This window comes from Bdellovibrio sp. SBM16 (assembly GCF_056175625.1).
In genome coordinates this window covers 1-57,223 of sequence record NZ_JBJKJG010000003.1, presented here as the reverse complement: position 1 = coordinate 57,223, position 57,223 = coordinate 1, and the positions used below count along the sequence as shown (strand labels likewise).

The window sequence follows — 57,223 nt, the reverse complement described above, 5'->3', positions numbered from 1 at the left end:
TCCGTGGTTTAGCGTCACGATCGCGCCGGCACCGGTAGGCCCGCCGAACTGATTTTCACTTTTTTTAGAGATAATGCCGGCAATGGCCGCACTTTGACGGCTGCGGATTGAGACTTTGGTGTTTACATTGGTTTGCGGTAAAAATGATAAACCTATCGGTGCTGTATTCTGTGCCGTCGTAAGTACATCGATAGTCGTTTCAACTAATTCAGAACGCTCCGATTTAATGGTCGGGTTAGATAGGCTCAGAGACAGCGTAAAAGCCTGTCCGTTGGCTGACTGGCCACCGGCTGCAGTGGTTGAACCGTTATTCACACTGAATCCACGGGATAATCTGGCCGTAGGATTTTTATCCTGGGTTAATAGTGATGCGGTATCTAATAAGCGGATGTAACCGTGTGTTCTGGCCCAGTTTAATTTTGGCAGTAAGTTATCTACAATTGCCGCCAGTTCAGAAATACTTCCCGGCGCGTTGGCTTGCCCCTGGGTCTGCGCTTCACCTAAACCACGCAGTGAAGGCGAAAAGGTAAAATTGAAACTTTTTAAATAACGTTCAGCATATTCAACGACGTGAATCACAAACTGAATCATTTTAGGTGGCGGTTCAATTTTTTCTTCGGCACGGCGGACCTGGATCAGATTAATGATATAGGCACCGATGTCGGTTTGCGCCCGGCGGTCAGCCACTCCCAGATTGACTAAATGCTCCTGACCTTTTTCAGTAACGATATCCGGTAAGTATAAAAGCACGACATCGTTGATGCGGTTTTTTTCTTCTGCTGAATTAACGAAGCCTTCAAGCTTGATAAAGTCACCGATCGAAGAAACGGTAATCTCGGGGTTATTAATATCGCGGGCGATGTATTCAACGATTTTTCTTTTTGCCAACGGGCTTAAGGTGACTAAGCTTGAGATATTGGCCATCTGGCCTTCTTTAAACTGACCGATAACCTGACCGATACGCTTTAAATCTTTTGGCAAGAGCACAAAGCCATCCAGAAGAATGCGGTTGTTCACGATTTTATATTCGATGCCTTCGATGTCGGCTAGCAGCGCCTGAATTTCTCGTAATGTTTTTTCGATCGTCTGGTCGCGTATATCGACACGAAGTTCTACTAAAATCTGCCCGGTTTTTTTGTTGTGAATTGTGACAATCCCGTTACCAACCTTGGTAGGCAAAATACGAAAAGTATCAGTGCCTTTAATACGTTGCATTTCGACCAGGTCTACGCCGCCACCTTTGTATGAGAGTGGAATTTCCGGAATTAAAATTTCTTCGTCATGTTTCATGCCCGCGATCAGATTTAAGTGCCGGCGGATACGGCGTTTATTGGGTTCTGCCCCTAATAATTTAACATTGGTGCCGCCACCTTCTTGAACTTCTTCATAGACCGGTTTTTCTTCGGGTACGGGCGCAGAGGATTGTGCATTTGCAAATTCAAATGCGAAAAATAAAATAAAAAGTAAACGTAAACCTACGCTTCGTTCAATCATCCTCTAATTGCCTGGAGGACGACCTCCAGCTCCATTAGTTAAGTTTGGCTGAAATGGCTGAGAAAAGCCACTGGACTGTCCCATTGTCTGGTTAGTGTATTTTTGCTGAATCGATTCCGCGGTAGAGGACGGAAGTCTAGGTACACTTTTACGGTCATGTGGATTGCGCAGTAAGAAAAATAAGCTGCTCGGGCTTGTCGACACCAGATAAATTAGATCCTGCGCTACTGCAGAATCGACTTCGATCGTGATACTTCCGTATTTAGTATCGCCGGTTAACGTTGTCTGAATAAGACCACGTCCAGATGGATCTTTTTCGATCGTGCGTGGAATACTGTTATTTAAATTTACGCCGGTCGCCAGAATAATTACGTCTTGGATCAACAACAAAGACTCACGCTTTTGCGCAGCACCTTTACCGGTTTCAACCACGGCATACATATCGACACGGTCACCCGGACGGATTAAACCTGCATTGGCGCGGGTCGGATCTACCGGAATAGTTACAGCACGTTTTGTCGGCGAAACCTGAATTGCCATACCGGTATCAGGGCCTGGCTCTAAGACTTTATTCTTAGTTAACGTTTGCCCTTTTTTAATCGGGATGGCGGCCACTGTACCGACAACATCAGGAATATCTGTAAATGAATCTGGCTCAACATCACTTTTATATTTTTCGACAACCTCTAAAACGTTGTCATAGATGGTATCTAAATCACGGATATCTTCTTTGGCCACCACCACGCGGACTTTGGCACCAAGCTGTTTATCAACTTCAGCTTTTTTCTCTTGGGAATAAGTGTATAACATAAAGGTCGCAAAAATACCTGCACCTAAAGAGATCCACAAATTCTTTGATTCATTTGGTCCCATGATTCCCCCGAATAGAGTTACACTACTTATTCACAATCGGCATTTAAACAGATTCCATAAACGGTCTTGATCCATATTTCTGGAATTTTTGGACTGTCCTTGACTGGCTCAAAGTCCGAATTGACACTCCAGACACCGTCATTATCTTTATCTGCATACTTATGGCTGGCTCCTTCGCCGGGCATGATAATGTTTGAAGAAAAGGTCACCGCACGGTAAGTAGCCGGCCAAATGTCGTTTTGCTCGAGTGCTGTATTACCATCCTGAATTGTGCCATGGACGCGGTTTTTGGCTTTTTTATAATGAATACTGGCCTCAGCACCGGGACGGAAATACATTAAATCCGTACGAAAGCGAAAGGTTTCTAAAGCGTAATTATAAGATGCGATAGAATTTAAGATTCCTGAATGGATGGCTCCAAAAAAACCGAGAGAAAAATTAAATAAAACAATAATCGTAAATAAAACCGGAATCGATTCGATTAAGGCCATACCTCGTTCTGACTTTTTAAAGGTGCGCATTTTTTTACTCATGTTAGCACCCGTTGTCTTCCATAGGTCTGTAATCAGTTTCACCGGCAGCAGGGAAATTTCCCCAACGTGTTAGCTGTGTCGATGATTCATTTTCGGCTTCCATTTGTTTTATGCCTTTTTCAAAGCGGGCAGAAAAAAATTTGCGGCATTCATCGTAAGACGGGTGTCGAAAGATAATCGCGCGCACCGGAAAGTTTAAATCATCCGGTGATTCAGTAATTTTACCCAAGAAAGGCACATTTACATTTTTTAATAAAACCAGATCGATACTTGACTGTACGCCGATCCACGGATGACGTGGTTCACCGGCCGAAGAGGCGGCATTGTTCGGGTCGATCGCGCTGTCTTTTTGTTTGATGAGAATCGAAAGATCGCCGACGAGAAAATTACTAGATTCATTAACGGTTGGCATTTTAAACCAGGGCGCATCAGATCCGTTACCGGTCAGTAACGGAAACGCCGCGGTTAGATTTGTGTATTTGGTTTCTCCTGCTGTTCTAGAATCCACCGCTGTTAGATTAGCTACAGAATGGGCCCGCGCCGCAGACCAAACGATATACTGGGCGATTTCAATAGTTGTAAGAGCAAAGGTGAGTGCAAAAATAAGAATGCCCGAGCCAATAACCATCGTGAAAGCAAAAAGAAATTCTGCTGTCATGAAACCTGAATTATTTTTTGGTAGCTGGCTGAACTTTTTCATGGGCTTACTCGGGTTTTGAGCTTAGTGCCCGGCTAATAGAGTTAGGATGACACTGCGAAAGATTTTGTTTTTTCTTGTTCGCGCCTAATCCTTCACAAGATTCGCGAAAAGTGCCAAAGCCAGTCATATTGCGCAGGCTTAGTACTGGTTTTTGAAATAATTTAGTAAGCATTTTTTCTTTTTTAACGATACCGGTAACAAACATGAACGTACCGATAAGAACGGCTAGCAGTAATACGGCCTCGATAGCAAATTGTCCCCGTTGATTACGAAAACCAGAGAATTCACTCTTTTTTTGCCCACGGCACGTTTTCATTGTCGCCTCCGCCAGGATACGGTTTAAAGCCACTGCCTGTCGCAATTTGCGTTTCTACGCGCGCACCTAGTTTAACGCTTCCGTTATAGAAGCCTTTCTTGGGAGCATTTAGTAAAGCGGGCATTAAAACTAAGCCCGCTAATGCTAAGAGTACGACATACTCAATAGTCATATCACTACGGCGACATCGCGTCTTTAGTTACGTTACCGATATTATCACCTAGAGTGTCTGTTGTAGATCTTAATTTAGATTTGATCGCTGGTCCGAAAACCATGACGATACCAACAACAACCGCAACTAGTAAGATATACTCGGTCGCACCTTGACCACGGTTATTTTTTAACATGTTTTTTCTTAAACGATTTCTTAACTTAGCTAACATTGCTGTCCCCCTATAAAACTATACAGGGAATTTATCGACTTAATTTAAGAAAAACTTGAATAGATTATAGTCCAGATCAGATAAAACATCTGTCTCAGAATGAGATTCGGGTCGCTTTTTCTTACTGTTTCTTTTCAAACAGCGAATAGCCGTTATCTTCCATGATGAATGTCCAGCCCTTAGAGGCCATCAGGGTCGTTGTCAGGGGCGTGTTCATCGCGCTGACCACGTAATCGACATTATGCCTATCCAGGCGGGATTCAGCGTGGCCATCTCTATTTTCGACGATACTTAGATATTCGCTGTAGAGCTGGTCTGAATAGATAATATTGCGTGTATCAATAAAAATCTGATTGCTCTGGCCATAGATAAAAAATGAGCCGAGAATCCAGTCATTAAAAATTTTTTTATTGGCCACATTCTGCAGGTAGTCCGCAATGCGAAAGGCACTGGTTTCATCATAGCGTTGGGCATTTTTAGATAGCTGCGAACGGATTTTTTCGCTGTGGTCGGAGTACATAAAAATGCCGGCGAGAACAAAGACAACCACCACACAACGGTGTAAAAAAACTTTAACCGGGCTGGCAGCCGCCGCATAGCCGCGCACGACAGATGCATCCATCAGGTGTTTTCCCCAGAACAGCGGCAGCACCGTAAAAAACAGCGGCACATTGCGTACGGCCAGCAGGGCCGAGATAACCACCAGTGGCAGGGGAGAAGAAATAAACGCACTTACTTTTCTTTTACGGATAATAAAAGCAGTCAATAACAGCAGAGCAAAGTAGAAATAAAAAAAGTCAAAAGCGATCTGGCCGTTTTCAAAAAGCGTAAGTGGCTGCCATTCCCCCATACGTATTTTTGAGACTTCGGCTGTCTTTAAAACATAATTATAAATTTTAAAACCCCACGGATTGATCAGGGTTGCCAGCAAAGCCAAGCCGAAAAACAGGATCTGATCTTGGCGCAGGCTCTTGGGCTTTTTAACAAATTGCACTAGGTTTTTGTATCCGAGTAACAGCAAAAACAAGACAAATGAACCATGCAGATTGGTCCATAGGACGAGCAGGAATAAACTCTTCAGTTTTTTGTTATAAATTTTTTCGCTATCGATCAGTTCGTAAAAATATGGAATTAAAGGCAGCACCAAAAGTGCCGGACGGTCTATGGTTAACATGCCAACGCCTCGAAAGCACAGAAGCAGGCAGAGCAAACCAATATTAGTCGATAAGGTCGGGTAGCGCGTTAGCCAGAATGCGACCACCGCAACCGGAATTATACGGTGAAGTATAAAAATACTATCTAAAGCAAAGTTAGCATCGAGAAAGTAATAGAATAAACAGCTTAACCACGGATACGGAAACACATCAGTTGGGTTAAAAGAATGCACATCGCGGATATAGACTGTGCCTTGCTGAAGGATTTGGCGTCCTTCTGCAATCCAAACCCCCAAATCCCCGTAAGAAATTGGTGCCAGCATAGAAAAAAAGAACATAACGCTTAAGAAAAATAAAAAATAAAACTTAAATTCTTCTGATTGCAGTTTTGTGTTAAGCATCAAATCAATAGTAATTTTTTTTTTAAATATAAACACTAAATTACTAGCCAGACCAAAGCCCAGAATACAGAATAGCTCTTACTATGTTCCCCGCATCACATTTATTATTGATGAGTTAACAATGAAAACTTCAATTAATACCGACTTAACTATTAAAGGCGAAAGCGTGCACGTGCAGACCGAAGACTGGGGTCACGAGCATAAAAAATTAGTTACGCGCGTTTACCAGCAGGGCCGCATGGTTAAATCGTTCGAAGTTCCTTATGAAAAACTAACGGCACCGCTCACAGATCTGGTTCGCCATGGTTATGCACAGCAATTGCACCAAAAAGTAATTGATTGGGTTCATGAGGGTGGATTGTAATGGCGATTATCGAGCTGAGTCACGTTTATAAAACCTATCAGAACGACCGCCATGCTTTAAAAAATATTTCTTTCTCTGCCGACGAAGGCGATTTTATTTTTTTGACCGGTCATTCGGGCGCCGGCAAATCAACACTTTTTAAAATTTTATCGGCGCAGGAATCTGCAACCAGTGGTTCAGTTTCGGTGTTCGGTAAAAATATGACCGGGTATAACTATCACAATATCCACGAATACCGCCGTCAGATCGGGATCATATTTCAGGATTTTAAGCTAATTCCCGAAATTTCAAACCGTGCAAATTTGGAAATTCCGCTGGCAGTCATCGGCAAATCAAGAAAAGAAATCGATGCTGAACTCATGCAGATTGTGGATTTGGTCGGCATCAAACATGAAAACTTGGACGAATTTCCCGAAGCTTTATCGGGTGGTGAACAGCAAAAAATTGCCGTAGCCCGTGCCATAATCCACCGACCAAAAATTATCTTGGCCGATGAGCCAACCGGAAACCTAGATAAAGCCGCAAGTCTGAATATCTTGATGATTTTAAAAGAGCTGACTAAATGGCAGACAACCGTAATGTTTGCAACCCATGACGAAAACCTGATGAGTCAAATCCAGGCCAAGGCTATCCGCTTAAAAAACGGAGAGATCGTATGAAAAGCGTATTTCATATCATCATCGGTTTATTTTTCTCTTTGTTGGTCGCAATCTCAGTCAGTCAGAACAACATCAGTCTTTTTATGGGTGATGCCGAAGATTTTCGTAAAGCCACGATTTATTTTAAACAAACGACATTAGAAACAGAAGCGGATAAGTTTGCCTCAGAGAAACTAGCAGCTGCCGAAAAAGTAAAAAAGATCAGCAAAGAAGAAGCCGTTAATGATTTTAAAAGCACCTTCGGTGATTTTTCAAAAAACCTGTCGGATTTAGACACCCTGACTGATCTGGTGCCACTTTCGTATGAAGTGGTTTTTGCCAGTCTGGAAGACCGTAAGCAATTCATGGCAGCAGAGTCAGGCCATGAATTAGTTGATGAAATTATCGCAGTTGATCAGGTTTTTTCGCGCTATGCTTCTTTGCAGAAAAGTCTCGGTGCATTTACTTTTACTCTTTTTGCCGTGAGTTTTTTGCTATGTGCTTTGTTAACATCGTTGTTGGTTAAAAACATTATCAACTCAGATCAGCGTCAGATCGAAATCTATGCCCTGTTTGGCCAAAGTTACAGTGCCATCGTTAAGAAGTATTTTAAAAATCTTCTGGGTTACTTTGTATCAACGGCCGTTTTAAGTCTGCTAGCCGTATATTTTTTCTTTGTGATATTTAAACTTAAACTGCACGCCACACCTGATCTGCGCTTTATCGCCGACCGCTTAACATTTTTGTCGGTTTTGCAGGTTTTAATTTTACTGGGCAGTTTTGCGGTGGCTTACTTTGGCGGGCTGTATTTCGTATTAAAACGTTCGGTCGTAAAGTCATTTCAGCGGTAGGCTATGAGATTTTTGCTGGTCATGTTTTTTACAGTGTTTGTACAGGCGGCTTCTGAAAAGTCGGTCGAGTACAATATCCTGAAGATTGAAAAAGAAATTGCTGAAGCTTACGGAAAGATCTCGGCAAACAGTCTGAATATCGCTGCCGCCCAGAAACAAATAGCCGATATTAACCACAATATCGAAGATAAGAAAAAATATCTGGCTAAACGGCTATTGGCGCAAAAAAGCGTTAAATCCATGAGTTGGTTTTTGGCTCTGGATACGAAAAATAAAGCCATCTTTGATCGCAATTTAAAAATTTTTAAAAACATTAACTCGGCTGATGTGGCGGCATTACACGAATTTAAACTGGCATTGGAAGAAGTTAAAAATCAGGAACGCCTGTTAGAAGACGAAAATAAAAAGCTAACCGAGCAGACAAAACTTTTACAGGAGCAGGAAGTTAAGCTTAAAAAAGCCGAGCAGGAACAATTGGCGCTTTTAGAAAAAATGGCCAATCTCGATCACTTGTTAAATTTTAAAGGCAAACTTACGCTGCCAGTAAAAGCACCGGTACTTGAACGCTTTGGCAGTACACAGGATCAGCACAATCAGTATGCCTTGTTGGTCAAAGGCCTAGTGTTAGACGGACAGGATAAACAAGCTGTCTCTGCTTTCGGTCCAGGCAAGGTCATTTTTCGTGACCGTGTTCCCTATTGGGGGGATTCTGTAATTATAAGTCACAAAGGTGGGTACTATTCAGTGTACGCCGGGGTGGATAATGCCTTAGTTAAAGTCGATGACGTCGTGATCAACGAGCAGCTTATCGCCAATACCAACGGCAGAGAGTTCTACTTCGAACTACGGCACTTAAACATACCGTTAAATCCTTTAAGCTGGGTTAGGAAAGACAATGACTAAAAAAATCACTGGAATGTTACTACTTCTATTCTTCGTAATGATGGCCAAACCGATGTGGTCATGGGCCGAAGAAAGATATTCAGATTTACAGAATTTTTCAAAGATTCTTAATTTGGTGCAACAGTATTACGTTGAACCTGTAGACACAAAAAAACTTGTGGCCGGCGCCATCAAAGGGATGTTGCGCGAACTTGATCCGCACACTAACTACATGCCACCGGATATTTTTAAAGACTTTGAATCTGAAACTGCCGGCGAATTCGGTGGTCTTGGTATCGAGATCTCAATTCAGAATGGTGTATTAACAATTATCTCTCCGATCGAAGATACACCGGCATGGAAAGCCGGCATTAAACCGGGTGATAAAGTGATTGCGATCGACGGCAATTCGACAAAAGGCTTTTCGCTGGTCGAAGCGTCTGCGCTGTTAAAGGGAAAACGCGGCGATCCGGTGGTGTTATCAGTTGTTCGTGATAATTCGGATAAACCTGTGGATATCACAGTGGTGCGCGGTCAGGTAAAAATCAAATCAGTAAAAGCCACAACTCTTGATGACGGTTATTTATACGTCAAAGTAACAAGTTTTATCGAAACAACACACAAAGAATTAGAAAAAGCTCTCGCTGATTACAAATCCAAAGGCAAAATGGAAGGCATTCTTATCGATTTAAGAAAAAATCCGGGCGGTTTATTAGATCAGGCTATCAAGATCTGCGATATGTTCTTAAAAGACGGTGTGATCGTCTCGACAATTGCCAGAGATCCTAAAAACAAAGATGTGACCTATGCATCTAAAAAAGCGCAGTATGGCGATGTACCGATCGTGATCCTGATTAACGAGTACTCGGCATCGGCTTCTGAGATCGTGGCGGGTGCATTACAAGATAATAAGCGCGCGCTGATTGTCGGTGAACGCAGTTTCGGTAAAGGTTCGGTTCAGTCAGTCATTAAGTTAGGTGACGGTTCAGGCCTAAAATTAACCGTAGCCCGTTATTACACGCCAAACGGCGTTTCAATCCAGGCAGAAGGTATCAAGCCAGATGTTGAAATCGAAGAGGTAAATTCTGAGCTTTTCGCCAAAGCCTTAAATGAGAAAAAAACAATGCGTGAGCAGGATATCTCTGGCCATTTAATGGGAGTTAAAGAAAAAGAGAAAAAAGCCACCGGTAAGGCCAAGATCGACACCAGTGCAGCCGCATGGTGGAAAGATGTGGCGAGCAAAAAAGATTCTGAGTTAACCGAAAAAGAGCGCCTGTTTAAAACCGATTATCAGGGCTACCAGGCGTATTCATACTTACGAGCGATGAAGACGTTAAATGCCCTGCAAAAATAAAAATAAAAAAGGCGACCTTGTAAGTCGCCTTTTTTATTTTCTAAATTTCAAAAAAAACTAGATTTGTTCTTCTTTTAATTCTTTAGCATCAACTTCTTTGATCTTAGCTTTGTCAGTTAAAAGTTTTAAAACTTTTTCTTCAGTGATCATGTAAGTTAAGCGACTTGCTTGTTCAGGTTTAGCGTACCACTCGCGGATACGAGCTTCTTCTAAGCCGGTTTGTTTTGCGTACTCAGTAAATTTAGCATCTAGATCTTCTTTAGTGCATTGTAACTTGTGCTCAGTTGCTAAAGCGTCGATTAAGAAAGAAGACTGGATCATTTCAGAAGCTGTTTTTGCAAAATCGGCATCCCATTTTTGCACGTAAGCTTCAAAATCAGCTTCGTTCATGCCTTGGTCAGACATACGTTTTTTGAAATCTTCGATTAACGAAGCTTTTTGATCTTTTAATAAAGAAGCCGGAACTTCAACTGGATTAGCGGCAACCATTTTTTTGATTAAGCGGTTTTTGAAGTTATCTTCGATACGTTTTTTGTCAGATTGTTCGATATCATCACGTAAAGTTTTTTTGAATTCTTCAACAGTTTGTTTTGTGCCGATCTGAGCTAATAATTCTTCGTTTAACTCAGGTAATTCTTTTTTCTTAAGACCTTTAAGAGTTACTTTGAAGTCAACGGGCTTACCAGCGATCTCTGCAGAGTGGTATGGATCCGGGAATTTTAAGGCGATTGTTTTGCTATCGCCAACTTTCATACCAACAACACCTTCTTCAAAACCTTCGATGAATTGTTTTGCGCCTAATTCTAAATTGTGGTCAGTGCCTTTGCCGTTTTCTAACGGTTTGCCATCAACAAAACCTTCGAAATCAACAACCGCTACATCACCCATTTGGGCCGGGCGAACTTCTAACACGTCTACGATTTTAGCGCGTGAAGTGCGTACATTGTTTAAAACTTGTTCGTATTGGGCATCATTGAAGGTGAATTTCTCTTTTTCAACTTCTAAGCCTTCCCATTTTTTAATTTTAACTTCTGGGCGAACTTCGATGATTGCGGTGAAGTTAAAGTCTTTGCCTTCAGATGGATCTTCGAATTCGAATTCTGGGTAGCTGATTGGATCGATGTTGTTATCTTTGATCGCTTGAGGGTAGTGCATTTGGATAAGATCTTGCGCCACATCACCAAGTACCTGTGCTTTGTACATTGATTTGATGGTTGCTAAAGGGGCTTTACCCTTGCGGAAACCCTTAATTTGCACATTGCGCTGAATGCTTTGGTAAACTTTATCGAAAGCTGTGGTTACAACGTTTTGCGGAATCTCAACATTGATCTTTCTTTGTAACCCTTGAGTGATTTGAACTTGTGCTTTCACGACGACTCCTTTTAAAATATCTCGATATTTGTCTCTATAATTTGACAATTATTTTTTAACTGAATTTGGGAAATTAGAGTAGTTTGTATGCAAAAGCAACAAATACATTTCGTGACTGGAAAAGGGGGCGTGGGAAAGTCGTTTTTCGCTGCGGCTCTGGCTCAAAGTCTGGCTAAAAAGGTGCAACCAAGCGGGGCGCCGGAAAAGCCTATTTTGCTGGCAGAATTTAACGACCATAGTTTCTACCAGGAATATCTCGGACGTACGCCGCCTTATTTCGATTTGGCCCAGTGGACGGGTACAGAATGCCTCAAAGAATATGCAATGCACCTGCTTAAGGTTGAAACTCTGTATAAACTGTTTTTTGCTAATCCGATTTCAAAGGCTTTGATTGATGTATCGCCGGGTCTGCACGAGCTGGCCATTTTGGGCCGAGCGACCTCGCTTCCGCGCAAGCACGGGCCGCCGTTAAAATACCAACACATGGTATTTGATGCCTTTGCAACGGGGCATTTTCTCACCATGTTGCGCGCCCCCGGAGGCCTGGCAAAAATTATTCAGTTTGGTCCGATGGGTGAACAGACCCGTTCGATCGATAGCTGGATTCGAAACCCCGAGTTTTGCCATATACATTTGGTTTCTTTACCGGAAGAAATGCCGGCCACCGAAACAGCAGAGCTGTATCACACAATCAAAGAAGAATTCGGTTTAACACCGAAAGTGTATTTGAATAAATATTTTTTCATAAGTAAAGACGAACTAAAAAATCAGCCCGAGAGTGTAAGAACACATTTTACCAATGTGATTGAGCAACAGGAACTGGCCGAGAAAATCTTTACCGATAATAAAATAAATTTTATCCCGGTGCCGTTAATTCCTGAAATTGATACCGGTAAACTGCTGCATGAAGCTTCTGAATATCTATCAAAGGAAGTTTTATGATAAAAATCGCCGCAACCACAAAAACAATCATCTGCATCGGAACCGGCGGGGTCGGCAAAACCACCATGGCGGCATCGATGGCCTCAGGTTTGGCCAAAGATAAAAAAGTTTTAGTGTTAACAATTGATCCGTCGTTACGTCTGGCCCAGGCGCTGGGCATTAAACCTGACGGTGAAGTTTACAAGGTTAAAGAAAATCTTTTTGCCTGCACGTTAAATCACGAAAAAGCCTTTAAAGAGTTCGTGTTAAAAGCGGCAAATGCGACGGCCAGCACCCAGGATGTCGAAAAATTACTTAACAATAAACTGTACAAGCAGCTTTCAACGCAATTAAGTGGTTCGCAGGATTTTTCATCGCTGTTTAAGCTAAACGAATTTGTTCAGTCAAATGAATATGACATTGTGATTTTAGATACGCCGCCGGCACAGCACACCTGGCATTTTCTGCACGCACCGGAAAAACTCGGGCAGCTTTTCAACGAAGGGGTAGCGCAGTGGTTTCGTGATCCTGAACAAAAAGACACTGGATTTTTTAAGCGTATTCTCAATACCGGCACCACGCAGGTGTTAAAAGTTTTAGAAAATTTAACCGGCTCCGAATTTGTCAAAGAGCTGGGATTGTTTTTTAAAGCGATTCAGCGCTGGCAAACACCGCTTGAAAAGCAGGTCGCTGATTGCCACAAGTTGCTGACGGCAAAAAGCACTGAATTTGTCTTGGTTACGGCGCTTGATCCGTCGCGCATCAGTGAAGCTCTGCGTTTGAGTGCCGATATTGAAAAACAAGGTTATAATTTAAAATCGATAATTATTAACCGTGTGCCTGCATGGATCAAAGAAGAGGTCACTGCAGGGCCATTAGTTCGCTATGTTGAATATTTAAAAGCCTTAGAAGCGCGGCTTCTGGGGTCTAAGTCTAAGTTCAGTGCGCATCTTAAGGTGTACAAATCCCATGAACTCAGTCACAATCAGTTACATGTGGAAAATCTTAGCGATATCTATCACAACATTGAGCTTATCTAGTTGTTCGTTATTTGGCCGTGCTCCGGAAGCCAAACCGATTTTTTCTAATTTTGAGCAAGGCAAATACCTCGTATCGATATCTGAATTTGAAAAGGCCGAACCTTTTTTATTAAATTCGGTCGTGCGCGAAGATGAAAACTACGCGCAGACGGTGATGTTGCTGGGTAAAGTTTATGATCAGACGGCTATGCCGGAAAAAGCGATTTTAAATCTACGTGATTTTATGCAGACCGGAAATGGCACAGTGCTTGAGATTATGCAGGCCAAAGCGCTGTTACTGAAAAATTTAGCCAAGGTAAAATCACCGATCGAAAACGCCGACGAAAAAAAATATATCACCCGCATTATGACATCTAAAAATCAGGATACGGCCCAGGCGTTAGAGAACTTACGCTGGACGCTGGATTTTAACTGTGGTGTCTACTGTGTTGAGGAAGTGACTTATTTAAAAGAAATTCAGGTGCAACTGTTATATGCAGTTGAAACTGAGCCTAAGCTGTACCGCCGCGTTTTTGATATCCTGACTTCACGCTATGATTATTTCGAAACCTTTTTAAAAGAACCTAAAATGGACCTTGAATACCGCAAAAAAATTGCGCAAGGGCTATATGAGGCTTTACAAAAGTTAAAAAGTTCACATCTTGAAACAAGCACTTTAGGTTCGGTTAAAACCGCTGAATTAATTACCTTTTTAGAAGCGTATCAAAAAAGAATTGAACGCTGGTTATACGAGTAGCAAATGACACAAACAGGGGCGCAAGAGTACATTCACGGCCAGATCTGTAAGAATATTGATAATGTTTTTACCTGGTTTAAAAAACAAACTTCAACTTTAGAATATCCGATTTATTCAAGCTACGACATCCGCGATGCCGGCTACAAAATCACAAACGTTGATGCCAATATTTATCCGGCCGGTTTTAATAACATCTGCCCGACCGATAAAGAAACAGCAGTAGATCTGTTTCAAAAATACATTCATGTGCACTACGGAAAAAACATTAAAAAAATTCTGTTAGTGACTGAGGAACACACGGCTAACCCGTACTATCTGGAAAATGTCGCGACTATTTCAGAGTTGCTCGCAGCCGGCGGTTTTTACGTGCAGGTGGCTTTTCCGAAACTGTTGGAAACGCCGCTGGAATTAACCAGCGTAACCGGAAAAAAAATCATCGCTCACAGCGGCTATGCATCGTCGCAGAGCTTTCAGCAGTTTAACCCTGATATCGTGATCAGCAATAACGACTTTTCGCTGGCGTTAAGCGAATGGGGTGAACAGTTGCAATTGCCTCTGAACCCGCCGCGCGAACTGGGCTGGTACCAGCGAAAAAAATCGCAGTATTTTATCAACTATAATACGCTGGTTAATACTTTTTCCGATATTATCGGCATTGACCCGTTTTTAATGCGGGTTGAGACCGAACTGTTTGAGCATTTTGATATTAATAGCGATGAAAGCCGCGATGCCCTGGCGGCACGCGTAGATGCGTTTTTAGCGAAGCTTCAGCAAAAATATCAGGAAGAAAAAATCGACCAGAAGCCATTTTGTTTTGTAAAAAACAATGCCGGCACTTATGGTTTAGGCGTAATCAAAGTCACTTCCGGCCAGGAAGTAAAAGAGTGGACTTATAAATCCCGTAAAAAAATGAAGGCGGCTAAAGGCGGCCGTGAAGTCGAAGAAGTGATTATTCAAGAGGGGATTCCGTCAGTTGTAACTTCAGAACAAGCTTCGGCCGAACCGGTGATCTATATGGTCGGCTGCGCATTGGCCGGTGGTTTTTTACGTACCCACTCAGAAAAATCATCAACTGAAAGTTTAAATTCGCCGGGTGCCGTTTATAAAAAACTTTGTGTGACAGACTTACTTGATAACCGCCAGGGCTGTCCGAAGGAGAATGTTTACGGTTGGTCGGCCAAGCTGGGTCTACTGGCCATCGGTCTAGAAGCGCAACAGATGAAAGTCCAATTTAAAGGTTACAAAAAAGCAGAGTGCGGGTCTATCTAGTCTCAATATGCTAGCATTTAGCTAGGAGTATTGAGTGGAGCAATTCGTTTATAAATCTAAGTCAGTCTTTTTATTTTTTCTGACCTTTTCACTGGGATTCTCTTTATTTTACGGCTACTTCAATGAAAATTTTTCTGACCGTGATCCGGCAGCGATTGGCCAGAAAGTTCATCAGTTAAAAAACTTTGATCCTGAACAACTTAAAGAAGAGTTATCACATAAGATTCAGGTACAGAACTTACCCGATGGTAAAAAATTTATCCGCTTTACCAGTCTATCTTCAAATGTTTGCCGCCAGTATCCGAAAGTGCAAATCCAGTTTTCAGGTGATGGTATTTCAGTTGCTGGTGAACCTCCGGTCATGACCATTGATGCCGACTGTGTTCCTGCGCAGGACCCGGTAGAAATGGCTTCGATTGAAATCCCGGTCGCCAGAATCCTGCAGCAAAAGCCTTCGAACGCTTCATTTAAATTTGATGGTTTAACGTCTACATTCACGTTTTCTGGCTCAGGGGATGAGTGGCCAAAAACGTGGATCTTACGTTCGGTGATTTTTAAGAATCAAAACGGTCACAGTAAAATTGTGGCGTTTGAAAAAACAGTTTCACAATCACAGACACCGACAGTCCTAGAATTTTAAAAGGTGCCAGGCCTTTTTTGCTACACTTTTATTTGATTTAAAGAATAACCACCACAAAAAATTTCACTTCGGGAGAAGGTATGAAAATATTCATGGTGGTTCTATTGGTTCAGTGCTCGACTGTTGCGGCCGTTAATAAACTAAGCTGCAAAGAGCAAGAACATCTTAAAAAAACCGAAATGCAGCTGTTAAAAGATAAAATGGATAACGACCGTTTTGCCGATGTCGAAGCGATTGTAACTCGCCTGTATGTGCTGGCCGAAGAGCGCAGTGAGATCAAAGCTAAGTGTAAGACAAATAAAAGAGGAGTCTTTTAAAGACTCCTCTTAAGAGTTTCTATTTTAGAAACAGAAAAATTAGAACTGTTTTGCAATTTCAACGAATGTGCGAACCATGACGCCTGTTGCGCCCTTAGCCGAACAGTAGTTTAAGCGGTTACCGCACGCCCAGCCAGTGCCGGCGATATCAAAGTGAGCCCATGGGATATCTTCGCCCACGAACTGCTCTAAAAACGCTGCTGCTGTTCCAGAACCCGCGCCACCTGTGTAAGAGATGTTAGATAGATCAGCGTAAGTGCCTTTCATATCTTTAGTGTGGTGTTCGTTAAACGGCATGTGCCATACAGCTTCGCCTGAAGTGGTAGCTGCTTTTTCGATCTTATTTTTTAATGGACCCGATTTAGTGAAGTAACCAGTGTGGATGTTGCCTAGAGCAACAACCATTGCACCTGTTAAAGTCGCCGCATCAATGATCGCCGCCGGTTGTTGTTCAGAAGCGTAGGCTAAGGCATCGGATAAGATTAAACGGCCTTCAGCATCTGTGTTGTTCACTTCAAACGTTTTACCGTTACGGCAAGTGTGCACATCACCCGGCTTTGTCGCGCGGCCCGAAGGCATGTTTTCAGTCGCAGCAACGTAGGCAATAACATTTACTTTTAATTTTAACTGAGCAATCGCCAGCATCGTGCCGATAACCGCACAGCCGCCGCCTTTATCGAATTTCATTTCTTCCATTTTTGCGCCTGGCTTAATGCTGATACCGCCAGAGTCAAAAGTTAAACCTTTACCAACAAAGCAAACCGGTTTTTTACTTTTAGCTGCGCCATTGTACTCCATCACGATAAAACGTGGCTCTTGGTCAGAACCCTGGGCCACCCCAAGTAAGCCGCCCATACGCTCTTTTTCGATACGTTTTTTATCCCAGGCAGTTACTTTTAGGCCTGTGCCTTTAGCGCCACGCATGGCTTCTTCAGCTAAGATTGTCGGCGTCATCAAGTTACCTGGCATATCACCCAAGCGTTTAGCGAAGTTCGTGCATGAAGCCAGGATTGTACCTTCGTTAAAAGCTGCAACGATGGATTTGTCTTTAGCTTTAGTCACTAAATGAATGTTGATCACATCTTCTTTTTTATCTTTAGGTTTAGATTTTAATTCATCAAAGTTGTAACCAACTAAGTGTAATCCTTCGACGAAAGCCTGCGTGTATGAAGCCAGGTCTTTTTTAGAACCGGTTAAACCGTCTAACTGCACAAACGCTTCTGTCACTTTGCAGGCTTTAACTTCTTTGTATAAAGCCGCTGCCGCCTGACGAACCGTTTCAGCCGACATTTTTGCATCGCTACCCAGGCCCACGATGATCACGTGGCGGAAATTGTTTAGGTTAGCTTCGCGGAAAGTCACAGTTTCGTTAGCTGAGCCTGTGATGATTTTATCTGCTAATGACTCTTCAAAAATTTCATTAACGTCTTTTTCAGTGATAACCGCCGGCTGGTCTTTCTTTGCGCTTGGTTTAGCGAAAAAAACCACCGTTTGGCCTTTTAAAGTAGAGATATCTTTAGCGTGCAAATGCACTTGCAAAGTAGACATGGGTATCCTTCCGAAGCTATTAAATTTACTTCAATTTATAGGAGCCCATTTTGACCCAAATTGAGAACAGATTGAAGCAGTTTTCCTAAACAGAGGCGTTTCGACTAGACTAGTCGAGTCTTTTTCTGGACTCATGTTAAAAAAAATAAAGTGTGACCATTAAAAGTCCGACAAAAAACACAGCGCCAACACCACCTGAAGTGGGTAATGAAGCAGCAGCAGAAGGAGCCAGAAGTGCCACTACTACCATATGTCATCGAACAAACCTCAAAAGGTGAAAGATCATACGATATCTATTCACGCCTGTTAAAAGACCGTATCGTAATCTTAGGCTCGGCCGTGACTGATGAAGTGGCAAATGCGATTATCGCCCAGTTCCTGTTTTTAGAGGTGGATAATCCTGAAAAAGACATTCAATTTTACATTAATTCGCCGGGTGGCAGTGTTTCTGCAGGCATGGCGATTTACGACATCATGCAGTTTGTAAAATGCGACGTTGCGACTTATTGCATGGGTATGGCGGCCAGCATGGGATCTTTGCTACTAAATGCTGGTACGAAGGGGAAAAGATACTCAATGCCGAACTCTCGTATCATGATCCATCAGCCGCTTTTAGCCGGTGGTGGTCTATCTGGTCAGGTTACGGACATCGAGATCCACGCCAGAGAGTTGATTAAAACAAAAGAAAAGTTGACAAGAATTTATGAAAAACATACCGGTAAAGACTATCAAACGCTACATGCAGCTATGGAGCGCGATAATTTTATGGACGCGCAAACGGCCAAAGAATTCGGTCTTATCGATCATATCATCGAGTCTCGCAAAGCGAATAAAGGATAATAAAAGATGAAAGACGCTCAATTAAGATGTTCATTCTGCGGTAAAGGCCAAAAAGAAGTTAAAAAACTTATCGCTGGCCCTAGCGTTTATATCTGTGACGAATGTATCGACCTTTGCATGGATATCATCGATGAAGAAAAAGAAAAAGAAGTCGCAGTTAAAGGTGCCTTCCGGGTACCTAAACCGGCTGAAATCAAAGCCTTTTTAGATGACTATGTTATCGGCCAGTTATCAGCCAAAAAGACCATTGCGGTAGCGGTCCATAACCACTACAAGCGTATCAATGCCCTGCAAGGTAAAAAAGCCGGTGATGTTGAGTTGCAAAAATCAAATATCTTATTAGTCGGTCCTACCGGATCGGGTAAAACTTTAATCGCTCAGACGATTGCGCGTGTACTAAATGTACCGTTTGCCATGGCAGATGCGACAACGTTAACAGAAGCCGGCTACGTCGGTGAGGACGTTGAAAATATCGTTCTTAACTTATTGCAGGCTGCTGATTACGATATCGAAAAAGCCAAACGTGGTATCATCTACGTGGATGAGATCGATAAAATTTCTCGTAAGTCTGAAAACCCATCAATCACGCGTGACGTATCGGGTGAGGGTGTGCAGCAAGCTTTATTAAAAATCTTAGAGGGAACTGTTGCGAACTTACCTCCTAAAGGTGGCCGTAAACATCCTCAGCAGGAATTTATCCAGGTAGATACGACAAATATCTTATTTATTTGCGGTGGTGCTTTCGTAGGTCTTGATAAGATCGTTGAAAACAGAACTGTCAATAAATCAATGGGTATCGGCGGTGAGATCACTCACAAAGCCGAAGGTAATATCGAAGAGTTGTTAGCTAAAGTAGAACCAGATGATTTAGCTAAGTTCGGTCTTATCCCAGAGTTTATCGGACGTCTTCCGGCAATTGCAACTTTAGCGCCGTTAAAAGAAGATGCGTTGATGGATATCTTAACCCGTCCTAAAAATGCGATCACGAAGCAATACCAAAAATTATTCTCATTTGAAGGTGTTGATTTAAGATTTACAGACGAAGCCTTAAAAGCCATCGCCCGTGAAGCTTTAAAACGTAAAACGGGTGCCCGTGGTCTTCGCGGCGTTATTGAGTCATCAATGTTAGATGTGATGTACGATATCCCGGGTATGACCAACGTTAAAGAAGTGATTATCGACGAAAAAGTTATCCAGGAACAGGCACAGCCTAAGATGGTTTACTACACTGATGAAGAGATGAAGGCAAAAGCTGAAAAAGCGAAAAAGTCTGAATCAGAATCAGCGTAATCATCATCGGCGTCTGATCCTGAAAATAAAAAAGGAGAGTTTAGTACTCTCCTTTTTTTATTCTGTTTTAAAGTCAGAACTACGAACCAATTTCAGGAAACTTTAACGAATCTGTAAGGCGTTTGAAAAATCCTTCTTTAGTGCAGTTCATCTCGATAACTTCAAGCGCTGAAGCTTCGTTTACATAAATCAAATTAACAGAATTTTTTGCCGAATCGATATTCAGAACCACGTTTAAGGCATTATCTGCGATCTGAGATGAATAGCAACTTAGCTTTAATTTTTTAGAGAACAGTTTTTCACCAGCTTGGCTTGAGATCGATTGTAAGTCTTCACTGCTTAATCTCGCACTGTCGATGTTGCAGTAAGCACCATTGACAGTTGCCAGCGTACTCATGACCGACTGATCATTTAGCTCTTGTACAGAAACTCTGAGTTCTGACACCACATTTGGTTCCGTGGCTTTACAATGCATGGCAACCTGCTTAAATGCTCCGGCCTGCGCCGAGATCGCGGTTAAAGTTAAAGCCAAGCTCAAAAGTGTGTTTTTCATAATATTTTCCTTTAGTGAAAAATTCTATTTTTGTGTCTTTCTCTTAAGAAGAGCAGGTATTGCAGCTTGTTGAACAGGTTGCGCCTGTTCAACCTGTTCTGGTGAAGCTTCAACGTCTTCCGGTGCTTCGTCTTCATCGTAGTTATCCATATTGTCTTTCAGTGGATTATCCATTGTGTAAACATACTTAACGCCACGTACCTGTTTGGTCAGCTTGATGAGCTCTTGGTTAATCAGGGCACGTGCCCGGTTTTCATCCTTACGTGAACCCGGCGCGATCGCTACGTTATAGAAAAAGTAGTGAGGGCCGTTGGTGCCGTTGATCACGCCACCTAAAGTAATGTTGGTGCCGACCGTGCCGGTCTTAGCAACGACTTTGCCGCTGGTTTCAGTTCTGGTGTACGCAGAACCACCGACCGTAGAGCCTTTATCGATACCCATCACCGCAACTAGGTCAGTGATTTGTTTTTTCTGCCTTTGCGCTGCCGAGTTAAGGGCGCGGATGGTGCGGATAACAACGCTGCACGAAGCTTCGTTGTAAATACGGCCTGAACCGTCCAGAGAATGGTTTTGCCCTGAACCGTTCACAAACGTAAATTCAGATTCAGAAACTTTTAAGTTGTTGTAGTAAAAGTCATTAAGTTTTTCTAAACCGCCCGAAGCCACCAAAAGACGGTTGGCTGAATGATTGTTCGAATTCCAGTTCATGGCTTTGATCATCGTGCGCACATCCTGGGACGAAACGTAAAGTTTTATCGTGTTGGCCGCCGCTTTAAACAGGGTCGAAGGCAAAAAATGTGTTTTAACCACGGTAAACTTCGGCGATTTAAAAAGCTCAATACCGGCTGCTTTGGCAGCGAGGTAAGATTGCGGGTAGTTGGCCATAATCACGCGCTGTTCTTTTAATTGCGCTTCAACGATCTCTTTTGACGGAAAGCTTAATTCTTCTTTCAAAACCGTCGGGCGGATAAGTTTACTGCGGCCATTTACACGCACCCTGAAACCCGCGAATGTATCAGTGTCATGAAGATATTTAACATTTTCGTCAAAAGTTAAATAGCGGATCGATTTTACACCGGCTTCGTTTAAGCGCGAAATAATCATATGCATTTTATAGCGGTTAAAATACGGATCCTGCGAACCCTGGATATGCACATCGTGCATGCCCTTTTCCGCCGGGGTGGCAAACACCTGTGTGGAAAAAGTTGTGTTTAAGTCAAAAGTGGTTGTCGCCAATAAACTGGTAAATAATTTAGAAACCGAGGCAATTGGGTACTTGATATTGATATTTGTCCCATTGATCTTGGTCATGTTCTGGTCCATGTCACATTTGCTGACCATCTTCGCGCCATAAACAGAACTAGCCATCATAGACGAAGCTACAAACGACAAAAGAATAGATTTGTTTACAATGTTTTTTAACATCACGTACCACCTGATTAACCTGACATAAAGCAAGATGGTAACCGCTTTAAAACGAATATAAGCGACCTAAGGTATAGACTGTCTAGTTATGTATCAAAATGAGCTGTAAATTGTCAGACAGGAGATTGTGTAAAAATGACTTCTAGACCCAAAGATTTTTTTATTTCTACAATAATAAAAAAGCCGTTGAACTTCTAAATTCTCTCCCTAAAATGATTAGTAAGGCGGCGGTGTCCAATTCAATATAATTAACATTATAGCGAATTTAGGATTAACCCGCCTGACCAGAACAGTTGTCTTAAACTGCAACCTCTGGTCCTCGATTCGGAGAATCGGGAGCAAAAAACTGGTAAAATAAATTTACCGGTTTTATTCAAGGAAGGAGTTCTCTCAATGGCGAACAAAAACACAGCCGACACTCAACAACTACCCTTACTTCCTCTACGTGACCTCATCATTTTCCCGCATATGATGATGCCGTTATTTGTGGGACGTGAAAAAAGCATCAACGCTCTAGAAGATGCTATGAGTAAACAAACCGATATTATTTTAGCAGCGCAAAAAGATGCTAAAACCAATAATCCAGAAGAAAAAGATATCTATCAAATCGGTACGGTCGGCTCTATTATCCAACTTTTAAGATTACCGGATGGAACGGTAAAAGTTTTAGTTGAAGGTAAACGCAGAGCCCGCATTAAAGGTTTTGTACCGAATGATGGTTTCTTCGTCGTTAACTGTGAAGTCATTGATGAAGAAGTTGAAAACCCAACCGAGGCGTCGGCGCTGGTTCGCTCGGTTAAATCAACTTTTGAAACCTACGTAAAATTAAACAAACGTATCCCGCCTGAAATTTTAATGCGTGTATCCAGCATTGAAAATCCAGGTGAATTGGCTGACATCATCGTGGCGCAGCTAAATCTTAAATTAGAAGACAAACAAAACGTGTTAGAAATCTTAGATCCATCTAAGCGTTTAGAAAATCTATTAAACTTAATGACGGGTGAGATCGAAATTCTCGAAGTTGAAAAGAAGATCCGCACACGCGTTAAGAAACAAATGGAAAAATCTCAGAAGGAATACTATTTGAATGAGCAAATGCAGGCCATTCAAAAAGAACTTGGTGAAAAAGATGACTACCAAGCTGAGTTAGAAGATCTTGCACAAAAGTGTAAAGATAAAAAAATGCCTCAAGAGGCCAAAGATAAAGTTAATAAAGAAATCAAAAAGCTTAAACTGATGTCGCCAATGAGTGCTGAAGCTACAGTGGTAAGAAATTACATTGACTGGGTTTTATCATTACCTTGGAACGATTACTCAGAAGATCGTCATGACGTGAAAAACGCTAAGAAAATCTTAGATGAAGATCACTGGGGATTAGAAAAAGTTAAAGACCGTATTTTAGAATACCTTGCTGTTTTATCTTTATCGAAAAACATGCGTGGACCGATCATTTGTTTAGCGGGTCCTCCGGGCGTAGGTAAAACCTCTTTAGCCAGATCAATCGCTGAATCTCTAAATCGTCCGTTTGCACGTATCTCTTTAGGTGGCGTGCGTGATGAAGCTGAGATCCGCGGTCACAGAAAAACTTACGTCGGTGCGATGCCAGGTAAAATCCTGCAGGCGTTACGTAAAGTTGATAAAGGTAATCCGGTTCTTTTATTAGACGAAATCGATAAAATGGCGAACGATTTCCGCGGTGATCCGGCATCTGCGATGTTAGAAGTTTTAGATCCAGAGCAAAATGCAACGTTTTCGGACCACTATCTTGAGTTAGAGTACGATTTATCAAACGTGATGTTTATCGCTACCGCGAATAACTTAGGCACAGTGCCTCGTCCGTTACTTGATCGTATGGAAGTTATTTACTTAGATGGTTATATCGAGCAAGAAAAGTTCCATATTGCTAAGAATTATTTAATTCCGAAACAAATGGCAAATCACGGCTTAAAAGATATGAACATCACTATGCAAGATAAAGCGGTACGTGATGTGATCCGTTACTACACGCGCGAAGCGGGTGTGCGTAACTTAGAGCGTGAATTTGCCAATGTATTCCGTAAAGTGGCTAAAGACGTAGTTATGTCGAACATGATTGACGAGCTTAAAACTGAAGGCGGAACTGCTGTTAAAGCTGCGACTTCGGCGAAGAAAGCGGCTAAAGGCAAAACTGCAAAAACGAAAGCTGCGAAAAAAGAATCTGGCTATGTCATTACACCGGAAAAACTGGTTGAATTACTTGGACCACATAAGCTTAAACACGGCGAGATCGAAAAACAAAACGAGATCGGTCTTACCAACGGTATGGCTTGGACAGAAGTGGGCGGGGATCTATTAGCCGTCGAAGTTTCTGCGGTTCCTGGTAAAGGTAAGTTCACTGTTACCGGCCAATTAGGTGACGTGATGAAAGAGTCTTGTACAGCAGCGATGAGCTATGTACGTTCGCGCGGACCACTATTTGGGTTTGATAAAGAATTTTACGCTAACATCGATATCCATATCCATTTACCAGAAGGCGCTACTCCAAAAGATGGTCCTTCAGCAGGTATCGCTTTAGTAACTTCGGTTGTTTCGGCGATCACGAAAATCCCGGTTAAGCGCACAGTAGCGATGACAGGTGAGGTTTCATTGCGTGGTAAGGTATTGGCGATTGGTGGCTTAAAAGAGAAGATCTTAGCTGCCCACCGCGGTGGAATTAAGATGATTATCTGCCCTAAGGAGAACGAAAAAGACCTTAAGGATATTCCAAAAGAAGTTCTTAAAGAGTTAAAAGTGATCTTAGTTGACCATGTTGACCAAGTTTTAATCAACGCTTTAGACATCAAATCGCCTAAAGAGTTATTTAAAGCCCAATCAGAGCGTGAGTTCGGTATCAAAGCCAACTACACCGGCCAACAAGTTCATACCCAGCACTAACAGAGATAAAAATGTAAACGAGACAAGGGAGAGCCAAAAGCTCTCCCTTTTTTATTGTTTTTTGTTCATATTTGCCCGCTAAAGCAGCATTGATTCGCTGTTTATAAGCTATGTTCTTAAAAAGTCACATAACACCGTGAAATTTTTGGGGAAGTTTTCCTTTCGCACCACTGCCATTTTTGAAATTTAAGCGACTAGATGTAAGTTTGTTGACCTGATCTTACAAAATCTGTACTTTGCATCTCATTCAATTCCTGACAATAGACTAATAAAGGATTAACACATAATGAACGCAGATCGTGTATACGAATTAGGTAAGCTCTACTGCGATCGTGGTGATTACCAACTTGCATTGCCCAACTTGATTGAAGCCGCAGACGCTTATCTATCGGAAAAAAATTTCCCAATGTACCTTAAAAGCGTACAAGAGATTTTAAGAATCTATGCAGAACGTGAAGAGTACGAACAGGTTTCTGCATACAAAGAAAGAATCCAAGACATCGTTATTCGCGAGAATATTCAATTAACTTCTCGTGTTTATCATGTGTTCGGCGTAGCCTCTCTTTACAAAGGTCAAATTGACAGTGCTTTAGAATACTTCAAAATCGCTCTAGATCACGGTTTAAAGGCCGATCAAAAAGAAGATATTTCCCACGCTATTCTATGTATTGCTATCTGCTACCGCCATCAAAAGAGATTCGAAGAAGCTCTTAAAGAGATTTATAATTTAAATATTTTCATGCAGTTTATTAACAATGCTGATTTGAAAACAGCCGTGTTGTCAGTGAATGCCAGTATCTTATTTGATTTAAAAAAATATGATCAAGCCCTGGATTTGTATTGGTTAGCTTACGAAGAAACAAAATTAGCTAAAAAACTGGCTGTTTCGCTTTCGATCATTGGTAATATTGGAATGTGTCTTTTCGAATTAGGTCAAAAAGATGCAGCAAAAATTTACTTCGAATTATTCCAAAAAAGCATGGATAAAAACAATTCGAAGAAAATGATGTCTCATTTAACTAAATATATTGAATCATATTGTGATACGACGAAGGATATTTTTGATATTTCTTTTGATTTCGACAATCACATAGTTAAAGAAAAACAATTAGGTACAATCGATTTCAAAAATCAATTTATCCTGTTAGATCTTTTAAAGTTATTCATCTCTAAACAAGGTGAAGTGTTCTCGAAAGAATACCTTGTTGAACATATCTGGAAGCAAGAATACGATCCGGCTGTGCACGACAATAAAATCTACGTTACTATTAAGCGTCTTAGAAAGATGATCGAACCAGATTACGATCGTCCGAAGTACATCTTCAGATCTAAGAACGGTTATTTTTTAAATAAATCAATCAAAGTTAGTGATCAGATTGCTCAAGAGGGGAGAATCTCGTGAAACAGGTAGCTTTAATTCTAGCGGTTTTATTATCAGGTTTTTTTGCACAGGCAGAATTCTTCGGAAATCTTTCTATGCCACAAGAAAATCCATCATGTGGTTTAAGCAAGCAAGGCGGCCCGATTGATACAATTCCGTGGTCAGTTGCTCAACCATTCCCGTGGAATACAATCCAAGGTTTATGGAAAGTCAGTGATTCTCCGGACCAAGTTATGCGTATGCGTGTGGTTCGCCAGGATCAAAACGCTAAACACTTAAGTGTAGATGTAATGTCTCGCAGTCAATGTAATGGCCCGGTTATGAAGGGTGTCGGCATTATCACGGCGGCTGAGAAAAACGTTGTACGTCTTACTTTAACGGATAAAGAAGGCCAGACTTACCTTATGAAGTTAGCGATGTTTGATACAGCTGATCTGCAAATGGACAAAAACCTTTGCGGTCAAACGGCTTTAGCGGCATCTGTAATCACTTTAGACAACGAGGGTGAAGACGATGCAGGCAGCGACATTAAAACAGCTGAACAGTCGAACATGATGCTGAAAAAGATTACAAGCTCGACCGACTTCTACTGCAGAAAACGCAAAAATTAGTATTTTTTAGTTGAACGCGGGCTATAGCTTATATATATCTATAGCCCAATCAAGACGACAGGGAATTAGCTCAGTTGGTAGAGCGCCACCCTTACAAGGTGGATGTCGTCGGTTCGAATCCGGCATTCCCTACCATTTTTCACATAATGTTTTGATAGATCAAACCCGCTACCAAGGCGGGTTTTTTCGTTTCTGGCTTTCATTATGAGACTTTATCTCAGACTGATACAGTCAAAAAGTCGTGAAATTTCACAACCAAGATGCCGATACGAAGTTTATGAAACTAATCGTTTTTGCTATCGCTTTTGTATTTTCACTTTCCGGTACCGCCCAACAAGTAGTTGATAAAGAAAATCTCGCAACCTGGGTGCCGCCTAACTGGAACTCTTATCAAGCGATGGGCTACACCGCTGATACTTTTAAAGTGCCTGAGGGGCTTAAAAAATCAGTCGATTTCTGGATTCAGATTTACACTAAATACACAACTCAGCAGGGCGTGTTTCACGTGGCCGGTGATACCGATCAAATCTTAGGTGATTTTGATCTTACCCAGGTGTACGCCAACCCGAAGTGGTCACCGGTGCGCCGCGAACTTGAAGCCGAAATTCTGATTAAGCGTCAGAAAAAGTTACTGGCCGCCCGCCATAAGATCGATGTGAAAAAAATCCGTCTGCAAATGGGTTTAAAAGATCGTATGCAGCAGGCCATCAAAGTTTCAGGTTATTATTTGCCGCAGATGGAACGAATTTTTGAACAGGAAAAAATCCCGAAAGAGTTGACCCGGGTGGTGTTTGTTGAAAGTTCATTTAATATCTTTGCCGAATCTCGTGTCGGGGCGAGCGGACTTTGGCAGATCATGCCACGCGTATCGAAAAAATTTAACTATATCCAGGAGGCACAGGATCTGCGTAATCACCCGATCTATGCCACTAAACTTGCGGCAAAAATTTTTAAAGAGAACTACCAGATCTTAAAATCTTGGCCGCTGGCTGTGACCGGATATAACCACGGCGTCGGCAGCATGAGCAAGCTTGTTAAAAAATACAAATCCAACGACATTGCATTTTTAATTGATAATGTCGCTTCAAGCAAAAGTTTTGGTTTTGCTTCCCGTAATTTCTATGCGACGTACTTAGCGGCACTGTATGTCGAATCACATGCCAACCTGTTCTTTCCGGAACCGGTTTATAAATACCAGGAGCTGCAGGTGCGTGCGGTTAAGATCGTCAAACCAATGCCGTATAAAGACTTGCTGGCCTATTTCGGTAACGACCGACAGAAGCTTCGCTTGTATAACCCGCACATCAAGACGAAGTACTTAAAGCCCGGTAAAAGCCTGCCCAAAGGGGTGATCGCCAATCTGCCGAAAGAAGATAAAACCAAAATTGCGGGTGTGATTGATCAAGAAACAGAATTATAAAATAAAAAATCCTGAGATTTCTCAGGCTTTTTTATTTTGCAGGATAAGCGCAGCGATTACGGCTTGGTTGTCGATTGCAGTTTGATCGGCTTAAAGATGCCTTTAGAAATATTCGAGCGCAATAAATATGGAACAGCGTAAAAACGGTTATATTGATTCGGGACAATGCGCGACGTTTGCAGATCTTCAACGGCTAATTTGATTTTTTCGCGGTAATTGTCAATTGACATAAAGGCGTCATAGGCCGCTTTACTTTTTTCCCAAAGGTTACCGATCTGAGCGCGCACACCTTTTTCGGCTGGTGGTGGCGACTGGAACACGCGCATCATATCACTGTAAGCTTTTAAATCGCCAAGCGTTGCAGATAATTTCGGAAACAAGAAACCAAAGATCATTTTGTTAAACTGGTGTTTTTCTTCAAGTGAATACGTGATCATTTCAGTTTTGCCGTTTGATTTTGGGAGCACCGGTTTTGCCTTAGGATCTAAAGTTAATTCGAGAAGATAACCCACCTGATCAGATGTGTTGTTTTTAACAAAGTAAAGATCTTTACCGAAGATCGTGTAAACCAAACTACGCATATTCGATACACGGATCTGCATTTCTTTTTCCCAGATCGGGCCGTCTTCTTCTTTTTCAAAACGGTGGTATTCATTCATTGGGCGAGGCACCAGGCCTGATAGTAACGAGTGAATCACTTTGGTGGTTAAACCTTCATTACCGCCAAGTGAAACAACGTAACGGGCATCAATAGTTTCGGCCGGTCGGCCTAAGGCTTTCAGGATCATTGGTTGGTTGACGATTTTTTTAAAATTTTCTCTGTCTTCAGATAGCGCAAGTGAGATGCTGGCTGCAGCCTGATACGCATCTTGCCCAGGGGTGTAGTTTTTTAAGTAGGTTTCTACCCCGTCTGTGACGTAGCCAAGTTTTTTGGCGCGCTCAAAAACATTTTTTAAAGCGAAATCCACGAATTCCGGTTCGTTTAATATTTTTCGCGAAACATATTTATGAATTAGCTGGTTTGAGTGAAACAATTCACCTAAAGCCGCACCGTCAAGTTTGGCGTTAGGGCCTTGATCCGAGAAGGCAATTTCATAATCAATTTCAGATTCAGGTAAAAGCGCACGGACTGCGACCATGGCCTTTAACACCGAGCGTGCCATGGCGAAGTATTTTTCAACTGAAGCCTGATCAACATAAGGGCGATCAGGATGATGCCAGAAGTGGGCGTGACCCAGTTCGGCGACTGTACCGGCATGTGAGAAAGAATCCTGTAAAGTATGAAGACCGGCTGAGATCTTCATTAAGTTACCTTCCATTAAACCTTCAGTAAAAAGTTCGGTTGCAAATTCGTGATCGGCTTCGGTTTCGGTGTAAGTACTTAATTCAATTCCTGAAGATGGGTCAGTCTTTAATAAGCCGGCAAATCTGGTCATGGCTTCCTGGGGATTTAGTTTGTTGGCTAACGGTGATCCCGGAAAATGCAAGAGGCGGCGTTTTTTAATTCCTGTCGCAGGTAAGACAATCATACTTAATGGATCTGAAATGTAAGACTCATCCATCCACTGGGCGCCCAGGGCAAGTTTTACGGCTACATTGTGTTTGATTCCGGCAAAGCGGGCCATGGTGTAAGTTCCGTAAAAGTGGGTATCGACATCGTAAGCTGATGCATTAACAGAAACTAACAAGACCGCCGGCATTATCAATTTTTGGATAAGTTTTTTCATACCCGTGAAAATTGCAAAACTAGAACCTGATTTAGATCAAATATACTAATTTTAACTGTCAAAGTTGTTAACACCGCCGTTAGATTGTCATTGTCTTATTCTGAGAATTGGTTACCCGAAAGTTGGTTGGTAACAGCTTAATTTAGTGTCATATTTATTGCTTTAAATTTCTGTCAAAAGAGAGGCTGCAGATTCTTAACATTTTTGCTTATATCAATTGCTAGTAAATAAAAAATATTCTAAATTTTTACGTCCCCCCGATTTAGGGGGTGACGCGTTTCCAGCGAAAATCCTAAAATTAATAAACGGCCTGCAGTATATAATCCCGCCGTCCCTAGAAAGAGTAAATTGAAAACCTTGGCTGATTACGCCCAAAGCATTTGTCTTGTTATAGAAGACAACCGAACCACTCAGTTTTTAAAAAATGTCGTTGTCTCGGCTTTTCCGGGTATTTCAGTGTATTGCGCTCAAACCATCCGCGAAGCACAGAGCTGGTTGCATGAACGTTCTAATAACGCACAAAAGACACCGCTGTATCTGGCGCTGGTCGATTTGGGTCTTCCAGACGGTTCGGGTTTGGAGATCGTACGGTTATTAAAAGAAAAAGAACCCAGTGCCCAGGCCGTGGTAGTTACTATTCATGAAGAAGACAAATTTCTTTTTGAAGCATTAGGTGCCGGTGCCGTCGGCTACCTTCTCAAAAAAGATGATCCTGGTTTTCTGTCGGATATTCTAAAGCGGATCATACGTAATGAACCGCCGTTGTCGCCATCGATTGCTAATCGGCTGATCGAATACTTTCGTAAACCCGAAAAAGACTGCACGATTAAAACTGAACTCACAACCCGTGAGAGCGAAACCCTGACTCATTTGGCGCGTGGCCTTACGGTTGCTGAAGCCGCAGGTAAAATGGGCTTAAGTGCGCAGACCGTTGCAGGCTATGTGAAAGTCATCTATCAAAAATTGCACGTTTCAAACCGTGCTGAAGCCACGCGTGAAGCCATTCGCCGCGGTTTAGTGTAGCTGTCGGGCATATTGACCATTATCGCCTGCATTTAATTACAAATCATCGTGGCCTCCTGCTTGCTGTTCTGACTGGTGATACACCTCATCAAAACTTCAGGGAGTTCTTATGTTCAAATTCATTAGACGATTTGTCGTTATCATTGCTTCGCTTTATTCGGCCCATGCTTTTGCTGATGCGACACCAAATTGTTATCTTTATACCGTGCCGGCAGGGCCAGAAGCAGCTGCCATGGTCGTCGAGAAAAAAGAAACCTGGTGTTATCAACAATTAAGTTCTCCGCAGGGCACTCTGTTCGTTTTTAATGCCGATGCCGACAAAGTTCTTCCGGAGCTGTCATTTACCATTGATCCGGATGGTGTCATGACTCACGCCTCGATGAAAAAAGGCGTGCGATCAGTTCATAAAGTATTAGCAAAAGATTTTAATCCATTTTCTGTTCCGTACAGAGAACCCAGAGGTATGCCAACGTCGTCGGCGTCGCGACTTCTATCTAAAGAATTCTTGCATTCGGCCAGCGAAGCACTGCGCGTGTTATCCACCTCACGCTCGGTATTAGCCTCGATTGACAGTATTAGCACCTTAGCACTCGAGACGGGCGTAATCAGTGAAGACGCTGATATTAAACCGTGGCGTGGTTACTGGTGGGCTTACAATGGCCGCCGTTTATCCAACGGTTCAAAATCCCCAATGGCCAAATACGACCGCTTTGTGAGAGCGAGAACCGGTTCAAGTCCGGGAACACAATCGTGGGAAAACGCAAATCACCGTTATCACGGAATTGTTTGGGAGGGTCACTGTAACGGGTGGGCGGCAAGTTCAGTGTTACGTGCTGAGCCGGCATTTCCTAAATACGATTCACGATCAGGCGTGACATTTTCAGTTTCAGACCAGAAGGGGTTATTAGCTGAAGTCGACTACTGTGCAAAGGTCGCTTTTTTTGGTTCACGCTACCGGGGTAGTGGCAGTAATCCGCGTGATATTAATCCGGCCTTATTTCACAACACCTTACGTTATTACATCGGCACACTTAAAAAACCAGTGGCTGTTGATTACAAACAATATGCACCGGTAGATAACCATATTATTTCCGGCTACACGATGGATATCCGAAGAACCGGTGTTAATACTTTCGCGGTCATCGCAAAACTCAGAATGCACAAGTACGATAGCGGCATTTCGCAAACGCCGGGTACGGCTCCGCTCTATACACGCACGTACTCTTACCGTCTAAGAGAAGGTGACAACGGAACATTAACAGGTACTTGGACCTCAGGTAATCCGGATTTCTTGTGGGTGCCGTTAGCAAGCGTTGATTGCGGCAGTAACAACCCGCGTATTAACCACGATCGTATGCAAGAGATCTTAGACTTACCGGCGTTACCGGTGGCGTACGGACCTGCTCAATAAGCGATGATTTGTCAGACCAAGGGCTGGGGCTGGACTTTGCCAGCCTTGCTGAAATCTGCTTGAATTAAGAGATGAATAAATCAGTTTTTTCATTCGTATTTGCCGCACTTCTATTTACCTCGGTCTCAGCAAAAGCTGTGGTTGCTGAAATGGGGTTATTTTATTTTAACGACAATCTGGCTTCGACGAGTGATTCAACTTATTCGCGAACGATCTATGATTTTGCCGTGCTAATGACTTCGGAAGGCCGCAAGCTTTTGGGGATCGGTTGGAACTACTCTGGTGTTTCCACATCTGATGATACTGCAGCCGGCGAGACAACGTATTCATCGACCGAAACCGGTCCGAAATTTACTTACATGTTTGGCCGTGAGCAGGATTGGTATTTGGGTTTAGCGTATAACCTGTTAGCCAAAGCCCAGTTTTCCGGAGTTGCCGGCGAAGCCGAATGGCGCGGAACTTCGTTAAAAGGTGAGTTCGGATTTTTACCGAAAGTCAGAGGTAAATTAAATGTTGGGGTAAAACTTGTTTACCACCAGGCCTCGTATAATGAGCAAATCACAAATTCGACGACTCTGACTCAGGATTCGAATACCAAAACCATGATTTATCCGAATTTTTCCATCGTTTATAAGTTCTAAAAAGCCGCTAATAGGCTCCAGATCTTCACGCTTGTGTAAAATGTTCAAATGCAGCTTCACCGAGGCACTTACGGTTTGCCTCTGAGCTTATAATTTCTTATTTTTTGGCTTTGTTTAGCTCTGGGGGAGCCTATGATTAAAGCCTTTATTTTAGCTACGGTTTTTGCGTTAACAACTCAAGCTCAGGTTTGGGATCCGGCAGTTGATACTTTAACTGTACCGGCCGATTTTACCGCCCGCCAGTTTAACGAATCAGATTTTCAGACTTACCCATGGTTAAAAGAATTTGCGTTAGTCGTTGTGATCAACAAAGCCAACGAAGGCAATGACCGCCAGACGTTACGTGTTTACCAAAATCAAAAAGTCATCATGTTAACAAAAATTTCTTCAGGGCGGGAAGAATACGAAAAAGGCTGTGGTCCTGGCCAGGAGCCGAAAAAAGATCACTGTTCAAAACGTGCCTACTGGTCAACAACACCGGTTGGCTATTTCGATGTCGATACCTTAGATGAAAATTATTTTTCCAATCTTTGGCAAACATGGATGCCGTATGCGGTATTTTTCGAATCAGGAATCGCTACCCACCAGGCTCCGGCCGGTACTGAGGCTAAGCTAGGCCGCCGGGCTTCCGGTGGTTGCGTAAGAATGCATCCAAATCATGCCCCGGTTTTATTTTCATATGTGCAAAAGGCTGGCAAAGGTTTGGTTCCTAAAGTAAACCGTGATGGCACAGTCGCTAAAACGAAACAAGGCGACACTGTTCGCTGGCAAGGTTTCAGAACTTTAGTTATTGTACAAAACGTCGCGAAATAGTCGCGCAAACGGGATAGCTAAATAACCGCGTTTGTTAAAAGGAATAGATCAGTGAGCCTACAAGAGCACTTAAAAGTTAAAGAACAAGACCGTAACTTCAACTGGGATGAGAAATTTTTTAAGTTGTTCTCTGAAGTCGAAATTGGATTAATCTCAAACGACCCGCAACAGGGCCCGGATGGCTGGCCATACTTAATGTGCCAGACTTTAACCGCCAATAATAAAACCCAGTTTAACGGCGATCATATAGAATCATCACAAAAAATCATGAAGTGGTTATCAACCAAAGGTATCGGCCTAGTGGTTAACCCGCAGCGTGAACCGTACCCTGATTTTGTATTTTCATATGGTATGATCTGGTCGTTTATTGAAACCGGATTTTTCATACGCCCTGATCTGGCGCAAGCTTCAGGTAAAGTTGAATACGACAACAAGCAGATCTTCAGTGGTGAACCGACTGAAGCTTATTTACCTCTGTATGTACGTAAAGTTTTAAAAGATTTTTTTAATGACCAGACTGTTTTTAATCCGAAAATCTTAATGATATCTCCGGATCAGAAAAACTATGACTTGGCGTTTTCGCTTGAATCCCTGGGTAACCCGCCAGAGAAAGAACATGCGGGCATCGCAGAGGCCATCTCTTGGTTCTTACCACCGCATTACTCGGTGGTTCTTGTCAGTGAACAGGGCTTGCCTAAATTTACTGATCTGTTAAGACCAGCCTCGACTCATTAGCACGGCAATGCCGTGACTTATGAATTTGGCAGTAGATCAATCAAACATTCGCGCCAGTATTCAGGAGCATCAGAGCTGTAATCGACAGCGACCTGGAAGCCTTTTTTACCTAAAAATTTTGTGCGCGCCACTGTTCCAGATATTTCAAGATCCATTTCATGAATCGTGAAAAATACTTTGTGACCAACTAAAGAGTCTAAATTTAAATTCGAGCGTAATTCTTTTTTGATAAAGTCTTCACGCTTGAAGTTAATTAAAATCCCCGAGGCTGAGGCTTCGATGATCTCACCGTACTTTGCAATCTTCTCTAAACTTTCCATCGAAGAAAAAGCGTCCAGTGTTAGTGGCACAACTTCTTTGCGAGGCGCCTGTCTGAATTTTCTTTGTGATGCACCCATAGTGTGTATCCTCCGTTACTAACAAGCTCATCGGGGGTTACCCGACCTAGGTTGAGGGCCGGAATGTTAAATTATTTTTAAAGGGATTTTAGAAAAAAAAGATTGTCCAGTTGTGGTCTAATATACGCTGGGTATAGCCTAAATTATGCTTCAAAGTGAGACCATTTGGAGCTACCGCACTAAATTTGAAGGTATTATCAAAGGTCGTCGGTTGCCAGTTGCCAACTACGGCCTGTGACATCACTTCAAGCGATAAAGCTTTGAATACGGCTTCTTTCGCAGTCCACAGGTAATCAGGGCCCGGTGCCTCGGCCATTTCTTTTTCTGTCGACACACGCTGGATAATTCGTCTTTGCACACGCTCGCTGCGCTCGATATCCATTCCTATAACTTGATCGGACTGAATATACCCGCCGATTTTATCTGAGTGCGAAATCGAAAAGTTCCAGTCTTTGGTTTTCGGACGCTTGGTTAAATCTAGCAGTAAATCGTTTTCTTCTTTGCTTAGTACATTGCTCTCAACAATCCCCATGCGGATATTTAAACGGTACACAGGATTACTTGAACTGAATTCTTCTAAGATAAGCCCTGAGGCCATAAGACCGCTGTCGCGTTCAACGAAAGCCGCAAACTGGTTAAACAGATCGGTAAAGGTTGGCTGTTTGGCCACTTCAGGATTAATCATTAAACTGGGCTGGCCATTCTACAGGGTTGTTGCTTGTAATTTTCATCATGCGGTCTAACGAGGCGTAAGCTTTAGTTCTTAATGCTTCATCGAGTTTTACTTCTGGTTTAAACGTCGTAAGTGCATGATGGATTTTTTCAAGATTATTCATTTTCATAAACGGGCAGTCGTTACACATGCAATTTTCATCGACGACCGGTGCCTGAATTAATTCAGCGTCGGGACGCAGTTTCTGCATCTGGTGAAAGATTCCGGTTTCGGTAGCGACGATAAACTTTTTATAGCTTTTGTTTTTTTGAACTTCTTCCAATAAACGCGAAGTCGAACCGATTACGGTTGCGTGCATTAAGATTTCGTCATCACACTCAGGGTGGGCGATAACAAGGGCATCCGGATTTTCCTGGATTAATTTTTGTAAACGGCCGGCATTAAATAAAATATGCACCTGGCAAGCTCCCGGCCATAAGATAAATTCACGGTTTAACTGCTTTGATAACCACTTACCTAAATGCTGATCCGGGCCGAATAAAATTCTTCGGTCTTTAGGGATTGATTCAACGATCTGTTTGGCGTTGCTTGATGTAATAATCACATCAGAGATCGATTTAACTTCAGCTGATGAATTAATGTAAGTTACACAAATCGCGTCTGGATATTGTCTGCGCCAGGCTAAGTACTTATCGTAAGGTGCACCTTCAACAAGCGAGCAGCCTGCAGCCATGTCAGGAACAAGTACAGTTTTTTCCGGATTTAAAATCTTCACGCTTTCGGCCATAAAGACAACGCCGGCTAAAAGAATGTTTTTATTGGGAACCTGCTGGCCCATTTTAGACAGATAAAAGCTATCACCCACGTAGTCGGCTAAATCCTGAATCACGCCATCTTCGTAGTAGTGGGCCAATAGAGCCACGTCTTTGTCTTTTTTTAATTTATTAATTTCTAAAATTAACTGAGCATCGTTCATACTGGCTGTTCCCCAAAATCAGTCTGACGCCAGGATGGTAACTTCGTCCGAAGACTAAATCGTCGCGCCACCCTTGAGAGTCTGAATAATCGACTTTGACATCATCTTGAAGCTTTCAAGTACACCTTTACCTTCAAAGGCACAAGCTTCGATTTCCTGGGCGTTAAAACGGTTTAAGTGCTTGCGAAGTTCAGTGATGGGTAACGCCGTCGGAAGATCACGTTTATTGTACTGTAAAATTAACGGAATGTCTTTGATGTCGTAGCCCTGCTGGGTCAGGTTTTTTTCTAAATTATCCAGAGCTTGCAGGTTTTCATCTAAACGATCGGCCTGCGAGTCGGCTACGAAAATAATGCCGTCAATGCCCTGTAAAATCAGCTTACGGGTTGCATCGTAAACAATCTGGCCTGGAACGCTGTAAACATGAAAACGTGTTTTAAAGCCACGAATTTCACCGATATCCAGCGGTAAAAAATCAAACAGCAAAGTACGTTCGATCTCAGTGTTTAAAGCCATCAGCTTTGATTTCTGATCTTGCGCTAAAGACTGATACATCCACTGGATATTGGTGGTCTTGCCGCCCAAGGATGGTCCGTAGTAAACAATCTTGCAGTGAATTTCTTTAGCGTTGTAATTAAATAAAGACATCTAGAGTTCAATCCTGTTCTCTAAAGCGCGGCCCATGGTGCGATCGTCGATAAAATCAATATCGGCGCCTAATGGAATGCCATGTGCGATACGAGAAAGTTTAACGCCTTTGCCCTGCATGATCTTAGCAAGGTATAAAGCGGTGGTATCGCCTTCCAGGTCAGCATCCAGGGCTAAGATAATCTCTTTGATCACCGGGCCTTCGCCGTTAAGACCTTTTTCGATCTTATACATCAGTTCCTGGATTTTTAAATCTTTAGCGGTGATACCCTCTAACGGCGAAATTACGCCGTGAAGTACGTGGTAGCGGCCTCTGAAAGCACCTGAAGATTCGATACGGAAAATATCTGAAGGCTCTTCAACCAAACAGATCGAGTCATTCCCACGATGCGCGTCTTCGCAGAATTTGCAAAGTTCGCGGTCGGTGTAGTTAAAACACTCCGGGCAAGAATGCACTTCGGTTTGAACGCGCATTAAGGCCTCAGATAATTTTTCGGGGTAAGATTCTTTGCTTTTTAAAATATAGAACGCCAGACGCTGCGCCGTCTTAGGGCCAACGCCGGGGAGCCTAGAAAGCTCATGCACTAATTTTTCCAAAGCAGGAATGTGTAACATCGATTAGAACATTCCCGGGATATTCATGCCGCCAGTGATTTTTGACATCTCTTTTGAAGATTCATCTTTGGCAGTTTTTAAAGCGTCGTTAACTGCTGCAGTTACTAGGTCTTGTAACATTTCAGCATCGCCGGATTTGATCACATCAGGATTGATTGTTAACGCCAAAACTTTGTTTTCGCCGTTAACTTTAGCTGTAACTGCGCCGCCACCAGCTGTGCCGGTGAATTCACGCGTTGCTAATTCTTCTTGAAGCTTTTTCATTTTCATTTGCATTTGGTTAGCTTGTTTCATTAAGCCAGCCATGCCGTTCATTCCGCCGAAACCTTTCATAGCGAACTACTCCTTATTTGAGATAATTTTTGCCTGAGCTTTGAAGACTCGTTGAGCAGCTTGCACACGCGGGTCTTGCATAATCTCAGTTGTTATTTTGTCTTCAGTTTCTTTTTCGATTTTTTGATTCATGCTTTTAGCCGAATCCCCTGAAGCAACTTTGGCTTTAACAACAGTAAAAGTGTAGCCCTCTCCAAAGAACGAATCAATAAAACCTTGTAATTTTTGATGAGTTTCTGTCTGAGCCATTTGCTCGGCTAAAAACGAAAATTGTGCCGCCGCTTGCAGGGTTAAGTGCTTCTCATTTAGGCCGGCAAAAACGATATTATCTAATTTCGCCGCCAAGAACGCACTTTCTTGTTTAAGGTAAGTGACAAACTTCATCCAACCTTCAGCATTCAGCGCAGGTTTGGCCGCTTTAACCGGTTCTGGTTTTGGCGGTGGTTGTGGGGCGGACTCTGTTTTAGGGAGTCCTTGAAACTTTGGGATGATTGCTGCCTGACTGCCGGTGGCCACCTGTGGTTGGGCCGGGGGCACCTGCACACCGGATAACAAATTCTGAATATCGGCAATTCTTGGCGCCTGCGCCATGCGAAGTAAACAAACTTCAAAAACCATAAATGGGTCAGTGGCGCGCACCAAATCCGCTAACGATTTTAGCGCCATATCAAACAGCATATGCAAATCTGAGTCTGACTGCGCCTGCGCAAATTCTTTTAAAACCTGTGCTTCTTCAATTGGGAGATCGATTAAAGATTCATTGTCCGGTGCGGTTTTTAACACGATGGTGTGACGTAATAGCTGGATGAGCTCTTCAAAAAACAACGATGGGCTTGTACCCATGGTGTGCGCTTTTTCCAGATCTGCGATAATTGCTTTTGGGTCGCGCTCTAACAGGTGCGCAAACACATCATAGATCAAACCACGGTCGGTTAAACCTAAAACTCCGGCTACGTTTTGTTCCGAAAGTTTGCCGGTGGTGAAATTCACCACTTGGTCTAACAGGCTTAAACTATCACGGGCTGAACCGTCACCCTGGCGGGCGATCAGCCACAGCGCTTTTTCGTCGGCTTCGATGTTTTCTAGATCACAGATCTTTTTTAACAGGCCGGTCAGTTGTTTAAACGGAATACGGCGTAAATCAAAACGCTGGCAGCGCGATAAAATCGTCTGAGGAATTTTATGCACCTCAGTTGTCGCCATCATAAAGATCACATGCGCCGGTGGTTCTTCCAGAGTTTTAAGTAAGGCATTAAACGCCGAAGTCGATAACATGTGAACTTCGTCGATAATAAAAATTTTGTATTTGCCTGACGTCGGCATGAACATCACGTTGTCGCGCAGATCACGGATCGCATCGACACCGTTGTTCGAAGCACCGTCGATTTCGATTATATCAACGGCACGGCCACTGTTGGCTTCAACACATGAAGGACAAACATTACACGGAGCAAAGTTAACCGGATTTTCGCAGCGGAGAGTTTTAGCCAGGATACGGGCTGAAGTTGTTTTTCCTGTTCCACGCAGACCAGTGAATAACATCGCATGTGGAACACGACCAGTTTTGATGGCGTTGATCAGGGTTTGCGAAATATGACTTTGTCCAACCATTTGGTCGAATGTTTGTGGTCGATATTTACGGGCAAAGACTTGATACGACAAAAACTAACCCCTCAAAAAAAGAGCTGGGCACCCCATATCGCAAAGCTCTTTAAACACCGTTGCTTCCTTCCGGACCTAGCGGAATTCATTAAAGAGTCAATCGTATGGGACCCAGCCATTGTTGGGTTTAACTGAATTCCCCTCTGGGAGCAGTGATTAACACCCCTGGTCAGAGCAGATTGTTAAGCGGGCCCAACTAGAATGTTACTTTGTAGATATTGTTTCCACTTTTGCGCCGTCAAACCCCCTAAAATGCCCCTCACCGTGGCAAGCTTTTCGCTAAACCTGTCGCGGTTAAAGGAGTCACATGAAAACAAATTTAAGATTGGTTAGTTTATTAGCTTTTTTGCTGGGTTTTGCAGCTACGGCAGTAGCAAACGCCGCGGGCAAAACAATTTGTGCCATGACTTTTAATTCTGAAAACGAGCGCACGGTTTTTACCAAGAACTTGGTGCCGCTTGGGTATGATGTCGTCGAACTAACCCCTGCTAACAAAGATCCGCGCTGGTTTCAGAGTGCCTGTAACTCGCAAATCAAGTGCGACATATTATTAATGTCGGGCCACTTCGGCGGATTATTTTTCGGCGAAGGCGGTAAGTCGTCAACACTATCGGTGCAGGAGATGATCGCTGCGCGCGAAAACCGAAGCTGCAGCAATATTTTAGATGCACAGGCTGTGTACCTGATGGGGTGTAATACGCTGGCGTCAAAAATCAAAGATCACAGAACCATCGATCAGTACTTACGCGTATTGATTAACGACGGTTTCCCTCTGAATTTAGCCGAGAACGTGGCATCGGCAAGATACCTTAATTTCGGCCAGAGTATGGGCGAAATCATGACTCAGATTTTTATTAATTCAAAAATGATCGCCGGTTTTGATTCGACCGGTCCGTTAGGGGTGCAGGCCGAGCCGAAACTGCAGCGCGCTTTTAGCCACTCAACTCAGGCCGAAAAAATGTCGACCGGCATCGGACAAAAAGCACTGCTTACCCAGTTTGCCAAGAACAATATGCGCGTGATTAATCCGGCGCCAACCGCAGCCGATGAATATCTAAAAGGCGCGTTGTCATCTGATCCCTACAGCGCCATGGCCGCTTGGAAAAATATTCTAGCTACGCAAAGTTCGATCAGAAAATACTGGGATTTTATCACTCGCCAGCAGCTAAATAGCTCGTTGTCACAGGTTATTTTAAACGAACCGGCAGTGCGTGAACGACTTCTTACAACGTATGCAGATATTATTAAAACCGCCGTGGGATTATCTGCGATTCAGTTAAAATCGCTGAATTTTTTAAAACGATTTAACGTGATCACCCAGGATGTACACACCACATCAGTGTTAAAAATCGTGAACGGTATTTTGACCAAGCCTGTTGATTACGTGAGTGCTGATCAGCTGTGTGAAATCTTTAAAGAACAAAAAAGCTTAAGTCTGCCAGAAACTGCAAAACAAAAAATCGCGCAGAGTGAGTACCGTGATTATTTAAATAAATGTCGCGGTGAAGCTCAGCCGTTAGTAGGCACTCCGGCGATGCGTTGTTTGCGCGGTGATGGATCGGGCCGCCATGACTGGGCCTGTTTAACGGATAACTGGGCACAGTTAGATATTGCCGCCTGCCAGTATGCTAAATCACGCAATCACGATCCGGAAAACTCAGACGATATGTTGTGGTTTTGTTATTCGAAGATGTTGGACCTGGGGCAATTAAATCGCCCGAAGTGTCTGGAATTAACCCATAGTTTTTCGATTTTAAGTAACCAATTAAAGATGAACTGGAACTGTTTAAACCGCGTTTATTAACAGTAAATTAATAACCATTTTTGTTTTTACCTGTCAGAAAATTCGACAGTGAATATGTCTCAGTTTGAGAAAATCACTGTCGAAAAGCGATTAAATCCACTTTCAAGTTGTTAAAACAAATTTAACAATAGCCCGCAGAGTTGGACTGGTTCTTGAACTACCTAGCCTTGTTACAAGAGTTTTTAACTTTTAGGAGAACAGGTATGAAAAAATCAATCGGTCTATTATCAGCTTTAGTTGTATCAACGACATTCATCGTGAATTGTCAAAAAGCTCCGGATAAAAGACGTGTTCGTCCTTCAGGTGGTTCTGGTGGTACACAATCAGATGTCGTTACTGAAAAAGCCAAGTTACCTACAAAAGTTTGCTCGAAAGAAATTATCGAAGCTTATACTAAAATCTATAATAATCAGGGTTTATTAGCTAAAATGGTCATCACGGCTGATTCATCAGACGCCGATAAAGAAGCAAAAAGAAAATTAGGTATTGAAACATTAGATAAATGTGAAGAAGTCGTTAATTTATTAAAAGCTGAACCAAATGAAGGCTGTTACCGTGACAACGGTGTTAAAGATTTATCTAACGCTTACATGGCTTCATCTGTTCACAGTGCGTGTAAAGGTTTAGCTAAAAAATTAGAAACTGAAGTTCAGTTAGAAAGCCAGTTAGCTAATGAAGCAAAGGCAGACGATAAAGCCAAAGCAGATGCTAAACAGGTTGAATCAGAATTAATCGGCAAAGAATTAAGAATGTCGAAAGACGCACGTCAGTTAGTGTTAGCTAAAAATACAAACGGCGGTAAATTCTTAGTTGAGGGTGAAATTCAATCTTCGACGTCATCATTAAACCAGGCTTTAGCCGCTTCTTCGACAGTTTGTACTTTTACCGGTGAAGGTTTAGAAATCGACGAAAACGTTGACGCGACTTTAAAAATCACGCAGGCATCAGCGGCTGAAAAAGCTGATTTAGAATCGTTAAAAGAAGACTTCACTGGTAAAGCGACGGTATTAACGACTGAAATTTCGCAAGCTGAAAAAGAATCTGAATTAATCGGCTTGCTGTGCTTAAACTTAGACGTAACAAAATTATCGGTAGAAAAAATCACTAAAGCTTTGGGCACGGGTATCGCTTCAGCTCCGGTACAGGTTGCAACTGAAGTAACCGGTGGCACTTCTGAAGCCGCGGTAGTATCAACTCAGGGTGCAGATGCCGCAGCATCAGCAACAGCTTCGGCGACCACGTTTACAGCAGCTGATTTAACAGCGGCACAACCAGCGGGTTCGCCACAGGCGCAGCACTTAGCTTCTGGCACAGCGCAAATGATCGCTGAAGCAAATCAAATCACAGCTCAAAAAGTTGAACAACAGCAAGCAGCCGCTTCAAGCACGGTAGTAGCTTCAGGCATAGCGCAGGTCGAAGTAGTCGTAACAGCTAAACCTACTGATGCAGCTTCACAACCGGCACAGGTTCAACAAGACGATGCAGATGCAAAGGCTAAAGAAGTTGCCAGACTAAAAGAAAAAGCCGAGCGTTTAGAAAAAGACGCTAAAGATGCTGAAGAAGAAGTTAAAAAATTAGAAGCGGCAAAAGCTAAAGCTGAAGATATCGACGAAGCCAAAGCCAGAGCCCGCAATATCCGCGAAACAGCTAACACGGCTAAAGCTGAGTACGAAGCCGCAGCCCGCTCAGTGGTTGTTGCCGGTAACGAATTTTAATCTTTGATAATCTTGCGGAGGGAATCAAACTCCTCCGCCCAGTATCTGTAAGTGTTAAATTCAGGAAATATCTTCGGAAAGCTCGGATCATTCCAGCGGTTTAAAATCCAGCCCGCATAACAAATCACCCGGTAAGCGCGTAAATACGGAACTAATTCTAACTGTTTGTCGTCAAAATGGCGTAACGTCTCATAGCCCTTTAAAAATAATTCGAATTCTTTGGTCGGCGCAAAATCCTGATCCGGAAAAATCATCCAGAAATCCTGCACCACTGGCCCATTGATAAAGTCATCAAAATCGACAATCGTGATATCGTTTTTACCGTTATCAAGTAAGTTACCCCGGTGCAGATCGCCATGGATGCGGATAAAGCTTTGCGGATCAAGCTTTTCATCAAGGGTATTAAAGATATGTTCGGCAAGATCAATATACTGCGGGCGGATCTCAGGTGCGATAACGTCGTTTAACTGATCGAGCACCAGCCACTTGTTATCCTGGGTGGGGCCGAAGAAATTACGATTGAAGGCTTCTTTTTTTTCGCCGGTGTTATGCAGCTGTGCCGTGAGCGAGCCTAGTTTTTCAAACTGCGTAAGCAGCACTTCCTGCATCATGCGGCCGCGTACTTTTTCGTAGAAGCAGTATAAAATGCCATTGGCGTTAAATACGGTTTCGCCGTTTTGGCTCGAGCGCAGCGGTAAACCCACTGATAAGCCGTCGGCGTGTAAATCAAAGCAGAACTCGTGTTCGTCCTGGATGGTGGCTTTTGACCAGCGCTGCGGGCGAAAGAATTTAGCAATCACAGATTTGTGCTCTTCGAGCTTGATCTCAAAGACGCGGTTTTCATAAGAGTTGAGCTGGTGGATCTCGCCCGTCGGCAAATAACCGTTTAGATCAGCGCACTTTAAAATAAGATGCGGATCTAAATTAAAAAACTGATCGGTTGGGGCCGTTGAAATAGCTGTCATGGATCAAATCACCCTTGCATATCTTACAATGAAAAACTCAAGTTTCGGCCTACAGTAGCGATATATTCGTTTTAAGGCTAGTGAATTGTGGTCTTTGGCTTGCTTTCATTCCAACCTGATAGGTTTTAATTTTAGGACGTGGAGGCTTCAATGTTGAACCAAAAATCACTTTTATTATCGGTAGCTGTTTTAGCGGCTTTTACAATAACTGCAACCGGTTGTGGTAAAAGTAAAGAATCGCGCAGTGATGTTCGTGGTACAACAGTAACGCAGGAGCAATCAGACACGCAAAATCTTGATCAGCTACCGGATGCCGATGGCCAGGGTGCTCCGCTTCCGACGGGTTTACCTCCGGCGGCCGATAACGGCGTTAAAGAATTACCTAAATCTAACGGTGGTGATGCTGCTAAAGGGCAGGGGGGCAGCTTGGCTCCATTACCTAAAGCCGGTGATCAGGCAGGTCAATCGGGTGGTGCCGATAATTTACCGCAAGCTGGTAAGACTAAAAAACAAAACGCTGCAGTAAATGCCAATTTTGATGTGACTGAAGTAGAAAAAACCGGTGGTAAATTAGATAAATTAAATTTCTCAAGTGCTAGCTCTGATGGTTTGATGGCTGAGTTCAGAAGCTATAACAATAAAGTAGCGGGCGACCAGAAGACGATGAATTTAAATCTGGCTAAAGCGGTGGTTAACGCCAAATTAACACGTACGGCCGGCAGTGCAGTGGTAGATTTAACTTTAGATGAGTCATTAGATGGCGTAAAAAAAATCACGTCGTACCGACTGCAAGGTAAATCTTCAGATGCAGGGGATCGTCAGATTCTAAAACCAACATCGACAAACGGTGATTTAGAATACCAGGGCGGCTTTTTAAAATGTATTGATGCTGATGGCGGATGTGAAAATGCATACATTAAAATTAAGTTATCAGGTGCCTATGTGCGTGTGATTTTCAGAAACTCTTATGCTGATCGTTTTTTCATTATCGAAGAAGGTTCACAAGGTTCAAACATCGAGTTATGGAAAACGTATTTAACAAACACAGTTAACGGGGCGACAACGTCACAGAAACTTTCCTACATCCAGACGTCATCGTTTGAGGTTGTTAACGGCAGATCAGCAATGGGTGTTAAAATTGCGGCTGATGATAATGAAGTTGTAGGATTAAGTTTTGCTTTATTAGTTGCAGATGCGGGTACGTTTGCCGGTACTAATGTCGCTAAAGTAAACGACTTATCAAGAAACTACGATTTAACTTCAGGCGGTTCGCAAGAATTAGCCCAAGCGGTTAAAGAAGCAAAGCTTGTAAATAACAACGGTAAAGGTGATGTGCGCCTGCGTTTAGATTTATCGGCGGGTTCATCGAAAGCCGGCCTTTGGTTGACGTTATCACGTCTTCAAAAGGCGACGTTATCAACTGCTGAAATTTCAAGCTTCGAAAATAAAATTCCTAAGTTCTAATCCGATTAACCGGGTTTAAGTTTTTAATCGTCTTAACTAAATCAGGGCCATCTTTGCCCTGATTTTTCGGCCTAAGCTTTGCTTTATACCCCCTTGTACGAAATAACAGGGGGACAAATGTTATCAAATTCATTTAAAAGAACGTTTTTAGCCATTCTAGCCGTTGCATCGGTGTCAAATGCGCAATTTTCTATCGCTCCAGCTGATGGTTTCGATGATGACCATCATTCACTTTGCGACAACCCATATGATCCAAACTGCCAACCCGGCGGTTATCCTGGTCAGCCAAATCACCCAGGGCACCCGAACTTACCAGGGTATGATGATGGCCAAGCTGAAGTTAAGTCAGTTTACATCGGCCGCTCAGTAAGAAACGAAGTTTTAGACTTACGCCGCTTAGCTGGCTTAGGCGTTCATTACCGCGGCTACGAGATCGTATCTGTACGTGCCCGCACCCGCCCGGATTCTCCTTACACGACAACAGTTCAGTTATTAGCTGACGGCCGTAACGTGGCGACACAAGTAAATCCAGGTAAACGTATCAAACTTATCCCGACCCAAAGAGTTGTGCTAGGTTCGACACGTGAACTTGAGATGTACATCAGCGGCTCAACATTTATTGAAGAGATCGCAATTGAGATCCGTGAAACTGGTCACCACCAGCCACAACCGCCGCAATATCCTGATTATCCAAACTACCCAGGTCAGCCGCACGAACCACTTCCGCCGCACTACCCAGGTCAGCCGCCACATAACCCAGGTTATGGTCAGCAACGTTTAGATTTACACATCAGCCGTTCGACGTATTCAAATGACCGCATCAACTTAGGTGATTACTTTAACGAACACCAATACCGCGGTTACCGTATCGAGCAAGTGATCGTTCACGCACAGGCGCAAAACAACGTGGCTTTGGCAGATCTATTACTTAACGGCTTTAATTCGGGAACATTACAGTTTGATCGTTACTCAACTCAGCAGTCGTTATACTTACATAACCGTCCTGATATCGGCGGCGCTGCCAACAGCATCGTTCTTTACACCCGCGGCAATATGTATGTTCAACGTGTGACGTTAGTTTTAAGCCGTCACTAATTTTTTGACAGATTTTTAGCGAAAAATATTGTCAACTCAAGGGCCGCATGAGATGAATTTTCATGGGGCCTTTTTCTTGGGAGAAATATGGAAAATCAAGCGACTCAGTTAAATCAAAATCCTGCGATTTCAACTACTTCGGTTTTACCGCCGACTTTATCAGATTACATGGATTTTCGTTTGTTTTTAGCTGACTTTTATCAGTTTAAAAAAGAGTCGACCAAACGTTCTCTGCGCCCCTACAACTACGCGATTTTTTCAGCCGCAGCGGATATTAAATCGCCGAATTATTTAAAAATGATCATCGAAGGCAAACGTAACCTGTCTATGGATATGGTGGCAAAGTTTGCCAAAGCCTGCGGTCTGAATAAAGCACAGAGCGATGAATTTAAATTGTTGGTGACGTTTAATCAGGCTGAAGATCCGGCTGATCGCAACTACGCTTTAAAACAATTATCTGAGTACCGTGTACAGCAAAAACTTAAACACGGCGAGTTTGACCGCAAGGTGTTCGAAAAAGTTCCAAACTGGATCGGCTGGATTATCTACGCGTTAGTCGATCAAGAGGGTGTAACTTTTGAAACGTCTAAATTAAAAGACTTACTGCGCGGTAAAGCTTCTGAATCTGAAATTGATCAGGCCCTTAAAAACTTATTAATGAGCGGCGAATTACAAAAAGATCCGGTGACGGGTGTTATCGCTAAAGGCAAGCCGTCAGAAGCGCCGGAGGAGATTCCGTCAGCGTTAATCCGCCAGTTACAGATGCAGTTGATGTATCTTGGGCTTGAGTCGTTATACCAGGATTCGGCGACAGAGCGTGAGTTCGGGTCATTAACCTTATCGTTAACGCAAGCTGAATTCGAAGAGCTCAAGTTCAAATTACGGCAAATGCGTAAGTCGTTACACAAAGACAACAGCATCGCGCGCACGGCCGGCAAAGGCGAAAGAGTGTACCAACTTAATCTGCAATTGTTTCCGGTGTCTAATGCGTCTAAAAAATTAGACGCTTAGTGAATTAAAAAACCCCACAGGCTAAACAGGCTGGCAACCAGTAAGACGACAGAAGCGATTTTCTGGCGTCTGACGTCGTTGATATCGATTAATTTTTTTAAGAAAAGCTGCGCTACAGACAGTGCCGGCAATGACGATAACCAAAACATCAACATGACGAGTCCGCCGGCTACCGGTGAGCGGGCGGCTAAGGCCGATAAAATAAAACTGTACAGCCAGCCGCACGGTAAGGCCAAAGTAAATAGGCCAAGTAAAAACGGATTGTTACGTTTTTGCCAGTAAATATTTTTAATCACACCGGGGATATGTACATTTTCGGATCTTAAAAAAAACATGGCAATAAGCAGCAGCGACAAGATACCCACCGAGGCATATCTGAGCCAGTCATAAGAATTGATTAAAACTGAAGAGACACTGCCGGCAAAAATTCCGGCACTGACATAAGAAAGCAGGCGTCCAAACTGATAAGACACCAGTTGTTTTTTTGTAGCCAGCAAACAGGTCACCGGGCCGCACATAACAGCACAGTGCCAGCTTCCGAGAAAACCGGCGACCAGAAATCCACCGAGCAGCGAAATAAAAGTGTAATCAGTGGTCATGACGCCGGTCCTATGAACTGGATGGTAAATTCTTTGATAAATGCTTCTGGTTTTTCCGCATCGCTGATTCGGATCTGCAGATTATTTTTGTGAGCCAACTGGTTCTGCGGAATCGTTACAAAGAAATGCCAGTCAAAGCTGGCTTTACCTTTAAGAGTTAAAATACTGAACTGCGAAGTGATTCTGGCTGCAGGGTTATTAACAATTTCGATTTTGTATTTTTTTTCATCAGCCGTCTGATTGGTGACGTGAAAACGAAATTGATTGGTCACCACATTTGCACCGTTTTCTTGCTGCAAAGTAAAAGGCGCTGTTTTAGAGCGCAAGATAAAAGCTTCAGAATGTTGAAACGAAATAATGCTGTAACTGAAACCGGCAAGGCAGAGCAAGATGGCTGCTAAATACATTGCAGCACGCGGGGTTTTCCAGGTCGGCTTTGTGTTTTCTAAATTACCGTACTTGATCAGACCTTTTGGTTTATTAACCTTCTCCATGATCTCGTCGCAGGCATCAATGCAGGCGGTACAGGCGATGCACTCCATTTGTAAGCCGTTGCGGATATCAATTCCAATCGGGCAGGCGTTGACACAGCGGTTGCAGCTGACGCAGTCATTGCGCTTTTCATCATAAATGACATTCATGGATTTTTTATCCAACAATAAACCCTGAATGCGTCCGTAAGGGCACATGATGGTGCAGAATTGTTCGCGAAACCAGCCGAAATCAAAAAGCAAAACGGCAGTAACGACCTGAGAAAAAATAAATAAATTAAAATGGCTGTCCGGGCCGTCTTTAATAATCTGGATAAATGAGTACGAGCCGACAAAATAAGCCAGTGCGCTGTGGGCGATAAATGCCGAAGCAAAATAGAAAAGAGCCCATTTAACGGTTTTTTTAAAGAAAAGTTTTGCCGTCATCGGCTCGACCGACTGGCGCCGGCGGGCAATGTAATTGCCTTCGATAATAAATTCGATGCGGCGAAAAATACCATCAATAAAAACTGTTTGTGGGCATGTCCAGCCACACCAGACACGTCCCCAGACGGCAGTGACAAAAGCCAGTGTCAAAGCACCGCCTAAGATCAAAAACAGCAGCAGTGGTGCGTTGTGGGCTTTAAACATGAGGCCAAAAAAATAAAACTCACGGGCTGGAATATCTAACAGAATACTCTGATAACTGCCGATATTGATCCATGGTAAGATCAAAAAAAATAAAATTAAAAAGATCTGCACCCACGTTCTGCGGGTGCGATAATAGCCGCTCACTTCAGCGGGATTTAATCCAATGCGATTTCCGTACTCATCGATACTGGTAATATGTTCGCTGGAAAGTTTTGTTTTCATTACATGCCTTTTGATTTAATCAAAGCTACGACGCCGAAAATTTCGTCGGCGTTAAGCAGCCCTTCCCAGGGTGGCATGCCTTTGGCCGAAACACCCTGTCTGACGGTTTGAACGATTTCTGAATTTTTGTTGCCGTGAATCCACACATTATCAGTGAGGCTCGGGCCAATTTTACCCTCTAAATTATCACCGTGGCACATCGCACATTTACCCTGAAATACGCCGGCCCCAAGCTTAACTAAGTTTGGATCTTTCAGTTTAGCTTCAAGTTCATCTTCGCTCAGGTTAGGAAACCTTTTTGCGGCGGCTGCTTGTAAGGTTTTAAGTTCATCCATCGAGGCGGCCAGCTCTTGCGTTAGCGTTGGCCCTTGTTTGGTCAGTTCAAAGTGGATGTAATAGTGAAAGGCAAAAATAATGGTCAAAATAAAAGTCCACACCCACCAGGTCGGCATCGGGTTATTGTGTTCATCAATTCCATCGTAAGAATGGGTGACTTGTGTCTGGTCTTGTTGTTGTGAGTTATTGTCCATGTTCATCCCCGTTTGAAAATGGGATTTGTGCAAATTCCTGAACCTTATTTTTCGGCGCGCGCAGAGCATTTACCGCGACGTAGATAAAATAAGAAAAGAAAATTAAAAATCCGATCACAGTCAGGTAGGTATCTGTAAAAAATTTTAAGCCTTCTTGTTTCATAGAACCCTCGTTAGTTGTTTTCAGCTGTTTTGGTTGATTTTGCTTTTTGACCAAGTGCCTGCAGATACGCAATCAGTGCCACGATTTCTTTTTTTTCAAGACCTTTCGGGGCGCCCTGTTTTTCTAGCTCTTCGGCAATGATCTTAGCCTGTTTTTGTGCCTCGATATCTGCATTGGCAATCATGTTATCGTCGTACGGAACTCCTAAGCTTTTCATCACTGAAAATTCGCGGCGCAGGGATAAGAAATCAGTGTTGTTTACGATCAACCATGGGTAATTCGGCATGATAGAATTCGGGGTGATCGCACGCGGGTTGATCATGTGTTCGTAGTGCCACATATCAGGATATTTTTTTCCGACGCGGGCTAAATCCGGGCCAGTGCGTTTTGATCCCCATTGGTACGGGCGATCCCACATTGATTCTTCGATAGTTGATGCCGGACCATAACGCAGAACTTCGGCAGCGATCGGTCGGATCTGCTGCGAGTGGCAGACGTAACAACCTTCTTTGATGTATACACCGCGGCCGGCGATTTCTAAGGCTGAAAAAGGTTCTGTCGTCTGTTCTGGGTTGACATACTTATGCAGCGATAAGGTCGGATAGATTTCAATCACTGAGCCGACAAGCACGGCAATAAAAGTTAACACCGAAAATGCCAAACCCATACCTTCGAGCTTGCGGTGACCATCGCTTGTCTGTTCATCCCAGCCGGTGCGGGTAACTTTGACAACCGGCTCGGCGATCTCTTTCGGAGCAAGTTTGATTGTCTTGTACATGTTATAGATAAAGATCAGATAACCTGCGACAAACAGCGCCCCACCGATTGCACGAACCCAGTACAGAGGCACAATTTTAGTTACTGTTTCGACAAAGTCGGGATACATCAGTTGGCCGTCGGCATTGACACCGTTTAACATCAGGCCCTGGGTAATCCCGGCCACAGTCATTGAGACGTAATAAAATAAAACCCCCGTTAATGAAATCCAGAACGAATTTTCGGCTAATTTAGTCGAATAAAGTTCTGTCTTCCAAAGGCGCGGAACCATCCACAGCATCATCCCCATGATAAGCATGCCGTTCCAGCCGAGTGCGCCCGAGTGAACGTGGCCTACGATCCAGTCCGTGTAGTGGCCAAGGGCAGAGACTGATTTGATCGATAACAACGGCCCTTCGAAAGTGGCCATTCCGTAGAAAGTTAATGCCGCGACAAAAAACTTAATCACCGGATTTTGAATCAGCTCTTTAAAGGCACCTTTTAAAGTCATTAGACCATTGATCATACCGCCCCATGATGGGGCCCATAACATAATCGAAAAAACCATACCCAGCGATTGCGCCCAATCGGGCAGTGATGTGTAAAGTAAGTGATGTGGACCGGCCCAAATGTAGATAAACACCAGGGCCCAGAAGTGAATGATCGATAAGCGGTAAGAGTAAACCGGTCGGTTCGCCGCTTTCGGTACGAAATAATACATTAAACCTAAAAACGGCGTGGTTAAGAAAAACGCGACCGCATTGTGGCCGTACCACCATTGCACAAGGGCATCCTGAATGCCGCCCCAGACCGGAAGTGATTTTAGCGGCGTGATCGGTATTTCAATTGAATTTACGATATGTAACATCGCAACGGTAATAATGGTGGCGATGTAAAACCAGATACCGACATACAAATGTTTTTCGCGGCGTTTTTTGATGGTACCAAAAAAATTAATCGCAAAAACAACCCAGATCACTGCGATTAAAATATCAATCGGCCATTCTAGCTCAGCGTATTCTTTTGACTGGGTATAGCCCAAAGGTAAGGTAATTGCGGCACATAAGATAACAAATTGCCAGCCCCAGAAGTGAATCTTAGATAACAAATCAGAAAAGTTGCGAGTCTTTAACAAACGCTGGGTTGAGTAGTACATCCCCGCAAAAATCGCGTTACCGGCAAAAGCAAAAATCGCCGCATTGGTGTGAAGCGGGCGTAAGCGGCCGAAGGTGACCCATTCCATATTCATGTTCATTGGCCAGTAAGCCAATTGCAGTGCGGCCAATAAACCAAAAAGTAAGGCGGCAATACCCCAGCCAAAAGTAGCCAGGGTAAAATACTTAACGATCTGGTCATCGTAGACTATATGTTCGGTTTGAGAGCTATGATCAGCATTTGCGGTCATGAGAGAGCCTTTCATTATTTGTTGTCTTTTGATTATCATTTAAAATACGGTGAGCCGGCGTTTCGAGATCATCGAGCTGGCCGCTGCCTACGGCCCAGAAAAAAATGCCGACGAAAAAAATGCCCAGTAATAAAGCCATGGGTATCATCAGAAATAAAATGTTCATGATCTAAATCCCCATAATGTCGAAATTAAAATTAACAATGAACTGACCGGCATTAACACTGCCGCCCACAGCGGGTTAATAAAACCCAGAACCGCTAACGCACCGGCAATCGCGTTGTAGCCAAGTGATAAGGTTAAATTTCTTTTTAAAGTGCGGTGAATATTTTTATTTACGCTGAACAGATCAAGCAGTGGTTTTAAGCCTGATTTTAAAAAGAAGATATCAGAGCTCGCTAAGGCAATTTCGGCACTGCCTTTAACGGCGATGCTGACTTCGCTGCTGCTCATCGCCAGCGTGTCGTTAACACCATCGCCGATCATTAAGCTGTGCGGATATTGGCTGATGATCTCTTTTTTGTCTTCAGGGTAAAGTTCAGAAAAAATATGATTGCGGACAAGGCCGCATTTTTCTCCGATGGCGTAAGCTTTTCTTTTTTTATCACCTGAAATCAGAAAACAGTTTTTGCCGTCGGCGCGCAGGGCGGCTACTATTTCAGTGGCCTCTTCGCGGATTTTATCCTGCAGGTAAATACGGCAAAGCACTTCTTTGTTACGGTATAATGCAACGGCAATGTCGATACTTTCATCTATGAGGTTTGATGAAAGTGTTTTTAATTCATAAGTGTCTTGGCCTAGGCGCCCGATGATGCCGCTGCCTAAGACTTCGCTGTGGTCGCTAAAGTGGATATCTTGTTTCCAGGTTTTAAAATGTGACCGTAAAGTGAACGCTACGGGGTGATACGAAATTTTCTCAAGGCCGATGATCAAATCAATGGTCTGCTGATCTAATTTTTCTGGCCAGGTTTCACAGACCTGCAGCTGACCGTAAGTCAGGGTGCCGGTTTTATCAAAGAAGATATTTTGTACAGTGTTTAATTTTTCAAAGACATTGGCATTTCTGACCGAAATCCCTTTTTTCTGCGCACTTCGAAAGGCCATGGCCATCGTGAGCGGGCTTCCGAATGCCAGGGCGCACGGGCAGGCCACGACAATTAATGCCAGGGCCCGGTGAAACGATTCGGTAAAATCTATGAAAAATCCAAAGCCGATAAAAGTCAGCGCAGCCAGAATAAAAACAAAGAGAATAAGTTTTTCGGCTAAGCGGTCAGCTAAATTGAGGTAGCTGTTTTTTGCCAGCAGGCTTTGCTGGCTTTTTCCTAACAGTTCGGAGATGCGGGTTTGATTGATCGGCTTTTCACAGATCATGGCTATCGATGCTGATAAAAGTTTGTAGCCTGCAAATAAGCGCATACCTTTGGTAAAGGTATAGGGCACGTTTTCGCCCGACATAAATGAAGTATCCACCAGGGCCGTGTCAGACAGCAGAACCCCGTCAACCGGGATAACCTGATCTTGGCTTACGGTAAAAGTTTGCGAAGGTTTGATGTTTTCTGCGATAACCGTGGCCGTATGGTCGGCTAAGGCATAGGTTTCGTTGCGGATCTGGGTGTTAACATTCTGCGGAGACAAAAAGCGGTGTTGTGCTTTTTTTACAAAAAAACGTGCAACCAGGATTAAAAAAATAAAGCTGGCTGTCGAATCAAAATAAAACTGATCGCCGCCAGAAATCAGACTATAGACAGACAGGCCTGAGCTGGTCAGCAGGGCAATAACGATCGGCAGATCGATATGCACCTTACGCAGTTTTAAACTTCCCCAGGCGCCACGGTAAAAAGGAATCGCGACGTAAAAAAGAATCGGTAAAAATAAAAGTAAATTAAGCCATTTAAAAACCGTTAATAAAGTTCCGGTGACGCCGGTGTAGATCGAAATTGAAAAAAGCATGATATTGCCGGCCAGGGCACCAGCCAGAGCAATACGTTTTAAATCCTGGCGGGTTTCAGTCTGAATTTTGTCATCGCTGTTTTCGCTGGCTTTAATAATCGAAAAATCATAACCCATAGCCCGGATCAGATCGGCTACCTCTGAGAGTTTTCCCTGAGCATCAAGTTCGATGAACAATTCAGAGCTACCGATATGCAAACGTGAAAGTTTACAGTGGGTATTTAGTTCGGAAATCTGTTCTAATAAATGTACGCAGCTCGAACACTGAATACCGTGAATAAAAAATTTGAAGCGGCGTTCGTCTTTATCTAATTGGTATAATGCCTGGTTTTCATTTAAATCCAGGTAAGCGTACTGCGAGTCGCTTTGTGCGGCCTTACGAATCAGTTCAGAAAAACCCGCATCCAGCATTTCGCAGGCATGACAGCAGTAAGTATTTGCAGACAAAGTTCCGCAATATTTACAGTTAACTTTTACAGTTTTGACCAGATCGAGCGGCATGCTTCTTTCCTTTTATAAGAAAAGAATAACTTTTTTGCCGGTCACACCATTATGATGGCGATCATGTTTCGCAAAATATTAATATGACGACTGTAGCTTTTCTATCAGCTTTTGTTTGTTAATAAGCTTGATTTCGCGACCTTGGGATTGGTCGATATAGCCTTCTTTTTCAAATTGCGCCAGGGTGCGGATCACGGTTTCGGGCGTAGTGCCGGCCCATTCGGCGATTTCTTTGCGGGTCCAATGCTGATGGGTAAAGTGCTCTTGCAGAAAAATAAGAGCTTCAGCGATGCGTTCAGAAGCGCCTTTATCCATCTGCGATGTCCATTTTTCTTCAGCGATCCGTAAATCTTTTGAAAGCGCTTCTAAAATTTTTAAGGTCACCTGCGGATAATCTCTAAAGATATCCATAACAACGTTTTTCGGAATAAAACAGACTTCCGATTCTTCAACTGCTACCGCTGTTGCCTGGTAAGCTTCGTGGGCGAATAAAGAACGGTAGCCTAACGCTGAGCCCGGGCCCAAATAGCGAAGCGTGTGGGTGTGGCCGTGTTCGCTGGTCATCTCAAGTTTGACCAGACCGGCAGAAATCGTAAATAAACCCAACGGTTCGTTGCCTTGGTAAAAGATGGTTTGGTTCGGTTTAAAAGTTGTCTTCTGTTTGGATGATTCGAGCAGGCGCCAAACCTCTGGTGAAGTCGAGCAGATGATGTTCGTTAAACGGTGGCCACAGGTTTCACAGGAATTTTTTGTTTCTGTGTGGCAGGGGTCGGCATCATCTGACTGTTTTTTTACGGCTCGTAACATGCATCCATCTTAACATTTTTTGCCGCTTTCGTTGTGTAAATATCTACAAATCAGCTTTGCCTTAACTTGAGATTTTGCTTAATTTTTAAGACCACCGACAAAAAACTGAAATTTTCTGACACAGTAATTTCAGGGTCACTTTGGCGCTGGAAAAACCCGTGTTTTGTGGAAAACTCTGTGGATTTAGTTGATAACTCCCTCTCATAATTAAATATATAACTAAAGATTCGTTTACGCGCAGAGAAAATTACGCATTGCGTTCGGACTAAGGGTCTGTTCGACACCATAACAGTTTCGATAAAAATTCGATCAAAAAGTGAAATTGCGATGACAGATTTAGAGCGAAAACACTATCGGTGCCAGGTCCTGCATCGCGCTGCATCTGCAAGCAAATCAAAGTTAAGTTTTTCGTGAAAGAACCTTCACAAGGGGTTCATGGTTTTTTCACGAAAAGTAAGTTACACTGATTAAGTACATCATCAAAGTGGGGGTGTACTGGCTTCGACGTGGGTGCTGAAGCAAAGGGAGCATACCGGGGCGCATGTGGACCTCGTTAAAAATGTGCATTTATTAGTTGCAAACAACGACTATCAATTAGCAGCTTAGTTCTGTTACGGTTTACAAGTTGATCGACGGTGTCGATAGGTAAGCCGACGATAATGCCGTCTCGGACTTCACTGGTTTCTCTGGAGTGAAGTCTTAATAGTTACCCAGGGGATTTTCTTGAGAAACTTTGTTCGTAGAGGTTCTTAAGATTTAATAAAATACGAACTAAGTATGTAGCGCCTTTCTGTGGATCTCTTGCGGACCCGGGTTCAATTCCCGGCACCTCCACCAACCGTAACAACAGGCGAACCATTGGACACAAGAAATCCAAGGGGTTGGCTGAAAAGACTTTTGGTGAAAATTGAAATGCCATCGGACTTTGAGTCCGATGGCTTCTTTTTCTGACGTTCAGAACCATTCAAATTCGATTGCTCTTCCAATTCATAAAAGACCTTGATGCCATTCTCTGTGACCAGTAATTGGTTAAAGAGATTTCCAAAAAGACGTTTTTTGAAATGGGGCTGCCCTTTTTTCATGGCCGCTTTAAGGGCCATGATGTTCGATTTAATTACGGCTTTTGCAGAAGAGCTTACCGACTTTTAACCAAAGTTTCTTAAGTTTTAAATATCTGTCTTGGTCAAGTGACCTGCTCCCCTTAAACCGCGCCATGTGATAAGTTCTAATGGTGCTAAGAAA

At 43.1% G+C, this 57,223-nt stretch carries 57 protein-coding genes, 1 tRNA gene and 2 other RNA genes (1 of these 60 cut by a window edge); 29 read left to right on the top strand and 31 right to left on the bottom strand.

From position 1 onward, the window contains the following. The 8 genes from AC04MM_RS04385 to AC04MM_RS04350 form a co-directional block, all read right to left on the bottom strand. A protein-coding gene (locus AC04MM_RS04385) for a BON domain-containing protein (RefSeq protein ID WP_475379108.1) crosses the window boundary here: on the bottom strand, positions 1-1,494 show its 5' portion. Its footprint begins 114 nt before the window's first position; only the first 1,494 of its 1,608 coding nucleotides appear in the window; the start codon lies at positions 1,492-1,494; its stop codon lies off the left edge, out of view. A gap of 3 nt (positions 1,495-1,497) precedes the next feature. Continuing rightward, entirely contained in the window at positions 1,498-2,367 is an 870-nt protein-coding gene (gene cpaB, locus AC04MM_RS04380) for a Flp pilus assembly protein CpaB (RefSeq protein WP_475379107.1), read from the bottom strand. 26 nt (positions 2,368-2,393) lie between these two features. Continuing rightward, the gene (locus AC04MM_RS04375) at positions 2,394-2,900 is read right to left on the bottom strand and encodes a hypothetical protein (RefSeq protein ID WP_475379106.1); all 507 of its coding nucleotides are present in this window, start codon (positions 2,898-2,900) and stop codon (positions 2,394-2,396) included. 1 nt (position 2,901) lies between these two features. Continuing rightward, complete coding sequence (locus tag AC04MM_RS04370; protein WP_475379105.1) at positions 2,902-3,600, bottom strand: hypothetical protein; 699 nt, start codon at positions 3,598-3,600, stop codon at positions 2,902-2,904. Between the two features lie 4 nt (positions 3,601-3,604). After that, complete coding sequence (locus AC04MM_RS04365; protein ID WP_475379104.1) at positions 3,605-3,916, bottom strand: TadE/TadG family type IV pilus assembly protein; 312 nt, start codon at positions 3,914-3,916, stop codon at positions 3,605-3,607. Continuing rightward, entirely contained in the window at positions 3,885-4,088 is a 204-nt protein-coding gene (locus tag AC04MM_RS04360; protein ID WP_475379103.1) for a hypothetical protein, read from the bottom strand. Before AC04MM_RS04360 ends, AC04MM_RS04365 begins: the two co-directional genes overlap by 32 nt. 4 nt (positions 4,089-4,092) lie before the next feature. Next, positions 4,093-4,299, bottom strand: a complete 207-nt coding sequence (locus AC04MM_RS04355; RefSeq protein ID WP_475379102.1) for a class III signal peptide-containing protein — start codon at positions 4,297-4,299, stop codon at positions 4,093-4,095. Between the two features lie 121 nt (positions 4,300-4,420). Continuing rightward, positions 4,421-5,854: a hypothetical protein gene (locus AC04MM_RS04350; RefSeq protein WP_475379101.1), complete on the bottom strand. Its 1,434-nt coding sequence runs from the start codon at positions 5,852-5,854 to the stop codon at positions 4,421-4,423. Between the two features lie 121 nt (positions 5,855-5,975). Here AC04MM_RS04350 and AC04MM_RS04345 point away from each other — a divergent pair, with 121 nt between their 5' ends. From AC04MM_RS04345 to AC04MM_RS04325, 5 genes are read left to right on the top strand one after another with little or no spacing between them, the layout of a single operon-like run. Further along, positions 5,976-6,218, top strand: a complete 243-nt coding sequence (locus tag AC04MM_RS04345; protein ID WP_475379100.1) for a hypothetical protein — start codon at positions 5,976-5,978, stop codon at positions 6,216-6,218. Beyond that, positions 6,218-6,877: a cell division ATP-binding protein FtsE gene (locus AC04MM_RS04340; RefSeq protein WP_475379099.1), complete on the top strand. Its 660-nt coding sequence runs from the start codon at positions 6,218-6,220 to the stop codon at positions 6,875-6,877. The genes AC04MM_RS04345 and AC04MM_RS04340 overlap by 1 nt, the downstream gene beginning before the upstream one ends. Beyond that, entirely contained in the window at positions 6,874-7,707 is an 834-nt protein-coding gene (locus AC04MM_RS04335; protein ID WP_475379098.1) for a cell division FtsX domain-containing protein, read from the top strand. The genes AC04MM_RS04340 and AC04MM_RS04335 overlap by 4 nt, the downstream gene beginning before the upstream one ends. A 3-nt stretch (positions 7,708-7,710) precedes the next feature. Beyond that, positions 7,711-8,610 carry a murein hydrolase activator EnvC family protein gene (locus AC04MM_RS04330; protein WP_475379097.1) on the top strand — a complete coding sequence of 300 codons (900 nt, stop codon included), beginning with the start codon at positions 7,711-7,713 and terminating at the stop codon, positions 8,608-8,610. Continuing rightward, positions 8,603-9,943: a S41 family peptidase gene (locus AC04MM_RS04325; RefSeq protein ID WP_475379096.1), complete on the top strand. Its 1,341-nt coding sequence runs from the start codon at positions 8,603-8,605 to the stop codon at positions 9,941-9,943. Before AC04MM_RS04330 ends, AC04MM_RS04325 begins: the two co-directional genes overlap by 8 nt. A gap of 57 nt (positions 9,944-10,000) precedes the next feature. Here the strand turns inward: AC04MM_RS04325 and tig are convergent, their stop codons facing one another. Beyond that, entirely contained in the window at positions 10,001-11,314 is a 1,314-nt protein-coding gene (tig, locus tag AC04MM_RS04320) for a trigger factor (protein ID WP_475379095.1), read from the bottom strand. Between the two features lie 87 nt (positions 11,315-11,401). Here tig and AC04MM_RS04315 point away from each other — a divergent pair, with 87 nt between their 5' ends. From AC04MM_RS04315 to AC04MM_RS04290, 6 genes are all read left to right on the top strand, one after another. Continuing rightward, positions 11,402-12,256, top strand: coding sequence for an ArsA family ATPase (locus AC04MM_RS04315; RefSeq protein WP_475379094.1), 855 nt, complete (start codon positions 11,402-11,404; stop codon positions 12,254-12,256). Continuing rightward, positions 12,253-13,275 (top strand): ArsA family ATPase, encoded by a 1,023-nt coding sequence (locus AC04MM_RS04310; protein ID WP_475379093.1) that lies wholly within the window; start codon positions 12,253-12,255, stop codon positions 13,273-13,275. The genes AC04MM_RS04315 and AC04MM_RS04310 overlap by 4 nt, the downstream gene beginning before the upstream one ends. Next, a complete protein-coding gene (locus AC04MM_RS04305) occupies positions 13,262-14,011 on the top strand; it encodes a hypothetical protein (protein ID WP_475379092.1) in 750 nt (249 codons plus the stop codon). The genes AC04MM_RS04310 and AC04MM_RS04305 overlap by 14 nt, the downstream gene beginning before the upstream one ends. A gap of 3 nt (positions 14,012-14,014) precedes the next feature. Further along, positions 14,015-15,280: a glutamate--cysteine ligase gene (gene gshA, locus AC04MM_RS04300; protein WP_475379091.1), complete on the top strand. Its 1,266-nt coding sequence runs from the start codon at positions 14,015-14,017 to the stop codon at positions 15,278-15,280. Between the two features lie 34 nt (positions 15,281-15,314). Then, entirely contained in the window at positions 15,315-15,920 is a 606-nt protein-coding gene (locus tag AC04MM_RS04295; protein ID WP_475379090.1) for a hypothetical protein, read from the top strand. 80 nt (positions 15,921-16,000) lie between these two features. After that, on the top strand, positions 16,001-16,237 hold the full coding sequence (locus AC04MM_RS04290; RefSeq protein ID WP_475379089.1) for a hypothetical protein: 237 nt from the start codon (positions 16,001-16,003) through the stop codon (positions 16,235-16,237). Positions 16,238-16,276: 39 nt separating this feature from the next. Here AC04MM_RS04290 and AC04MM_RS04285 read toward each other — a convergent pair whose 3' ends face one another. Next, positions 16,277-17,776, bottom strand: a complete 1,500-nt coding sequence (locus tag AC04MM_RS04285) for a leucyl aminopeptidase (protein ID WP_475379152.1) — start codon at positions 17,774-17,776, stop codon at positions 16,277-16,279. Positions 17,777-17,992: 216 nt separating this feature from the next. On the opposite strand from AC04MM_RS04285, the gene AC04MM_RS04280 reads away from it, so the two are divergent. Next, on the top strand, positions 17,993-18,625 hold the full coding sequence (locus AC04MM_RS04280) for an ATP-dependent Clp protease proteolytic subunit (protein WP_475379088.1): 633 nt from the start codon (positions 17,993-17,995) through the stop codon (positions 18,623-18,625). Between the two features lie 6 nt (positions 18,626-18,631). Continuing rightward, on the top strand, positions 18,632-19,915 hold the full coding sequence (gene clpX, locus AC04MM_RS04275; protein ID WP_475379087.1) for an ATP-dependent Clp protease ATP-binding subunit ClpX: 1,284 nt from the start codon (positions 18,632-18,634) through the stop codon (positions 19,913-19,915). A gap of 79 nt (positions 19,916-19,994) precedes the next feature. Here the strand turns inward: clpX and AC04MM_RS04270 are convergent, their stop codons facing one another. Both AC04MM_RS04270 and AC04MM_RS04265 read right to left on the bottom strand, forming a co-directional pair. Continuing rightward, positions 19,995-20,468: a hypothetical protein gene (locus AC04MM_RS04270; protein ID WP_475379086.1), complete on the bottom strand. Its 474-nt coding sequence runs from the start codon at positions 20,466-20,468 to the stop codon at positions 19,995-19,997. Between the two features lie 24 nt (positions 20,469-20,492). Beyond that, positions 20,493-21,893 (bottom strand): D-alanyl-D-alanine carboxypeptidase, encoded by a 1,401-nt coding sequence (locus tag AC04MM_RS04265; protein ID WP_475379085.1) that lies wholly within the window; start codon positions 21,891-21,893, stop codon positions 20,493-20,495. A gap of 393 nt (positions 21,894-22,286) precedes the next feature. Here AC04MM_RS04265 and lon point away from each other — a divergent pair, with 393 nt between their 5' ends. From lon to AC04MM_RS04240, 5 genes are all read left to right on the top strand, one after another. Then, a complete protein-coding gene (lon, locus tag AC04MM_RS04260) occupies positions 22,287-24,806 on the top strand; it encodes an endopeptidase La (RefSeq protein ID WP_475379084.1) in 2,520 nt (839 codons plus the stop codon). Between the two features lie 286 nt (positions 24,807-25,092). Then, a complete protein-coding gene (locus tag AC04MM_RS04255) occupies positions 25,093-26,208 on the top strand; it encodes a winged helix-turn-helix domain-containing protein (RefSeq protein ID WP_475379083.1) in 1,116 nt (371 codons plus the stop codon). Beyond that, positions 26,205-26,798 carry a hypothetical protein gene (locus tag AC04MM_RS04250; RefSeq protein WP_475379082.1) on the top strand — a complete coding sequence of 198 codons (594 nt, stop codon included), beginning with the start codon at positions 26,205-26,207 and terminating at the stop codon, positions 26,796-26,798. Before AC04MM_RS04255 ends, AC04MM_RS04250 begins: the two co-directional genes overlap by 4 nt. 59 nt (positions 26,799-26,857) lie before the next feature. Continuing rightward, a tRNA-Val gene (locus tag AC04MM_RS04245) sits at positions 26,858-26,933 on the top strand. A gap of 142 nt (positions 26,934-27,075) precedes the next feature. Next, positions 27,076-28,218 (top strand): transglycosylase SLT domain-containing protein, encoded by a 1,143-nt coding sequence (locus AC04MM_RS04240; RefSeq protein ID WP_475379081.1) that lies wholly within the window; start codon positions 27,076-27,078, stop codon positions 28,216-28,218. Between the two features lie 56 nt (positions 28,219-28,274). Here the strand turns inward: AC04MM_RS04240 and AC04MM_RS04235 are convergent, their stop codons facing one another. Next, positions 28,275-29,945 carry a DUF6765 family protein gene (locus AC04MM_RS04235; protein WP_475379080.1) on the bottom strand — a complete coding sequence of 557 codons (1,671 nt, stop codon included), beginning with the start codon at positions 29,943-29,945 and terminating at the stop codon, positions 28,275-28,277. 348 nt (positions 29,946-30,293) lie between these two features. On the opposite strand from AC04MM_RS04235, the gene AC04MM_RS04230 reads away from it, so the two are divergent. The 5 genes from AC04MM_RS04230 to AC04MM_RS04210 all read left to right on the top strand — a co-directional run bounded on the left by AC04MM_RS04230 (position 30,294) and on the right by AC04MM_RS04210 (position 34,568). Further along, a complete protein-coding gene (locus AC04MM_RS04230; RefSeq protein ID WP_475379079.1) occupies positions 30,294-30,968 on the top strand; it encodes a response regulator in 675 nt (224 codons plus the stop codon). A 109-nt stretch (positions 30,969-31,077) separates the two neighbouring features. Continuing rightward, positions 31,078-32,379: a hypothetical protein gene (locus AC04MM_RS04225; protein WP_475379078.1), complete on the top strand. Its 1,302-nt coding sequence runs from the start codon at positions 31,078-31,080 to the stop codon at positions 32,377-32,379. 71 nt (positions 32,380-32,450) lie between these two features. Next, positions 32,451-33,020 (top strand): hypothetical protein, encoded by a 570-nt coding sequence (locus AC04MM_RS04220; protein ID WP_475379077.1) that lies wholly within the window; start codon positions 32,451-32,453, stop codon positions 33,018-33,020. A gap of 132 nt (positions 33,021-33,152) precedes the next feature. Continuing rightward, a complete protein-coding gene (locus AC04MM_RS04215; protein ID WP_475379076.1) occupies positions 33,153-33,833 on the top strand; it encodes a L,D-transpeptidase in 681 nt (226 codons plus the stop codon). Between the two features lie 51 nt (positions 33,834-33,884). After that, complete coding sequence (locus AC04MM_RS04210; protein WP_475379075.1) at positions 33,885-34,568, top strand: hypothetical protein; 684 nt, start codon at positions 33,885-33,887, stop codon at positions 34,566-34,568. A 17-nt stretch (positions 34,569-34,585) separates the two neighbouring features. On the opposite strand, the gene AC04MM_RS04205 is transcribed toward AC04MM_RS04210, so the two are convergent. From AC04MM_RS04205 to ffs, 8 genes are all read right to left on the bottom strand, one after another. Further along, positions 34,586-34,966, bottom strand: coding sequence for a hypothetical protein (locus AC04MM_RS04205; RefSeq protein WP_475379074.1), 381 nt, complete (start codon positions 34,964-34,966; stop codon positions 34,586-34,588). A gap of 88 nt (positions 34,967-35,054) precedes the next feature. After that, entirely contained in the window at positions 35,055-35,651 is a 597-nt protein-coding gene (locus tag AC04MM_RS04200) for a 4'-phosphopantetheinyl transferase family protein (RefSeq protein WP_475379073.1), read from the bottom strand. Then, positions 35,644-36,615 carry a quinolinate synthase NadA gene (gene nadA / locus AC04MM_RS04195; protein WP_475379072.1) on the bottom strand — a complete coding sequence of 324 codons (972 nt, stop codon included), beginning with the start codon at positions 36,613-36,615 and terminating at the stop codon, positions 35,644-35,646. Before nadA ends, AC04MM_RS04200 begins: the two co-directional genes overlap by 8 nt. A 54-nt stretch (positions 36,616-36,669) precedes the next feature. Further along, on the bottom strand, positions 36,670-37,263 hold the full coding sequence (locus AC04MM_RS04190) for a GTP-binding protein (RefSeq protein ID WP_475379071.1): 594 nt from the start codon (positions 37,261-37,263) through the stop codon (positions 36,670-36,672). Beyond that, a complete protein-coding gene (recR, locus tag AC04MM_RS04185; RefSeq protein ID WP_475379070.1) occupies positions 37,264-37,878 on the bottom strand; it encodes a recombination mediator RecR in 615 nt (204 codons plus the stop codon). A gap of 3 nt (positions 37,879-37,881) precedes the next feature. Beyond that, positions 37,882-38,211, bottom strand: a complete 330-nt coding sequence (locus tag AC04MM_RS04180; RefSeq protein WP_475379069.1) for a YbaB/EbfC family nucleoid-associated protein — start codon at positions 38,209-38,211, stop codon at positions 37,882-37,884. 6 nt (positions 38,212-38,217) lie between these two features. Continuing rightward, a complete protein-coding gene (gene dnaX, locus AC04MM_RS04175) occupies positions 38,218-39,873 on the bottom strand; it encodes a DNA polymerase III subunit gamma/tau (RefSeq protein WP_475379068.1) in 1,656 nt (551 codons plus the stop codon). A gap of 18 nt (positions 39,874-39,891) precedes the next feature. Continuing rightward, positions 39,892-39,990: signal recognition particle sRNA small type (ffs, locus tag AC04MM_RS04170), an RNA gene on the bottom strand. A gap of 190 nt (positions 39,991-40,180) precedes the next feature. Here ffs and AC04MM_RS04165 point away from each other — a divergent pair. Beyond that, on the top strand, positions 40,181-41,677 hold the full coding sequence (locus tag AC04MM_RS04165; protein WP_475379067.1) for a hypothetical protein: 1,497 nt from the start codon (positions 40,181-40,183) through the stop codon (positions 41,675-41,677). Between the two features lie 203 nt (positions 41,678-41,880). Next, positions 41,881-43,392, top strand: coding sequence for a hypothetical protein (locus tag AC04MM_RS04160; protein ID WP_475379066.1), 1,512 nt, complete (start codon positions 41,881-41,883; stop codon positions 43,390-43,392). Here AC04MM_RS04160 and AC04MM_RS04155 read toward each other — a convergent pair. Then, positions 43,389-44,357, bottom strand: coding sequence for a serine/threonine protein kinase (locus AC04MM_RS04155; RefSeq protein WP_475379065.1), 969 nt, complete (start codon positions 44,355-44,357; stop codon positions 43,389-43,391). The two genes, AC04MM_RS04160 and AC04MM_RS04155, sit on opposite strands and share 4 nt — an antisense overlap. A 150-nt stretch (positions 44,358-44,507) precedes the next feature. Between AC04MM_RS04155 and AC04MM_RS04150 the strand changes: the two genes are divergently transcribed. The 3 genes from AC04MM_RS04150 (at position 44,508) to AC04MM_RS04140 (ending at position 47,927) form a co-directional block, all read left to right on the top strand. Continuing rightward, a complete protein-coding gene (locus tag AC04MM_RS04150) occupies positions 44,508-45,821 on the top strand; it encodes a hypothetical protein (RefSeq protein WP_475379064.1) in 1,314 nt (437 codons plus the stop codon). A 117-nt stretch (positions 45,822-45,938) separates the two neighbouring features. Then, positions 45,939-46,916: a hypothetical protein gene (locus AC04MM_RS04145; protein ID WP_475379063.1), complete on the top strand. Its 978-nt coding sequence runs from the start codon at positions 45,939-45,941 to the stop codon at positions 46,914-46,916. 87 nt (positions 46,917-47,003) lie between these two features. Then, positions 47,004-47,927 carry a TIGR02147 family protein gene (locus tag AC04MM_RS04140; RefSeq protein ID WP_475379062.1) on the top strand — a complete coding sequence of 308 codons (924 nt, stop codon included), beginning with the start codon at positions 47,004-47,006 and terminating at the stop codon, positions 47,925-47,927. Here the strand turns inward: AC04MM_RS04140 and AC04MM_RS04135 are convergent. From AC04MM_RS04135 to AC04MM_RS04100, 8 genes are all read right to left on the bottom strand, one after another. After that, positions 47,924-48,526 carry a sulfite exporter TauE/SafE family protein gene (locus AC04MM_RS04135; RefSeq protein ID WP_475379061.1) on the bottom strand — a complete coding sequence of 201 codons (603 nt, stop codon included), beginning with the start codon at positions 48,524-48,526 and terminating at the stop codon, positions 47,924-47,926. The two genes, AC04MM_RS04140 and AC04MM_RS04135, sit on opposite strands and share 4 nt — an antisense overlap. Next, a complete protein-coding gene (ccoG, locus tag AC04MM_RS04130) occupies positions 48,523-49,869 on the bottom strand; it encodes a cytochrome c oxidase accessory protein CcoG (protein WP_475379060.1) in 1,347 nt (448 codons plus the stop codon). Before ccoG ends, AC04MM_RS04135 begins: the two co-directional genes overlap by 4 nt. Continuing rightward, positions 49,869-50,399, bottom strand: a complete 531-nt coding sequence (locus AC04MM_RS04125) for a cbb3-type cytochrome c oxidase N-terminal domain-containing protein (RefSeq protein ID WP_475379059.1) — start codon at positions 50,397-50,399, stop codon at positions 49,869-49,871. Before AC04MM_RS04125 ends, ccoG begins: the two co-directional genes overlap by 1 nt. Beyond that, a complete protein-coding gene (locus AC04MM_RS04120; protein ID WP_475379058.1) occupies positions 50,389-50,562 on the bottom strand; it encodes a cbb3-type cytochrome oxidase subunit 3 in 174 nt (57 codons plus the stop codon). Before AC04MM_RS04120 ends, AC04MM_RS04125 begins: the two co-directional genes overlap by 11 nt. A gap of 10 nt (positions 50,563-50,572) precedes the next feature. Then, a complete protein-coding gene (ccoN, locus tag AC04MM_RS04115; protein ID WP_475379057.1) occupies positions 50,573-52,723 on the bottom strand; it encodes a cytochrome-c oxidase, cbb3-type subunit I in 2,151 nt (716 codons plus the stop codon). Then, complete coding sequence (gene ccoS / locus AC04MM_RS04110; protein ID WP_475379056.1) at positions 52,707-52,889, bottom strand: cbb3-type cytochrome oxidase assembly protein CcoS; 183 nt, start codon at positions 52,887-52,889, stop codon at positions 52,707-52,709. Before ccoS ends, ccoN begins: the two co-directional genes overlap by 17 nt. After that, on the bottom strand, positions 52,886-55,174 hold the full coding sequence (locus AC04MM_RS04105) for a heavy metal translocating P-type ATPase (protein ID WP_475379055.1): 2,289 nt from the start codon (positions 55,172-55,174) through the stop codon (positions 52,886-52,888). Before AC04MM_RS04105 ends, ccoS begins: the two co-directional genes overlap by 4 nt. A gap of 78 nt (positions 55,175-55,252) precedes the next feature. Continuing rightward, a complete protein-coding gene (locus tag AC04MM_RS04100; RefSeq protein WP_475379054.1) occupies positions 55,253-55,981 on the bottom strand; it encodes a Crp/Fnr family transcriptional regulator in 729 nt (242 codons plus the stop codon). Positions 55,982-56,467: 486 nt separating this feature from the next. Between AC04MM_RS04100 and ssrA the strand changes: the two genes are divergently transcribed. Further along, positions 56,468-56,818: a transfer-messenger RNA gene (gene ssrA / locus AC04MM_RS04095) on the top strand. Here ssrA and AC04MM_RS04090 read toward each other — a convergent pair. Continuing rightward, positions 56,797-57,063: a hypothetical protein gene (locus tag AC04MM_RS04090; protein WP_475379053.1), complete on the bottom strand. Its 267-nt coding sequence runs from the start codon at positions 57,061-57,063 to the stop codon at positions 56,797-56,799. The genes ssrA and AC04MM_RS04090 overlap by 22 nt on opposite strands. Between the last annotated feature and the right edge of the window lie 160 nt (positions 57,064-57,223).

Excerpts from the sequence above, each read along its gene's own strand:
- AC04MM_RS04270 (WP_475379086.1), bottom strand. The coding sequence starts at position 20,468 with ATGAAAAACACACTTTTGAGCTTGGCTTTAACTTTAACCGCGATCTCG.
- AC04MM_RS04265 (WP_475379085.1), bottom strand. The coding sequence starts at position 21,893 with ATGTTAAAAAACATTGTAAACAAATCTATTCTTTTGTCGTTTGTAGCT.
- AC04MM_RS04135 (WP_475379061.1), bottom strand. The coding sequence starts at position 48,526 with ATGACCACTGATTACACTTTTATTTCGCTGCTCGGTGGATTTCTGGTC.
- AC04MM_RS04140 (WP_475379062.1), top strand. The coding sequence starts at position 47,004 with ATGGAAAATCAAGCGACTCAGTTAAATCAAAATCCTGCGATTTCAACT.
- AC04MM_RS04240 (WP_475379081.1), top strand. The coding sequence starts at position 27,076 with ATGAAACTAATCGTTTTTGCTATCGCTTTTGTATTTTCACTTTCCGGT.
- AC04MM_RS04125 (WP_475379059.1), bottom strand. The coding sequence starts at position 50,399 with ATGGACAATAACTCACAACAACAAGACCAGACACAAGTCACCCATTCT.
- clpX (WP_475379087.1), top strand. The coding sequence starts at position 18,632 with ATGAAAGACGCTCAATTAAGATGTTCATTCTGCGGTAAAGGCCAAAAA.
- AC04MM_RS04255 (WP_475379083.1), top strand. The coding sequence starts at position 25,093 with ATGAACGCAGATCGTGTATACGAATTAGGTAAGCTCTACTGCGATCGT.
- AC04MM_RS04225 (WP_475379078.1), top strand. The coding sequence starts at position 31,078 with ATGTTCAAATTCATTAGACGATTTGTCGTTATCATTGCTTCGCTTTAT.
- lon (WP_475379084.1), top strand. The coding sequence starts at position 22,287 with ATGGCGAACAAAAACACAGCCGACACTCAACAACTACCCTTACTTCCT.
- AC04MM_RS04180 (WP_475379069.1), bottom strand. The coding sequence starts at position 38,211 with ATGAAAGGTTTCGGCGGAATGAACGGCATGGCTGGCTTAATGAAACAA.
- gshA (WP_475379091.1), top strand. The coding sequence starts at position 14,015 with ATGACACAAACAGGGGCGCAAGAGTACATTCACGGCCAGATCTGTAAG.
- nadA (WP_475379072.1), bottom strand. The coding sequence starts at position 36,615 with ATGAACGATGCTCAGTTAATTTTAGAAATTAATAAATTAAAAAAAGAC.
- ccoS (WP_475379056.1), bottom strand. The coding sequence starts at position 52,889 with ATGAACATTTTATTTCTGATGATACCCATGGCTTTATTACTGGGCATT.
- AC04MM_RS04090 (WP_475379053.1), bottom strand. The coding sequence starts at position 57,063 with ATGAAAAAAGGGCAGCCCCATTTCAAAAAACGTCTTTTTGGAAATCTC.
- AC04MM_RS04190 (WP_475379071.1), bottom strand. The coding sequence starts at position 37,263 with ATGTCTTTATTTAATTACAACGCTAAAGAAATTCACTGCAAGATTGTT.
- AC04MM_RS04205 (WP_475379074.1), bottom strand. The coding sequence starts at position 34,966 with ATGGGTGCATCACAAAGAAAATTCAGACAGGCGCCTCGCAAAGAAGTT.
- AC04MM_RS04120 (WP_475379058.1), bottom strand. The coding sequence starts at position 50,562 with ATGAAACAAGAAGGCTTAAAATTTTTTACAGATACCTACCTGACTGTG.
- AC04MM_RS04310 (WP_475379093.1), top strand. The coding sequence starts at position 12,253 with ATGATAAAAATCGCCGCAACCACAAAAACAATCATCTGCATCGGAACC.
- AC04MM_RS04220 (WP_475379077.1), top strand. The coding sequence starts at position 32,451 with ATGAATAAATCAGTTTTTTCATTCGTATTTGCCGCACTTCTATTTACC.
- recR (WP_475379070.1), bottom strand. The coding sequence starts at position 37,878 with ATGTTACACATTCCTGCTTTGGAAAAATTAGTGCATGAGCTTTCTAGG.
- AC04MM_RS04365 (WP_475379104.1), bottom strand. The coding sequence starts at position 3,916 with ATGAAAACGTGCCGTGGGCAAAAAAAGAGTGAATTCTCTGGTTTTCGT.
- AC04MM_RS04290 (WP_475379089.1), top strand. The coding sequence starts at position 16,001 with ATGAAAATATTCATGGTGGTTCTATTGGTTCAGTGCTCGACTGTTGCG.
- AC04MM_RS04335 (WP_475379098.1), top strand. The coding sequence starts at position 6,874 with ATGAAAAGCGTATTTCATATCATCATCGGTTTATTTTTCTCTTTGTTG.
- AC04MM_RS04105 (WP_475379055.1), bottom strand. The coding sequence starts at position 55,174 with ATGCCGCTCGATCTGGTCAAAACTGTAAAAGTTAACTGTAAATATTGC.
- AC04MM_RS04345 (WP_475379100.1), top strand. The coding sequence starts at position 5,976 with ATGAAAACTTCAATTAATACCGACTTAACTATTAAAGGCGAAAGCGTG.
- AC04MM_RS04355 (WP_475379102.1), bottom strand. The coding sequence starts at position 4,299 with ATGTTAGCTAAGTTAAGAAATCGTTTAAGAAAAAACATGTTAAAAAAT.
- AC04MM_RS04370 (WP_475379105.1), bottom strand. The coding sequence starts at position 3,600 with ATGAAAAAGTTCAGCCAGCTACCAAAAAATAATTCAGGTTTCATGACA.
- ccoG (WP_475379060.1), bottom strand. The coding sequence starts at position 49,869 with ATGAAAACAAAACTTTCCAGCGAACATATTACCAGTATCGATGAGTAC.
- AC04MM_RS04340 (WP_475379099.1), top strand. The coding sequence starts at position 6,218 with ATGGCGATTATCGAGCTGAGTCACGTTTATAAAACCTATCAGAACGAC.
- AC04MM_RS04150 (WP_475379064.1), top strand. The coding sequence starts at position 44,508 with ATGTTGAACCAAAAATCACTTTTATTATCGGTAGCTGTTTTAGCGGCT.
- AC04MM_RS04350 (WP_475379101.1), bottom strand. The coding sequence starts at position 5,854 with ATGCTTAACACAAAACTGCAATCAGAAGAATTTAAGTTTTATTTTTTA.
- AC04MM_RS04160 (WP_475379066.1), top strand. The coding sequence starts at position 41,881 with ATGAAAAAATCAATCGGTCTATTATCAGCTTTAGTTGTATCAACGACA.
- AC04MM_RS04280 (WP_475379088.1), top strand. The coding sequence starts at position 17,993 with ATGAAGCAGCAGCAGAAGGAGCCAGAAGTGCCACTACTACCATATGTC.
- AC04MM_RS04375 (WP_475379106.1), bottom strand. The coding sequence starts at position 2,900 with ATGAGTAAAAAAATGCGCACCTTTAAAAAGTCAGAACGAGGTATGGCC.
- AC04MM_RS04145 (WP_475379063.1), top strand. The coding sequence starts at position 45,939 with ATGTTATCAAATTCATTTAAAAGAACGTTTTTAGCCATTCTAGCCGTT.
- AC04MM_RS04235 (WP_475379080.1), bottom strand. The coding sequence starts at position 29,945 with ATGAAAAAACTTATCCAAAAATTGATAATGCCGGCGGTCTTGTTAGTT.
- AC04MM_RS04165 (WP_475379067.1), top strand. The coding sequence starts at position 40,181 with ATGAAAACAAATTTAAGATTGGTTAGTTTATTAGCTTTTTTGCTGGGT.
- AC04MM_RS04325 (WP_475379096.1), top strand. The coding sequence starts at position 8,603 with ATGACTAAAAAAATCACTGGAATGTTACTACTTCTATTCTTCGTAATG.
- AC04MM_RS04200 (WP_475379073.1), bottom strand. The coding sequence starts at position 35,651 with ATGATTAATCCTGAAGTGGCCAAACAGCCAACCTTTACCGATCTGTTT.
- cpaB (WP_475379107.1), bottom strand. The coding sequence starts at position 2,367 with ATGGGACCAAATGAATCAAAGAATTTGTGGATCTCTTTAGGTGCAGGT.
- AC04MM_RS04360 (WP_475379103.1), bottom strand. The coding sequence starts at position 4,088 with ATGACTATTGAGTATGTCGTACTCTTAGCATTAGCGGGCTTAGTTTTA.
- AC04MM_RS04330 (WP_475379097.1), top strand. The coding sequence starts at position 7,711 with ATGAGATTTTTGCTGGTCATGTTTTTTACAGTGTTTGTACAGGCGGCT.
- ccoN (WP_475379057.1), bottom strand. The coding sequence starts at position 52,723 with ATGACCGCAAATGCTGATCATAGCTCTCAAACCGAACATATAGTCTAC.
- AC04MM_RS04100 (WP_475379054.1), bottom strand. The coding sequence starts at position 55,981 with ATGTTACGAGCCGTAAAAAAACAGTCAGATGATGCCGACCCCTGCCAC.
- AC04MM_RS04315 (WP_475379094.1), top strand. The coding sequence starts at position 11,402 with ATGCAAAAGCAACAAATACATTTCGTGACTGGAAAAGGGGGCGTGGGA.
- AC04MM_RS04215 (WP_475379076.1), top strand. The coding sequence starts at position 33,153 with ATGATTAAAGCCTTTATTTTAGCTACGGTTTTTGCGTTAACAACTCAA.
- AC04MM_RS04155 (WP_475379065.1), bottom strand. The coding sequence starts at position 44,357 with ATGACAGCTATTTCAACGGCCCCAACCGATCAGTTTTTTAATTTAGAT.